At 37.7% G+C, this 56,929-nt stretch carries 67 protein-coding genes, 1 tRNA gene, 1 other RNA gene, 1 pseudogene and 1 riboswitch (1 of these 71 cut by a window edge); of the genes and pseudogenes, 18 read left to right on the top strand and 52 right to left on the bottom strand.

Annotated elements, in window-relative coordinates:
- Positions 1-1,284: the 5' portion of an excinuclease ABC subunit UvrB gene (gene uvrB, locus CKK03_RS05155; RefSeq protein ID WP_099361539.1), read on the bottom strand. It extends 696 nt beyond the left edge of the window; only the first 1,284 of its 1,980 coding nucleotides appear in the window; it begins with the start codon at positions 1,282-1,284; its stop codon lies off the left edge, out of view.
- A gap of 200 nt (positions 1,285-1,484) precedes the next feature.
- Between uvrB and CKK03_RS05150 the strand changes: the two genes are divergently transcribed.
- Positions 1,485-2,234, top strand: coding sequence for a hypothetical protein (locus tag CKK03_RS05150; protein ID WP_099361538.1), 750 nt, complete (start codon positions 1,485-1,487; stop codon positions 2,232-2,234).
- 27 nt (positions 2,235-2,261) lie between these two features.
- Here CKK03_RS05150 and CKK03_RS05145 read toward each other — a convergent pair whose 3' ends face one another.
- From CKK03_RS05145 to CKK03_RS05070, 16 genes and pseudogenes are all read right to left on the bottom strand, one after another.
- Complete coding sequence (locus CKK03_RS05145; protein ID WP_099361537.1) at positions 2,262-2,507, bottom strand: CsbA family protein; 246 nt, start codon at positions 2,505-2,507, stop codon at positions 2,262-2,264.
- Positions 2,508-2,580: 73 nt separating this feature from the next.
- Complete coding sequence (locus tag CKK03_RS05140; protein WP_099361536.1) at positions 2,581-3,531, bottom strand: ABC transporter substrate-binding protein; 951 nt, start codon at positions 3,529-3,531, stop codon at positions 2,581-2,583.
- Position 3,532: 1 nt separating this feature from the next.
- Positions 3,533-4,318 (bottom strand): ABC transporter ATP-binding protein, encoded by a 786-nt coding sequence (locus CKK03_RS05135; RefSeq protein WP_099361535.1) that lies wholly within the window; start codon positions 4,316-4,318, stop codon positions 3,533-3,535.
- Positions 4,319-4,330: 12 nt separating this feature from the next.
- Positions 4,331-5,386: a FecCD family ABC transporter permease gene (locus CKK03_RS05130; protein WP_099361534.1), complete on the bottom strand. Its 1,056-nt coding sequence runs from the start codon at positions 5,384-5,386 to the stop codon at positions 4,331-4,333.
- A gap of 65 nt (positions 5,387-5,451) precedes the next feature.
- Complete coding sequence (locus CKK03_RS05125; RefSeq protein WP_099352480.1) at positions 5,452-7,035, bottom strand: peptide chain release factor 3; 1,584 nt, start codon at positions 7,033-7,035, stop codon at positions 5,452-5,454.
- 398 nt (positions 7,036-7,433) lie between these two features.
- Positions 7,434-7,519: riboswitch (cyclic di-GMP riboswitch) on the bottom strand.
- Between the two features lie 23 nt (positions 7,520-7,542).
- A complete protein-coding gene (locus CKK03_RS05120) occupies positions 7,543-8,112 on the bottom strand; it encodes a DNA-binding protein (protein ID WP_099361533.1) in 570 nt (189 codons plus the stop codon).
- Positions 8,113-8,301: 189 nt separating this feature from the next.
- The gene (locus tag CKK03_RS05115) at positions 8,302-8,757 is read right to left on the bottom strand and encodes a DinB family protein (RefSeq protein WP_099361532.1); all 456 of its coding nucleotides are present in this window, start codon (positions 8,755-8,757) and stop codon (positions 8,302-8,304) included.
- Between the two features lie 323 nt (positions 8,758-9,080).
- Positions 9,081-10,532 (bottom strand): S1C family serine protease, encoded by a 1,452-nt coding sequence (locus tag CKK03_RS05110; RefSeq protein ID WP_180271158.1) that lies wholly within the window; start codon positions 10,530-10,532, stop codon positions 9,081-9,083.
- Positions 10,533-10,652: 120 nt separating this feature from the next.
- The gene (locus CKK03_RS05105) at positions 10,653-12,056 is read right to left on the bottom strand and encodes a sensor histidine kinase (protein ID WP_099361531.1); all 1,404 of its coding nucleotides are present in this window, start codon (positions 12,054-12,056) and stop codon (positions 10,653-10,655) included.
- Positions 12,053-12,754 carry a response regulator transcription factor gene (locus tag CKK03_RS05100; protein ID WP_099361530.1) on the bottom strand — a complete coding sequence of 234 codons (702 nt, stop codon included), beginning with the start codon at positions 12,752-12,754 and terminating at the stop codon, positions 12,053-12,055. The genes CKK03_RS05105 and CKK03_RS05100 overlap by 4 nt, the downstream gene beginning before the upstream one ends.
- A 75-nt stretch (positions 12,755-12,829) precedes the next feature.
- The gene (locus tag CKK03_RS05095) at positions 12,830-14,125 is read right to left on the bottom strand and encodes a serine hydrolase domain-containing protein (RefSeq protein ID WP_099361529.1); all 1,296 of its coding nucleotides are present in this window, start codon (positions 14,123-14,125) and stop codon (positions 12,830-12,832) included.
- A gap of 51 nt (positions 14,126-14,176) precedes the next feature.
- The gene (locus CKK03_RS05090) at positions 14,177-15,133 is read right to left on the bottom strand and encodes a cation diffusion facilitator family transporter (RefSeq protein ID WP_099361528.1); all 957 of its coding nucleotides are present in this window, start codon (positions 15,131-15,133) and stop codon (positions 14,177-14,179) included.
- 12 nt (positions 15,134-15,145) lie between these two features.
- Positions 15,146-15,454: an ArsR/SmtB family transcription factor gene (locus CKK03_RS05085; RefSeq protein WP_099361527.1), complete on the bottom strand. Its 309-nt coding sequence runs from the start codon at positions 15,452-15,454 to the stop codon at positions 15,146-15,148.
- A gap of 17 nt (positions 15,455-15,471) precedes the next feature.
- Positions 15,472-16,517 (bottom strand): annotated as a pseudogene (locus CKK03_RS05080) (flavin-containing monooxygenase).
- A gap of 166 nt (positions 16,518-16,683) precedes the next feature.
- Positions 16,684-17,247: a GNAT family N-acetyltransferase gene (locus CKK03_RS05075; RefSeq protein ID WP_099361526.1), complete on the bottom strand. Its 564-nt coding sequence runs from the start codon at positions 17,245-17,247 to the stop codon at positions 16,684-16,686.
- 183 nt (positions 17,248-17,430) lie between these two features.
- Positions 17,431-18,528: an FAD-dependent monooxygenase gene (locus tag CKK03_RS05070; RefSeq protein WP_099361525.1), complete on the bottom strand. Its 1,098-nt coding sequence runs from the start codon at positions 18,526-18,528 to the stop codon at positions 17,431-17,433.
- 182 nt (positions 18,529-18,710) lie between these two features.
- Between CKK03_RS05070 and CKK03_RS05065 the strand changes: the two genes are divergently transcribed.
- Together CKK03_RS05065 and CKK03_RS05060 are read left to right on the top strand one after the other, a co-directional pair.
- On the top strand, positions 18,711-19,472 hold the full coding sequence (locus tag CKK03_RS05065) for a polysaccharide deacetylase family protein (protein ID WP_099361524.1): 762 nt from the start codon (positions 18,711-18,713) through the stop codon (positions 19,470-19,472).
- Between the two features lie 157 nt (positions 19,473-19,629).
- Positions 19,630-20,082, top strand: coding sequence for a CBS domain-containing protein (locus tag CKK03_RS05060; RefSeq protein ID WP_099361523.1), 453 nt, complete (start codon positions 19,630-19,632; stop codon positions 20,080-20,082).
- Positions 20,083-20,179: 97 nt separating this feature from the next.
- Here the strand turns inward: CKK03_RS05060 and CKK03_RS05055 are convergent, their stop codons facing one another.
- From CKK03_RS05055 to CKK03_RS23600, 9 genes are all read right to left on the bottom strand, one after another.
- Positions 20,180-20,617, bottom strand: coding sequence for a universal stress protein (locus tag CKK03_RS05055; RefSeq protein ID WP_099361522.1), 438 nt, complete (start codon positions 20,615-20,617; stop codon positions 20,180-20,182).
- A gap of 45 nt (positions 20,618-20,662) precedes the next feature.
- Entirely contained in the window at positions 20,663-22,117 is a 1,455-nt protein-coding gene (locus CKK03_RS05050; RefSeq protein ID WP_099361521.1) for a DHA2 family efflux MFS transporter permease subunit, read from the bottom strand.
- A 147-nt stretch (positions 22,118-22,264) separates the two neighbouring features.
- Entirely contained in the window at positions 22,265-22,822 is a 558-nt protein-coding gene (locus tag CKK03_RS05045; RefSeq protein ID WP_099361520.1) for a TetR/AcrR family transcriptional regulator, read from the bottom strand.
- A gap of 191 nt (positions 22,823-23,013) precedes the next feature.
- Entirely contained in the window at positions 23,014-23,541 is a 528-nt protein-coding gene (locus CKK03_RS05040; RefSeq protein WP_099361519.1) for a GNAT family N-acetyltransferase, read from the bottom strand.
- 43 nt (positions 23,542-23,584) lie between these two features.
- Entirely contained in the window at positions 23,585-24,262 is a 678-nt protein-coding gene (locus CKK03_RS05035) for a toxoflavin lyase-like VOC family protein (protein WP_099361518.1), read from the bottom strand.
- A 22-nt stretch (positions 24,263-24,284) separates the two neighbouring features.
- Positions 24,285-24,572 (bottom strand): hypothetical protein, encoded by a 288-nt coding sequence (locus tag CKK03_RS05030; protein ID WP_099361517.1) that lies wholly within the window; start codon positions 24,570-24,572, stop codon positions 24,285-24,287.
- 87 nt (positions 24,573-24,659) lie between these two features.
- A complete protein-coding gene (locus tag CKK03_RS23480; protein ID WP_142353999.1) occupies positions 24,660-24,839 on the bottom strand; it encodes a hypothetical protein in 180 nt (59 codons plus the stop codon).
- A gap of 733 nt (positions 24,840-25,572) precedes the next feature.
- Positions 25,573-26,391: an SDR family oxidoreductase gene (locus CKK03_RS05025; protein ID WP_099361516.1), complete on the bottom strand. Its 819-nt coding sequence runs from the start codon at positions 26,389-26,391 to the stop codon at positions 25,573-25,575.
- Between the two features lie 162 nt (positions 26,392-26,553).
- On the bottom strand, positions 26,554-26,715 hold the full coding sequence (locus CKK03_RS23600; protein WP_180271157.1) for a hypothetical protein: 162 nt from the start codon (positions 26,713-26,715) through the stop codon (positions 26,554-26,556).
- A gap of 170 nt (positions 26,716-26,885) precedes the next feature.
- Here CKK03_RS23600 and CKK03_RS05020 point away from each other — a divergent pair, with 170 nt between their 5' ends.
- Positions 26,886-27,851, top strand: coding sequence for a hypothetical protein (locus tag CKK03_RS05020; RefSeq protein ID WP_099361515.1), 966 nt, complete (start codon positions 26,886-26,888; stop codon positions 27,849-27,851).
- Positions 27,852-27,877: 26 nt separating this feature from the next.
- On the opposite strand, the gene yiaA is transcribed toward CKK03_RS05020, so the two are convergent.
- Together yiaA and CKK03_RS05010 are read right to left on the bottom strand one after the other, a co-directional pair.
- Positions 27,878-28,342 (bottom strand): inner membrane protein YiaA, encoded by a 465-nt coding sequence (gene yiaA, locus CKK03_RS05015; RefSeq protein ID WP_099361514.1) that lies wholly within the window; start codon positions 28,340-28,342, stop codon positions 27,878-27,880.
- A 134-nt stretch (positions 28,343-28,476) separates the two neighbouring features.
- A complete protein-coding gene (locus tag CKK03_RS05010) occupies positions 28,477-28,785 on the bottom strand; it encodes a hypothetical protein (protein ID WP_180271156.1) in 309 nt (102 codons plus the stop codon).
- Positions 28,786-29,041: 256 nt separating this feature from the next.
- Between CKK03_RS05010 and CKK03_RS24110 the strand changes: the two genes are divergently transcribed.
- The gene (locus CKK03_RS24110; RefSeq protein WP_281254472.1) at positions 29,042-29,251 is read left to right on the top strand and encodes a YjcZ family sporulation protein; all 210 of its coding nucleotides are present in this window, start codon (positions 29,042-29,044) and stop codon (positions 29,249-29,251) included.
- Between the two features lie 568 nt (positions 29,252-29,819).
- Here CKK03_RS24110 and CKK03_RS04995 read toward each other — a convergent pair.
- The 3 genes from CKK03_RS04995 to CKK03_RS04985 form a co-directional block, all read right to left on the bottom strand.
- The gene (locus tag CKK03_RS04995) at positions 29,820-30,155 is read right to left on the bottom strand and encodes a YnfA family protein (protein WP_425432840.1); all 336 of its coding nucleotides are present in this window, start codon (positions 30,153-30,155) and stop codon (positions 29,820-29,822) included.
- A 91-nt stretch (positions 30,156-30,246) separates the two neighbouring features.
- A complete protein-coding gene (locus tag CKK03_RS04990) occupies positions 30,247-30,624 on the bottom strand; it encodes a nuclear transport factor 2 family protein (RefSeq protein WP_099361512.1) in 378 nt (125 codons plus the stop codon).
- 115 nt (positions 30,625-30,739) lie between these two features.
- Positions 30,740-31,207: a GNAT family N-acetyltransferase gene (locus tag CKK03_RS04985; RefSeq protein WP_099361511.1), complete on the bottom strand. Its 468-nt coding sequence runs from the start codon at positions 31,205-31,207 to the stop codon at positions 30,740-30,742.
- A 195-nt stretch (positions 31,208-31,402) separates the two neighbouring features.
- Between CKK03_RS04985 and CKK03_RS04980 the strand changes: the two genes are divergently transcribed.
- Positions 31,403-31,945, top strand: coding sequence for a sigma-70 family RNA polymerase sigma factor (locus CKK03_RS04980; RefSeq protein WP_099361510.1), 543 nt, complete (start codon positions 31,403-31,405; stop codon positions 31,943-31,945).
- Positions 31,926-32,894 carry a DUF4179 domain-containing protein gene (locus tag CKK03_RS04975; RefSeq protein WP_099361509.1) on the top strand — a complete coding sequence of 323 codons (969 nt, stop codon included), beginning with the start codon at positions 31,926-31,928 and terminating at the stop codon, positions 32,892-32,894. The genes CKK03_RS04980 and CKK03_RS04975 overlap by 20 nt, the downstream gene beginning before the upstream one ends.
- A 109-nt stretch (positions 32,895-33,003) precedes the next feature.
- On the opposite strand, the gene CKK03_RS04970 is transcribed toward CKK03_RS04975, so the two are convergent.
- The 4 genes from CKK03_RS04970 to CKK03_RS04955 all read right to left on the bottom strand — a co-directional run bounded on the left by CKK03_RS04970 (position 33,004) and on the right by CKK03_RS04955 (position 36,675).
- Entirely contained in the window at positions 33,004-34,533 is a 1,530-nt protein-coding gene (locus tag CKK03_RS04970) for a malate:quinone oxidoreductase (RefSeq protein WP_180271155.1), read from the bottom strand.
- Between the two features lie 545 nt (positions 34,534-35,078).
- Positions 35,079-35,471, bottom strand: a complete 393-nt coding sequence (locus tag CKK03_RS04965; protein WP_099361507.1) for a YkvA family protein — start codon at positions 35,469-35,471, stop codon at positions 35,079-35,081.
- 92 nt (positions 35,472-35,563) lie between these two features.
- Positions 35,564-35,806 (bottom strand): glutaredoxin family protein, encoded by a 243-nt coding sequence (locus tag CKK03_RS04960; RefSeq protein WP_099361506.1) that lies wholly within the window; start codon positions 35,804-35,806, stop codon positions 35,564-35,566.
- Positions 35,807-35,820: 14 nt separating this feature from the next.
- A complete protein-coding gene (locus CKK03_RS04955; RefSeq protein WP_099361505.1) occupies positions 35,821-36,675 on the bottom strand; it encodes a pirin family protein in 855 nt (284 codons plus the stop codon).
- 160 nt (positions 36,676-36,835) lie between these two features.
- On the opposite strand from CKK03_RS04955, the gene CKK03_RS04950 reads away from it, so the two are divergent.
- A complete protein-coding gene (locus tag CKK03_RS04950) occupies positions 36,836-37,549 on the top strand; it encodes a DUF4181 domain-containing protein (RefSeq protein WP_099361504.1) in 714 nt (237 codons plus the stop codon).
- A 30-nt stretch (positions 37,550-37,579) separates the two neighbouring features.
- Here the strand turns inward: CKK03_RS04950 and CKK03_RS23595 are convergent, their stop codons facing one another.
- Entirely contained in the window at positions 37,580-37,717 is a 138-nt protein-coding gene (locus CKK03_RS23595) for a hypothetical protein (RefSeq protein WP_180271154.1), read from the bottom strand.
- A 90-nt stretch (positions 37,718-37,807) separates the two neighbouring features.
- On the opposite strand from CKK03_RS23595, the gene CKK03_RS04945 reads away from it, so the two are divergent.
- Positions 37,808-38,827, top strand: coding sequence for a DUF2332 domain-containing protein (locus CKK03_RS04945; RefSeq protein WP_099361503.1), 1,020 nt, complete (start codon positions 37,808-37,810; stop codon positions 38,825-38,827).
- Between the two features lie 55 nt (positions 38,828-38,882).
- Here the strand turns inward: CKK03_RS04945 and CKK03_RS04940 are convergent, their stop codons facing one another.
- Complete coding sequence (locus tag CKK03_RS04940) at positions 38,883-39,071, bottom strand: hypothetical protein (RefSeq protein ID WP_099361502.1); 189 nt, start codon at positions 39,069-39,071, stop codon at positions 38,883-38,885.
- 141 nt (positions 39,072-39,212) lie between these two features.
- Between CKK03_RS04940 and CKK03_RS04935 the strand changes: the two genes are divergently transcribed.
- Together CKK03_RS04935 and CKK03_RS04930 are read left to right on the top strand one after the other, a co-directional pair.
- Positions 39,213-40,145: a hypothetical protein gene (locus CKK03_RS04935; RefSeq protein ID WP_099361501.1), complete on the top strand. Its 933-nt coding sequence runs from the start codon at positions 39,213-39,215 to the stop codon at positions 40,143-40,145.
- Positions 40,142-40,768, top strand: a complete 627-nt coding sequence (locus CKK03_RS04930; RefSeq protein WP_099361500.1) for a hypothetical protein — start codon at positions 40,142-40,144, stop codon at positions 40,766-40,768. The genes CKK03_RS04935 and CKK03_RS04930 overlap by 4 nt, the downstream gene beginning before the upstream one ends.
- 78 nt (positions 40,769-40,846) lie before the next feature.
- Here the strand turns inward: CKK03_RS04930 and CKK03_RS04925 are convergent, their stop codons facing one another.
- From CKK03_RS04925 to CKK03_RS04915, 3 genes are all read right to left on the bottom strand, one after another.
- A complete protein-coding gene (locus tag CKK03_RS04925) occupies positions 40,847-41,191 on the bottom strand; it encodes a VOC family protein (protein WP_099361499.1) in 345 nt (114 codons plus the stop codon).
- A gap of 13 nt (positions 41,192-41,204) precedes the next feature.
- The gene (locus CKK03_RS04920) at positions 41,205-42,008 is read right to left on the bottom strand and encodes a GNAT family N-acetyltransferase (RefSeq protein ID WP_099361498.1); all 804 of its coding nucleotides are present in this window, start codon (positions 42,006-42,008) and stop codon (positions 41,205-41,207) included.
- Positions 42,009-42,081: 73 nt separating this feature from the next.
- Positions 42,082-42,855: a class I SAM-dependent methyltransferase gene (locus tag CKK03_RS04915; protein WP_099361809.1), complete on the bottom strand. Its 774-nt coding sequence runs from the start codon at positions 42,853-42,855 to the stop codon at positions 42,082-42,084.
- 151 nt (positions 42,856-43,006) lie between these two features.
- On the opposite strand from CKK03_RS04915, the gene CKK03_RS04910 reads away from it, so the two are divergent.
- The 3 genes from CKK03_RS04910 (at position 43,007) to spoIIP (ending at position 45,650) form a co-directional block, all read left to right on the top strand.
- Positions 43,007-43,873: a YitT family protein gene (locus CKK03_RS04910; protein ID WP_099361808.1), complete on the top strand. Its 867-nt coding sequence runs from the start codon at positions 43,007-43,009 to the stop codon at positions 43,871-43,873.
- A 114-nt stretch (positions 43,874-43,987) separates the two neighbouring features.
- Entirely contained in the window at positions 43,988-44,365 is a 378-nt protein-coding gene (locus CKK03_RS04905) for a VOC family protein (RefSeq protein ID WP_099361497.1), read from the top strand.
- A 133-nt stretch (positions 44,366-44,498) separates the two neighbouring features.
- Positions 44,499-45,650, top strand: a complete 1,152-nt coding sequence (gene spoIIP / locus CKK03_RS04900; protein ID WP_099361496.1) for a stage II sporulation protein P — start codon at positions 44,499-44,501, stop codon at positions 45,648-45,650.
- Between the two features lie 284 nt (positions 45,651-45,934).
- Here spoIIP and CKK03_RS04895 read toward each other — a convergent pair whose 3' ends face one another.
- The 5 genes from CKK03_RS04895 to CKK03_RS04875 form a co-directional block, all read right to left on the bottom strand.
- Positions 45,935-46,573, bottom strand: a complete 639-nt coding sequence (locus CKK03_RS04895; RefSeq protein ID WP_099361495.1) for a pyridoxamine 5'-phosphate oxidase family protein — start codon at positions 46,571-46,573, stop codon at positions 45,935-45,937.
- A 51-nt stretch (positions 46,574-46,624) separates the two neighbouring features.
- Complete coding sequence (locus tag CKK03_RS04890; RefSeq protein WP_099361494.1) at positions 46,625-47,887, bottom strand: MFS transporter; 1,263 nt, start codon at positions 47,885-47,887, stop codon at positions 46,625-46,627.
- A 34-nt stretch (positions 47,888-47,921) separates the two neighbouring features.
- The gene (locus tag CKK03_RS04885; RefSeq protein ID WP_099361493.1) at positions 47,922-48,305 is read right to left on the bottom strand and encodes a VOC family protein; all 384 of its coding nucleotides are present in this window, start codon (positions 48,303-48,305) and stop codon (positions 47,922-47,924) included.
- A gap of 465 nt (positions 48,306-48,770) precedes the next feature.
- Positions 48,771-49,625, bottom strand: coding sequence for an AraC family transcriptional regulator (locus CKK03_RS04880; RefSeq protein ID WP_099361492.1), 855 nt, complete (start codon positions 49,623-49,625; stop codon positions 48,771-48,773).
- 50 nt (positions 49,626-49,675) lie between these two features.
- The gene (locus CKK03_RS04875; protein ID WP_099361491.1) at positions 49,676-50,161 is read right to left on the bottom strand and encodes an NUDIX hydrolase; all 486 of its coding nucleotides are present in this window, start codon (positions 50,159-50,161) and stop codon (positions 49,676-49,678) included.
- A gap of 134 nt (positions 50,162-50,295) precedes the next feature.
- Here CKK03_RS04875 and CKK03_RS04870 point away from each other — a divergent pair, with 134 nt between their 5' ends.
- Complete coding sequence (locus tag CKK03_RS04870) at positions 50,296-50,820, top strand: sigma-70 family RNA polymerase sigma factor (RefSeq protein ID WP_099361490.1); 525 nt, start codon at positions 50,296-50,298, stop codon at positions 50,818-50,820.
- Positions 50,813-52,123, top strand: a complete 1,311-nt coding sequence (locus CKK03_RS04865; RefSeq protein ID WP_099361489.1) for a DUF4179 domain-containing protein — start codon at positions 50,813-50,815, stop codon at positions 52,121-52,123. The genes CKK03_RS04870 and CKK03_RS04865 overlap by 8 nt, the downstream gene beginning before the upstream one ends.
- A gap of 40 nt (positions 52,124-52,163) precedes the next feature.
- On the opposite strand, the gene CKK03_RS04860 is transcribed toward CKK03_RS04865, so the two are convergent.
- A complete protein-coding gene (locus CKK03_RS04860) occupies positions 52,164-53,171 on the bottom strand; it encodes a DUF3231 family protein (protein ID WP_099361488.1) in 1,008 nt (335 codons plus the stop codon).
- Between the two features lie 237 nt (positions 53,172-53,408).
- Here CKK03_RS04860 and ssrS point away from each other — a divergent pair.
- Positions 53,409-53,603, top strand: a non-coding RNA gene (gene ssrS / locus CKK03_RS04855) — 6S RNA.
- 120 nt (positions 53,604-53,723) lie between these two features.
- Positions 53,724-53,797: transfer RNA gene (locus tag CKK03_RS04850), tRNA-Arg, on the top strand.
- Positions 53,798-53,918: 121 nt separating this feature from the next.
- On the opposite strand, the gene CKK03_RS23590 is transcribed toward CKK03_RS04850, so the two are convergent.
- The 6 genes from CKK03_RS23590 to CKK03_RS04830 form a co-directional block, all read right to left on the bottom strand.
- Complete coding sequence (locus CKK03_RS23590; RefSeq protein WP_180271153.1) at positions 53,919-54,074, bottom strand: hypothetical protein; 156 nt, start codon at positions 54,072-54,074, stop codon at positions 53,919-53,921.
- 87 nt (positions 54,075-54,161) lie between these two features.
- Positions 54,162-54,617, bottom strand: a complete 456-nt coding sequence (locus CKK03_RS04845) for a hypothetical protein (protein ID WP_099361487.1) — start codon at positions 54,615-54,617, stop codon at positions 54,162-54,164.
- Positions 54,618-54,735: 118 nt separating this feature from the next.
- Complete coding sequence (locus tag CKK03_RS04840) at positions 54,736-55,089, bottom strand: hypothetical protein (RefSeq protein ID WP_099361486.1); 354 nt, start codon at positions 55,087-55,089, stop codon at positions 54,736-54,738.
- Positions 55,090-55,599: 510 nt separating this feature from the next.
- Positions 55,600-55,743 (bottom strand): hypothetical protein, encoded by a 144-nt coding sequence (locus CKK03_RS23585; protein ID WP_180271152.1) that lies wholly within the window; start codon positions 55,741-55,743, stop codon positions 55,600-55,602.
- Positions 55,744-55,913: 170 nt separating this feature from the next.
- Positions 55,914-56,288, bottom strand: a complete 375-nt coding sequence (locus CKK03_RS04835) for a VOC family protein (protein ID WP_099361485.1) — start codon at positions 56,286-56,288, stop codon at positions 55,914-55,916.
- A 94-nt stretch (positions 56,289-56,382) separates the two neighbouring features.
- A complete protein-coding gene (locus CKK03_RS04830; protein WP_099361484.1) occupies positions 56,383-56,805 on the bottom strand; it encodes a DUF1801 domain-containing protein in 423 nt (140 codons plus the stop codon).
- Positions 56,806-56,929: the final 124 nt, after the last annotated feature.

The raw sequence follows: 56,929 nt of genomic DNA, 5'->3' as shown, positions 1-56,929 counted from the left end.
TTGAATTGGCCGAACCTCGATAATTGGGTCAAGTAATCCTGTTGGACGAATAATTTGTTCAACCATTTCGTCTGTATGCTCGATCTCGTACGGTCCAGGTGTTGCTGAAACGTTAATGATTTGATTAATATGCTTTTCGAATTCCTGAAATCGCAGTGGACGGTTATCCATTGCAGAAGGAAGACGGAATCCGTGATCAACCAGTACTTGTTTTCTTGCTTGGTCCCCATTAAACATGCCTCGAATCTGAGGCAATGTCACATGCGATTCATCAACGACAATTAACAAATCCTCTGGAAAATAATCCATTAAAGTATAGGGTGTTGAACCTGGTGGTCGTAAGGTTAGATGGCGCGAATAGTTTTCAATACCTGAACAAAAGCCCATTTCGCGCATCATTTCAAGATCATAATTCGTCCGTTGTTCTAGACGCTGAGCTTGTAATAGTTGACCATCTTCACGAAGTTCAGCTAACCGTTCTTCTAGCTCTGCCTCAATATTTTTAATCGCAATTTGCATTTTTTCTTCACGGGTAACGAAGTGGGATGCCGGGAATATCGCAACATGCTCACGTTCACCCAGTATTTCACCGGTCAATGCATCAACCTCACGAATCCGATCAATTTCATCACCAAAAAACTCCACGCGAATACAGTGCTCATCGCGTGAGGCTGGGAAAATTTCAACGACGTCCCCTCTTACACGGAAGGTTCCGCGCCGGAAGTCAATGTCATTTCGTTCATATTGAACATCCACTAATTTGCGTAAAAGCTCATTTCGTTCAATTTCCATTCCTGTTCGTAGGGAAACAACGAGTTCCCTATATTCCTCAGGAGAACCCAAGCCATAAATACAAGATACACTGGCAATAATGATGACATCGCGCCGTTCAAAAAGGGAAGATGTTGCAGAGTGTCGTAATTTATCAATTTCATCATTCACACTTGAATCCTTTTCGATATATGTATCAGATGATGGAACATAAGCCTCTGGCTGGAAGTAGTCATAATAACTAACAAAATATTCAACAGCGTTATTTGGAAAGAACTCTTTAAACTCACTATAGAGTTGTCCTGCCAATGTTTTATTGTGGGCAATAATAAGTGTTGGTCGATTTACTTCATTGATTACATTCGAAATCGTAAACGTTTTTCCTGTACCCGTAGCACCTAATAATGTTTGAATCTTTTTGCCCGCTTTGATTCCATCCACAAGTTCTTGAATTGCTCTTGGTTGGTCACCCTGAGGTGAATACTTGGAGACTAACTCAAATTGATCCTTCATTTACGTTCCTCCCATCCATTCTTATCGTTTTATGTAATTTTCCACTGACTTTTTCTCGATAGAAATATTGTACCACAAACTGACCTAAAACAAACAAAAATACGAACTGATATTCGATTTTTATTTATTTGAATTGTAGTTTCTAAACAAATACTACATGTTATAATTTGGAAAAAGAATTGAATCAAAGGAGATGTTTTATGATAAAAAGGGGAATCTTCATTTTAATTTTTGCTTCCATTTTGTTAGCTTCATGCAACAAGCAAACTACTACACCACCAAGTCACAGTCAATCTATCGATCATACGGAAGGGTGCCTCAATGGGGAAGTGATTGAATGGGTGGATGTCTTGATGATCAACGATATAAAATACGAACACCATTTTCCGGATGCTTCAGATGAACAAAGTTCGATCATTGAAAAAGGAGAAAAACTTGGAAATGTCTCGTTCATGATGAGTGAGCTTGCCTGCAGTGATCATGTAATGAAAAATGGAGATGCGACTTATTTACCTGAAGAAACCTCAATTTACGAAGTAAAAGGGTATCCTTCCTCTTTCATCGTAACTGCGGGGGATGATGTGTTTGTTGTGGATGAAAACAAGAAAGCCAAAACGGCTGGCGAGCTTTATCCATTAGATGGACTGGTAAAAAACATACATTTCGAAAGCACCGAAGACGGTAGCCGCCTACATACTTTTTCAACTGAATCAAAGAAACAATTTATTGAGGCATGGTATCCGTTGGTTTTAGGTGATTTAAATACATTATATAAAACGGGCAAATTTGAAGGTGAGCGTGTTTTTATAGAAATAGAGCTTACTAATGGAGTATCCTTCCGACTACTCTATTGGTTGGATTCAAACACCTTTCATAGAGGGGCCATTGGAAATGATGAGATCCAAACAGTCATTGTTTCAGAGTTGGAAAAGTTAGATAAAAATAAATGACCTAGATTCAATGAAAAAAGTCCTTCATCATCTCGATGAAGGACTTTTTTTTCCCACTCTTTTCCCCATATTTCTCGCATACATGAATCCTACTCCCAACGATAGGATATCCGCAACGATGATAATAGCGGAATCCGCATATCCTTTATAAATAGACGCAACGATAAGGGCAACTGCAAGTAAAAAACCCACATAATGATTATAGGTCACTCTTGTAAAGAAAACGACGAGTACACCCGGAAGGATGAGCGCCAGCAATATTTTTAATAGCATTAAATTCGTATCCTTTCAATTTCATATCTTCAATATAGCAAAACGAATTAAGGAATTCACGTGATTACTCCTGCTATTTAAACAATTCCGGATAGAATCCTTTTGCCAATGTTTCGACTGCATACGCCATACGGTTTCCTGGTAATACACTCTCTAATGAAATAACAACAAACTTTTCATTTTTAACACTTTCAAGTTGCGAAAGAGCTGGGTCATTTTTGATATCCTTTATTTTTTGCTCAATTGAAGGAGCATCATAATCGTGAATCAGAATGACATCTGGCTGCCTTGAAAGTACTTCTTCGTAGCTAACTGTGGTCCATTGCTTGTCTGTGATATCATTAAAAATATTTTGGCCACCTGCTAACTCTATTAATAACGTTTCAAAGTTTGTGCTACCCGCGGTGAAAACGCCATTTCCACCACTGTCATATACTAGTACATCAACCGGCTCATGATTAGCCCGTTTCTCCTGCACACTAGCAATTCGTGCCTTTTGCTCTTCAATAAATGCCTCTGCTCGATCTTTAATGTCAAAAATCTTACCGATATCACGTATTTCCTGATAAATTTCATCCATTGATGTGGCTTTATTCATATATACGTTGATTCCATAGCTTTCAAGCTCATCGACGTCTAGGCCTTCACTTCCAAATTCCCAATCGATACCGTAAATAAAATCTGCTCCACTTGTTAATACAGCTTCCCTTGTTGCAGAACCGTATGTAAGCTCAGGAATTTTCTCATAATCGTCCTGGTATTCAGGCAAAGCACCGCGGCTATGATTGTCCAAGCTATTTCCAATTACATAATCAGAGAGTCCTAATGCGATAAATAATTCGGTTGCATTCGGTCCTAAAGTTAACACTTTTGAAGGTTTCTCAGTAAATTCTACTTCTCTGCCATAATTATCAATGACTAGAGCTTCCTTAGACTTAGTAACGGAGCCATCCTCTGTATCCGAGCCACATCCCGCTAATACCAAAACAAGAATCCCTGCCAATAGCAAAACTAGTTTTTTCATTTTAATTTTCTCCTTCTAGCAAACTGACGGGTAAATAGGTAATCGTCACCTTTTTTGTAGTTGGATGAATCGCTACATCAGACCTAACCCCATAGATTTCGTAAATCGTTTCGGGCGTTAAAACTTCTTCAGGAGTTCCTGCCATTAATATACGCCCATCCTTGACAACATAAAGTCGGTCGCAATAAAGAGCAGCAAGGTTTAAATCATGGATGGCCGATAAGACCGTTACACCTAGCCCTTTAATCAAATCAAAAATTTGTAGCTGATGCTGGATATCCAAGTGGTTTGTTGGTTCATCTAGTAGTAATAAATCCGTTTGCTGAGCAAGCACTCTACCTAGTAAGACGCGTTGCTTTTCCCCGCCTGATAGATTGATATAATTGCGTTTCTCCATATCAGTCATACCAATTTGCTCAATTGCATTTGCGACAATTTCTTTATCTTTTCTACTGTCACCATCAAAAAATCCTTTGTATGGACTTCTCCCCATTGCGATGATTTCTTCGACCTTAAAATCAAATGGGATGACATTTTCTTGTCCGACGACACCGATTTTTTTGGCTGCCGCTTTAGGGTTCATTTTATAAACATTTTCTCCATCTAAAAAAACAACACCAGAATCGGGCTTAAGCCCACGATACAGGTTTTTTAAGAGAGTCGATTTCCCACTTCCGTTTGGTCCGATGATTCCGACAAATTCACCTTCAGAAACATGCAAATTCATATCTTCAATAATATGTTTTTCATTCAATGAAAAATTTAAATTCTCAACCAGTAGTTTCAATTTTTCACCTCATTACTTTTTCGTTTTTAATAACCAAATAAAGAATGGCCCTCCGACTAATGCGGTTAATATCCCAATTGGCAATTCCTCAGGTGCTATCACCATTCGAGCTGCAACATCTGTCCACACGACAAAGATTCCACCGAGTAAGGCACTTACAGGAAGAACTCGCTTATGATCCGAACCAACGAGTAGTCTTGTAATATGCGGAACCATTAACCCGATAAATCCAATTGAGCCACTCACCGCTATCGTGACTCCAGCTAAAAGCGAGGCAACAAGGATCAACAGTTTATGTAATCTCCCCACATTAAAGCCTAATGTTCCCGCTGTTTCGTCACCGAAAAGTAAGGCATTGAGAGCACGATATTGGCTCATTAAAACAATCATACAAAGCACTGCCACTATAAGTGGTAGCGTTAAATAGCCCCATTTTGCTCCCGCCAAGCTTCCTGACATCCAAAAGGTGGCATTATGTAAGCCTAATGCATTCGGAGCACTTAGCGTAATCGTTCTTGTCAATGCATCCATCATCAGTGCGATCGCAACACCTGAAAGCAAGAGGTGAGTGACATTGATTCTTCCGTTCACCCTTGAAAGGGTATAGACTAAAATGATCGTCACAGCAGCGCCAATAAACGCACTGATGGAAAGTGAATAAGTACCAAAAATTGAAAAGGCACCAAATAACATACCTAAAGTTGCCGTTACAGATGCACCTGATGAGACGCCGAGAATGAATGGGTCTGCAAGATGGTTACGAACCAATGCCTGCATAACAACCCCTGTTATCGCTAATGAAGCACCAACAATCATTCCTAATAACACTCTAGGTAAGCGCAGGCCCCAAACGATATTATACTCAACCTGTGTCCAATTATTTTCAATAGTGAAAAAGGGAAGTTTGGAGAAAAGAATTTCGATGACCGTGAGCGGATGAACAGAGACAGGCCCTATACCGATTGAGAAGAGAATAGAAAGAGTGCTTACTATAAACAGTAGTAATGTAATAATCTTCATATTCGGTTCATCTTGATTGAAGATCTGTTGAATATAATTCCTTTTCATACCAATTCCTTTCTACAAAACATGAACGCCCAGAGAAGTATTCTGAGCGTTTGAGAGTCATGTTTTTACACACCTTTATAGTCATTGCTTTCAAAGAGGTCGATGAGTTCAATGTCCTTGTTTTTATCTTGGAAATAACGATACGTAAAGTCGTTTTCAAATAACACGACATATCGGTCGCTACGGTCCCGAACAAGTAGACTTCTTGAATCAAATAGACGAGTATCTACATCTTTATTGCCAATCCATCTTGGGATTCTGTTTCCAAGTGAAGTGAACTCAACAGAGACATTATATTCTCCCTCTAATCGATATTCAAACACATCATATTGAAGTTGACCAACCGCACCAAGAATGAACTCATCACTTGATTCCTGTCTGAATAATTGAATTGCCCCTTCTTGAACGAGCTGTTCTATACCTTTTCTAAATTGCTTTGCCTTCATTACGTTCTTCACGCGAACTTTACGATACATTTCAGGTGGGAACACAGGTAGTTCCTGATAATGCATATCTTCTTTACCTGCTGTAAGGGTATCACCGATTTGGTAGACATTTGGATCATAAATACCAATAATATCACCAGGATATGCCTCATCTACTGTTTCACGACTTGCTGCCATAAACTGCTGAGTTTGATTCAGCTTGATTGATTTTCCTGTACGAGTGATGTTGACACTCATTCCACGTTCAAACTTCCCTGAGCAGACGCGTAGGAATGCAATTCGGTCGCGGTGCTTCGTGTTCATGTTTGCTTGGATTTTGAAAATATAACCTGAAAACGTTTCGTCCTCTGGTGGAATTAAGCCAAGATTTGTTTTACGTGGCTTCGGTTCTGAAGCAAATTGTAAAAATGTATTAAAAAACGTTTCTACACCAAAGTTTGCGAGCGCACTACCAAAGAATACAGGCGTAAGGTCACCTTTGGCTACACGTTCCACATCAAAGTCATTTCCTGCTTCGTCCAATAAAAGTAACTCATCTTGTGTACTTTCATAAATCGGACTATCTGTAATCCCAGGATGCTTGCCGTCCTCTAGCTCCTGTAATGAAATGATTTTTTCATCTTCATTTCCAGTAAAATGTACAAATTGATTGTTGTAACGATCGACAATCCCTAAGAATCGTTTCCCCATTCCAACTGGCCAGTTCATTGGATAAGATTCAATACCAAGAACCTCTTCAATTTCGGCTAAGAGTTCAAGTGGATCTTTTCCTTCACGGTCAAGCTTATTGATGAATGTAAAAATTGGAATGCCTCTCATGCGACAAACTTTAAATAGTTTAATCGTTTGGGGCTCGACACCCTTCGTGGAGTCGATGATCATCACAACACTGTCCACAGCTGTTAACGTACGATAGGTGTCCTCACTAAAGTCCTCGTGACCTGGTGTATCAAGAATATTGACATAGAAGTCTTCGTATGGAAAACTCATCACACTTGATGTAACTGAAATCCCACGTTGTTTTTCAATCTCCATCCAGTCCGACGCAGCAAATTTTCCTGATTTTTTTCCTTTTACCGTACCTGTTTCACGAATTACATTACCAAAATATAATAATTTCTCAGTCATCGTTGTTTTACCAGCATCCGGGTGAGAGATGATGGCAAACGTTCTTCGTTTTTGAACTTCATCTATATAGCTCATGCAAATTATCCTTCCGTTATCACAGATTGTATCTAAAAAAATATATCACAATTAAAAAGGAACTACAACGAGAATTGATTCCAGTTACTCATAGGAAAATTTCGAAAATAGAGCAATTCTGTGATTTAAATCACAGAATCCTATTTGGGTTCGCACTATACTAAAGATAGAAATAGAAAAAAACTATAATGAGGTGAAGGTTACATGTTTGTAGCATATTTTCTTGTTTTTAGTATTATTCTAGTATGTGTCGGTTTTGCAGTCCAAATTATGAACGGTGTAAAAGAATTAGATAAAAATTCAGTAGATCAATAATGTAGAAAAAGAAAACGGGAGAACTAGTTATTCAACTAGTATCTCCCATTTTTTCGTCATCAATTAAAGGAACCCTTCCATTCTATAGCAACCCGGCCACCATAGAGGAATCCTCCTTAGGCCCGTGGCTTTGCGTCATTGTCTTTCAACAATTTTGCCTTTTGTATAGTTTGGTTTTTATCAATGATGTATTTATTTCACTGCTTTACTCATACGCTGGTATTTACGTTGGATGCTAATTGGGCTACGGTTTAGTCTTTTTCCAATGTCGGAAAATGGAGTACCTGTTGCCACAAGCTCAATCATGGAGTTAATTTCTACTGTTGTCCACGCTCGGTAATTGACCCTCTTTTGCTTTGAACGCTCTCCTTCCACCCAACATGGCTCAGGAACGATTGCATTTTTTTCAATTTTTGAGAAGTCAATTCGGCTTTTGTTATTCTTTGCCCAATCCCAAAAATCCTCGGGTTTAATAAAGTAAAATTTTCGTGTATTTCGCGTTGCCTTTTTTGTGTACCTTAGTCCATGGTTATCAATCCATAGCTTTACAGACTTTGGATCAATTTTTAATAGAGTTGCCAATTCATGCATTGTCAATTGACCGGTAAAGGATTTCGTGTTTGAAAGCCCTAATCTTTTAATCTTTAACTCAACTGCCGTTTCCGTCCTATAAAGGTGATTAGCAATGGTAGAGATTTTCATACGGCCTACATTGTCCTTTAAAAACTCTATTTCTTCATATGTCCATGTTCTCTTCTTCAAATCAAAAATCCCCTTTTCATTCTTAATAGCACTAAGAATGAAAGGCCTTTTGATGACATACTCTTATCATATCATACTATTGAACTAAAAATACACTAACAATTTTATTTTCTCTAGTATTGTCAAGTGCTTTTTATACTTTTTATAGTTTACAAGTATTTCTATGTATCCTCTGGATTAGTAACTTCCTTATTTTTGAAGCATAAGCTTCATCGCATGAATTTGGCCTAAATGGTAGGCAATATGGAAGAGAGCTAGGTTCGTTATTTCACCAAAGGTTTCAAGCCCAAGAAAGGGTTGTTTCAACCTTTCGTCAAAACGTTCAACAGGGATTTGCTGTATTCTAGCTACCTGTTCGGTAAATTGATCTACTAGATCTGTTATTGAGGGAATTTCTCCATTCCAGTCTGCGGGACTAGTTCCTTTGGCAAAGAGGTTCAAATAATTTTCCGGTAGATAAGTAGACTTCTTCGGATAGCCAAACATAAATTGCTCATTGACAGTAACGAGATGACCTACATGCCAAAGGATTGTATTATTAAAACCGTCCGGTTGAATGGATACTATGTCGTCCGCTACATCTTCCAAATCTCCAAGAAAACGACCCTTTAACAATTCAAATTGCATCAATAAATAGTGACTCATTGTAAATTCCTCCTGGTTTTTAAGTGGTAGTAATCTATATGGTATTTGATGTTATTTGAGACCAGATTATTGCGTTTATAAATAATCTGGTCTCATATTCATTTGAAAGCATTTTATAATAAATGAGTGATATTTAGGTAATAGTTAGTACCACGCATAATTCCTATGGTCTAGTATCTTTTTATATCTATTTAAATTTGCTGTCACTAACCAATACACGCTGTCGTTTCCCGGGAAATGGTGTCGGCAATAGAAAAAAATGTCGGAATGATTTCCGACGCAAACAGACCCAAATCTGATTCGATTTGGGCCCTTTATGTCAATTATTCAATTCCAGTCGTATTACTTGTTAGGGTTAATGAAGCTGTTTCGAGATTTCCACCTCGATAGAAAGTTAATTCAATTTGATCGCCTATTTTTACTTTTGAATATAAATATTTACGAAGGTCCATTGAGCTTTTAACTTCAGTATCATTGATTTTTACGATGACATCTGTCATTTTCAAGCCAGCTTTTTCTGCTGCAGAATTTTGCGCAACACTCGTTACAATGACTCCTTCCTTAACGTCATTTGGAAGGTCAGCGTAATACATTCTTGGAACTTCCGCTAGGTCCGCTAAACCGATGCCGATAAATGGACGCTCAATTTTACCATTTTCAATCAGACTGTTAATAATCGGAACAACATCATTACTTGGGATCGCGAAGCCTAATCCTTCTACCCCGCTGTTCGCAATCTTTAAGCTGTTAATTCCAATCACTTGTCCTTGTGTATTTAAAAGAGCACCACCACTGTTACCTGGATTAATGGCCGCATCTGTCTGAATAACGTTTAGTTCCCAGCTACCTGCAGAGGTATCTACCGAAATACTTCGATCTTTTGCACTTACAATCCCAGATGTAACGGTTCTTGATAAATCAAGTCCAAGAGGGTTCCCAATCGCAAACACCTGATCACCAGGTCTTAGTGTGCCTGAATCACCAAATGGAAGAACCGCCTCGACATGTTTAGAATCTATTTCTAAAACGGCTAAATCGGTTAATGGATCTGTACCAATCAACTTAGCCATTGTTTTTTCACCATTTTGAAGAGAGATTTCTACCTCATTTGCATTTTCAATAACGTGGTTATTCGTTACAATATAAGCTTTATCTCCATCTTTTTGAAATATAACCCCGGAGCCAGTACCGCTAGGAATATTTTGTGAGTTGCTTCGGTTAAAAGGATTTTGTTGAGATTGCATACTTGTGATTCCCACGATCCCTTTTGATGCTTCTTCCACCATATCGGCGATAGAAGACGCCGAGTCAGAAACTGCGGTTGATTGGATTTTCACCGGTCCAGATGCTTCAATAACCTCAGAGTTCTGCTCTGTTGCAGGAGAATCTGAATTGAAATATCCCTGGAGACCGTCAATATGTGGTGCAACTCCAAGCGTTAATGCCGAACCAAGGACACCTGCAGACACCATGGACAAAAAGCTTTTCATTTTTGAGTTTGACTTTTTCTCTTTTGGCCTTGATGCACGAAGTGTCGATTCTTCGGTAACCGCTGTTTGCTGAGATGTTGCCTCAATAACTTCTGAATTCTGAACGGTTTCAGTTTGAGCGTGTTCAAGTTGTGTTGGTTCAATGTCGATATGTTCTACCTCTGGTTTCAAATCCATTTTTTCCTGCTCCGACTGAATCTCTGTAGAATCGCTTTCCTTATTATCTAGGTTGTTAGATTGATCATCTGTATGTTTAAATTCATCAAAACGTTTATCGTTTTCCATTATGAATTCCTCCTTGACTTACTCCTTATTTATATCATAGTCAAAAATTATGAACAAAATATTAACAAACCTTGAAAAGAAGTGGAAAAATAAACGAAAATCCACCATAATTATGATGGATTACGTTAATGGAAATCGAATTTCAAACTTGGTTCCTTTTCCTTTTTCACTCGTTACCTTAATTTGTCCATCATGAAGCTGGACCAACTGTTTTACGATCGAAAGCCCTAGGCCAAATTGACCAAATAGTGTACCCGTTCGAGAGACATCAGCTTTGTAAAAACGATGCCAAATATTTTCTATTTCCGCTGGGTCAATACCGACACCCGTATCTTCAATTTCGATAATTGTTTCAGACTCTCCTACTTTTCCACGAATCCAAATAGTTCCATTATCAGTAAACTGGATACTGTTTTTTGTGATATTAATTAGAATCTGTATTAAACGGTCGTAATCTGCTGTAATCATTAAACCGTTAGGAACTTCAATCATGATTTGATCATTTTTTTCTTCTGCTTGAGGTTCTAATGTGTCTTTAACAACCTCAAGCACTTCAATTAGTTCGATTGTTTCCTTTTGAAGCGTAACCTGATTGGAACGAATTTTTTCATAATCGAGATTTTCATTCACAAGACGAATAAGACGCTTTGTTTCCTGACTTACCAATTGAACGCCTTTTGCCTTTTCCTCATCTGGGATCAAGTCATTACTTAACCCTTCAATTACCCCACTAATCGTTGTGAGCGGAGTCCGTAATTCATGGGAAACATCGGCCATGAATTTCCGCCTTCTGCTTTCAAGGCTTTCAATTTCCTCCATTGATTGCTGCAAGCGCTGAGCCATTTCGTTGAAGTCCTTCGATAACTCACCAATCTCATCAAAATCAGATGAGGGTAATTTAATCGAATAATCTCCAGCAGAAATCATTGAGGTTGCTTTCCTTAAGCGTCTGATGCGCTTCACATGAACCGTCGACAAAATCCAACTCATTAAAATAGCTACAGCCAATGCTAAAAACATCGTATAAAATAAATACTGGTTAATATCATGAATCATTTCCTGTGTCCCGCTGATTGGTGACGCAAGCAGGACCCCGCCGACAAATGTTTGCCCCACCATATAAGGCATGACAATAAATGTCACTTCTTGCTCAAATCGCTTATAATCCTGTTTGACTGACACGATATGCCCACTTCGGACCTTGTCCCATTCCTTTTTTCTTAACTCCACTTGTGGTACAAATCCACCAACATTACTCAGGCTTACTCCATCTTCATCAAATACAGTAAATAAAATATTTCGCTCCCCCAGCATGTTTGAGTATTGACGAATTAATGAATCTACATTAGATGTACGCCTAATATCAGAAATGATGTTTTCACCATAAGTGGTCAGTTCTTCGACCTTTTCTTCGAAGACGAGGTTCCCAACGTAATGCGCGAACACAATACTTAAGATAACAAACGCAACCACAATCACACTTATGTGACTAACAAGCTGCTGAAACATGTACCGAAATTTCATTTGTCTTCCTCAACGGTCTCATCAAATTTATAGCCAACACCCCATACTGTATGGAAAAATGGCTGATTCGTAGTACCTAACTTTTTTCGGAGTCGCTTTATATGTACGTCGACCGTGCGCTCGTCTCCATAAAATTGATAACCCCACACGCGATCTAATAACTGTTCTCTAGAAAATACCTGTTTCGGATGCTGCGCAAAATAATACAATAAATCAAATTCCTTAGGCGTTAAATTCGTGATTGACTTCCCATTCAGAATAACTTCCCTTGTAATTTTATTTATTTTAAAATGTTCTGTTTGAAGTGTTCCCGTTTCTACTTCCTCTGTAGGCTTGCTATTGTAGCGTCTTGTGACCGCCTTTATTCGTGCCATTAAGGCAAGTGGGCTAAATGGCTTTGTAACATAGTCATCTGCACCCATCTCAAGGCCCAATACCTGATCAGACTCACTATCCTTTGCGGTAAGCATAATAATCGGAACCGAGCTTTTTTCTTCGCGAATTTTTCGGCAAATGGTCACGCCATCCATACTAGGAAGCATCCAGTCCACAATGATTAAATCCCAATTTTCTTCTTTAAATCGGTTATAACCCTTTTGTCCATCATGGACGAATTCACCCTGAATACCTTCCTTTGAAAAAAACATTTCTATCATCGAACAAACACTCTCATTGTCTTCTATAACAAGAACTCTCATTTCTCCATCTCCTAATAAAAAACCGTAGATACTTTTATTTTACTATACAAAAACCGGATTTTAAAAATGGAGTGCCTATTTTTTTACAAGCACTTGTTCACGCCCATAACTGTCTATATAGTGCAGTTTTATTTTATGATTACCCAACTCAAATAGTAAAGTTTCATATAAAAGCTCTGCTTGATACGAGATTTGATTATTTTCCACTTTAACAAGATTAATAGGATAAGTATATGAAACACTATACTTTTTTGGTGCATGTAAAAATAAAGAATTTTTACCGTTTGTTTCAATGGTTAGCTTTGTATTCTCGTTTTCATAAACACCTAATAATTGTGTAGTGTCAAACTCTTCATTATTCACTTGCTGGGTCTCGATAAGATGAACATCCTTGCCGAAAACAATATTCTTAAGATCACTGCTTATTTTCTCGACGGGTGTAAGATTCAAATTTGATAATACAATGATCGTTACATCTTCATTTACGTACAAATAAAAATCACTTACAAAGCCGTTGATATCCCCAGAATGACATGCGACCTTTTCTTGTGCATCTAATAAAAACCAGCCATATCCATAGCCATCGAGGTACGGAGTAAACATTCGATCGATAAGTTCTTTTCCTAAAATGTTGCCTTTACGTAATGCCTGACTCCACTTAAATAAATCCTCAACCGTAGAGTATAAGCCATATGCTCCCAGTGGAAATGACATATCGATAAATTCGGTATGTATAAGTGTTTTATGAATGGTGTGACCCTTTGCTAAAAATGGAATAATTGTTCTGCCATCATCAACACCTGAATCCTTCATTCCAATTGGCTGAAATATTGTTTTTTCTAGAAAGGTAGAGTAGGATTCCCCTGAATTTTTTTCAATAAGAGCTGTTAAAACTAGATAACCAGTATTACAATATTCCATTCTCTCACCTGGTTTGAACTCGAGGGGTAAGTCTTTAATCGATTTTAATACTTGTTCCAGGTTGGCCTGAAGCCTCATTGTTCTTGACCAATAGTCAGGTGAAGACGTAAAGTCAGGAATTCCAGATGTATGCGATAACAAGTGATGTATTGTTATATTTCTCCAACTTTTATAACTCGGTAAAAATGAGTCAACCGTATCTGTTAATGCAAGTTTTCCTTGCTCAACTAGCTTTAGAATAGCAAATGCAGTAAATGCCTTTGAAAGGGAGCCGATTCTAAATTTTGTTTTTGAAGTGGCTGGTACTTCGTATTGGAAACTGGCAAACCCATATCCTTCTGATAACAGTATTTTTCCTTTTTCAGCTACAAGTACAGCTCCATTAAAATAGCCATGATCTCCTAGTGAGTTCATATAGTTATCAAGTTTTTGTTGTGTCTCGTGACTCATAAAGCTCCTCCTATTTATGAAAGGGACTACGAAAACGTAGCCCCCCAAATATTAAACTCTCATTTCCCCATGCTCAATCGATGATTTTTCAATTTGTATGGTCGTATGTTCGATTTTGAATTTGTCACGTATTTTATCAATGGATTGCTGTAAAATTTCCTGGCTGTCATGGTCGTCTTTGATTAAAATATGACAAGTGAGCGAATCAATGCCTGATGTGATCGTCCAAATGTGAAGATCATGAACATCAATCACTCCTCCAATTTCTTCTAAGGTGGCCTTCACTTCTTTTTGATCAATCGTAATCGGCGTACCTTCCATTAAAATATGAATTGAATGTGTTAGCACACCCCATGCACTTTTTAAAATTAGGATTGCGACAACTACAGAAATAATTGGATCCGCTATATACCATTCAAACATCAGCATCAAGAGTCCCGCAATTATGGCACCTACTGATCCAAGTGCATCCCCAAGAACATGAAGGTATGCGCTCCTTAGATTAACGTTATTTTTTACATCGCCTTTACTAATCAGTGACCAAGCACTCAGTATATTCGCCAAAAGACCAATTCCAGCAATAATCATCATGGTTCCACTTGCTACAGTCGGAGGCTCGAAAAAACGCTGAAACGCCTCATAAACGATAAAACCTGCAATGACAAACAGTGTAACTGCATTAAAAAGGGCCGCTAAAATCTCAAATCGATAAAAGCCATAGGTCTTCTTCGGAGATGCAGGTCGTGTAGCAAACCAAAAGGCGACTAAGCTTAATGCTAATGAACTTGCATCACTTAGCATATGTCCTGAATCTGATAGTAAGGCTAAACTGTTTGTAATAAGACCACCGAAAAATTCCAGCAGCATGATTCCCGTCGTAATAATTAGAGCAATGAATAAACCTTTCTTATTTCCTTCTCTAACTTCATCAAAATGATGATGGTGATGGTGACCATAATGGTCGTGTCCGTGATGATCGTGACCGTGATGATGATGGTGATGTCCCATCATTTTCCCCTCCTATTCATGTTCAATATGATGAATGACTTGGTGAAGCAAAGTAATGACATGTTCATCATCATATGTATAAAGGAATGTATTCCCCTCGCGTCGGTATGTCACTAAGCGGAGATTTCGTAGTAGGCTGAGTTGATGGGATACCGCTGATTGTGACATTTCGAGGACTTCTGCAATATGGGTAACCGAACATTCCTCTTGTGATAATAAATAGAGAATTTTAATCCGCGTTGGATCCGCGAGTGCTTTAAAAATGCGTGATGCTTCGTCAATTGTAATTTGCGATAAAAAGGAATGATCTTTTTGTTCCACTATTTAACCCTTCTTTCTTAATTGTGATTGGTTACCTGAATATGCTGAGCTATGCATTTTGCATCATCGGCAACTCCCTGGAGTAAGGCTGAGCCTCTTCTCGTTTGCCAAGGTAATCCTAAAAATATAGACCCTTTATTTTTGTAATTCCTTTTATATGCTCTGGCTGACCGTTTTCTTGCAATGCGTTCGGGATTTGTAGCCACTGATAATTTGCTTTGAATCCTGTCGCCCAAACTACATTAGGAACGTTAAGGCTGCTTTTATCATCAAAAATAAATATATCTTCTTTTATAATAGTGGTTCTTGGTTTTATCGTAACTTTACCTGATTTGATGGCTGTCTTTAACTCAAATCCAAAAATCGGATCAGGACGTTTTTTTATTAAAGTACCTAGTTTGGATGTGGTACTAGCTTTGAGTATACCAAATTTATCAAACCACCAAAAAATGCTTTTTCCACCAAGGTCCTGCGGGATAAAGTTTAATTTTTGGCTAACCGAAAGATACACAGTCCGCTCTTTTGCTAACTCAACTCCAATTTGCGCACCAGAATTGGCTCCCCCCACGACCAATACAGGGCCATCTTTGAGTTGCGTTGGATTTTTATATTGTGATGAATGGATTTGAAATACTTGATTGGATAAGTTCTTTGCAAAACTTGGGATCGATGGCTCTTGAAATGGGCCAGTCGCAATTACTATATTTTTAGCACGGATTGTTTCTTTCGACGTTTCAATTTTAAAGCCATCTCCTACCTCTTTAACGCTTGTTACGATTGTATTTAGTTGGATTGGAAGCGAATGGTATGATGCGTATTTAGCTAAATAATCGGCAACCTCATCCTTTGTTGGGTAACCTTGCCTTGGACCTTTCATTTTGAAATCAGGAAGCTCACTATAAACTCTTGGTGTAAAAAGGGTTAGTGAATCATATCGATTTTTCCATGATTCCCCGATTTCCTTCGCTTTATCTATAAGTAGAAAGGATTGATTGGCTTGTTTTAAATAAAAACCTAGGGCTAAACCCGCTTGACCGGCTCCGATTATCACAACATCATACATACATATCCCTACTTCATTTAAAGTATATGAGCATATGCTCATATATAATATTAAGCTGATGTTTGAAAGGTGTCAATTATAATTGGAAAAATTTTGTGGGACAATGAACCTGTCCCTGTGTCCCATTAAAAAACCTGCATTTCACTAGGAATGCAGGTTTGAGATATTATTTTTCTTGTTCCCATTCTTCTCTGAGCAACCCCATCCGGATTGAGTCATAGTAGAAGCCGTTATAGTAGCGACATTTTCTCATGCGTGCTTCGAGTGTCATGCCGAGCTTTTGGCCAACCTTGATCATACGTTGATTGCCTGACCATGTCGTGTATCCGACTCTTTCGATATATGGGATCGTTTCAAATAAATAGTCAATCCAATGCTTCATCGCCTCGGTTCCGTATCCATCCCCCCAATATTCCGGAAGATAGATGACAATGCCCATCTCAAGCCATCTTGTGGCTTCACTTTCCCAGTAGAAAATAACTGAACCGATGATTTGACCATCGGCTTCAATGATCATGTGATCTAATGGGTGGTGTTGCATGGCGAGTTGATGTTCAACCTTTTTTAAATACGTTTCTTTATCTATGTACTTAAGTGTGAAATAGGGCGCATCCCACTTTTTCCATTCTGGATTTGGGTTACCGTAGCGCATTTCCCAAAGTACAGTTAAATCTTCTGTTTCGACTGGACGTAACGTGACTTTTTCTCCTTTTATTTTGACTAGATTCATCTTGATCCCCCTGATATTCTTCAAAAACGTTAATTTCCAACATATTACCTATTTATATGTTTTATTCGTTATGAAACAGAGAAAATCCTTTCTTTTATTTAAAACGTTACTGGGAAAAGCACTTTACTTTTAAAAGCCATTTTTCGGCATCAAAAAAGCATGCAGCGTTATGCTACTGCATGCTTAATTTCCAACGACCTCTAGGAAATTGTCTTTGAATGACTCTTCTTTTTCAAACTGCATTTCTTGTTGTTGTTCAATTTCCACTCGTCTTGCCATCTCGAATTCTTTTAATCTTGATTCACTAAGATCGCCTTCATTTAATGCTTGTTCAAGGATAGGTGCCAAAACATGTGCATCTTTAATCGCACAGTTAATACCAATCGCTGCCGTTGGTGTCATTGTATGGGCTGCATCTCCAAGGATAATGAGGCCATTTTTCACCCAAGTGTCTGCATTTGAGCTAAACACTTTTAAGCAGACGAAGTTTTTCCAGGATTGAATATGCTCCCTTACAGTTGTCTCTAATTCAGGAAAACTCGTTAAAAGTGGCTCCAGAAATGGCTCTAGCGGTTGCTTTCGTAATGAATTGAATGTACCTTCTTCAATGTTCCAGCCGATTTGAATCATCCCACCTGTTTGTGTAAACAATGCTAGTTGATTTCCATTGGCAAGAACCATTTTTGTTGAAGGCTCCCAATCTGAAGGTGCTGGAATTTTAGCCCAAAGCACATCATATCCATGTGATTCCTCAGAAGCCGCTATACCCGCAAGTTTTCGAACAGTTGAGTAACGGCCATCCGTTCCCACAACGATTTTACTCGCAATGTTGATTTCTTGTCCATTTTGTTTCGCTTTTACACCTGTATAGTGTCCTTGATCATCCTGAACTAACCCCGTGACAGTTGTGTTTACAAGCAACTGAAAGTTTGGAAACTGTGCTGCTTCGTTAGAAACAGCTTTTAAAAAATGGGGCTGTGGTATATGGATTCCAACGTGATCCTCAAGTGTTGGAGTGATTGTTTTTACAATATGACTACCATTAATATATTGAACCTTCTTCATCTTTAATAATCCAAGTGCTTCTATTTTATCAAAAAGTTGATGTTCTTTTAATATCGCTTCGGTTTCTGCGTTGATGTGTTCACCTCTAAATTCACGTTCATTTCCAGAAGTACGCTCAACAACGATGGTTGATATACCCTTCTTCGCCATCAAATAGCCAAGTAGAGCACCCGCAGGACCTCCGCCCACAATACAAACATCTGTCTGCAAATTCATGTTATCACCTTCTATTAGAATCGTATGATGCAAAAAGGTTTCCTAATAAGAAACAAAGTTCACTAAACGATAATTAAATGATAACAACCAAGATTTATTTGGTCAACTGATATTCATTTCCATAATTGATTGTAATAATATAGAAAGTAATGATTTGGAATAATTTTCAAGGGGAGAGTTGAATGTATAAAATTCTTTTATTGGTAGTGTTTACTTGTGCCCTATTTTTAGCAGGCTGTAGTAGTGAGCAGACAGGACCATCACAACAGGTAGAGGTAGATGAACATAATTCACCACCAAAACAAGTAGGCGAAGAAAAAAATACAGAACCTTTTGAAATAGATACAGCTACTTATGAAGATGGGGAGCTTACGATTTATTATCCTCAGCTAAATAAAATGCAGGATAAAGACCTAGAGCAGCAAATTAATTCTCTTATTAAAGAGGACGCAACCCTGTTTCTAAAGCAATATCAAGGTGGTGACTCACCACTTGAAATGAATTATGAAGTTGTATTACCGGATTCTGACACCTTTAGTATTCAATATACCGGAGATTATAATGGTGGGATGTATCCTACTAGTCTCCTTTTCACCACCACTATTGACTGGAAAAATGGAGAAAAAGTTAGACTATCGGATAGGTTTGTTATAGATGAAAGCTTCATTGAAAAATTGCAAAATGCACCATACATTGATTGGGAAAATCCAAAGGAGCCAAATCAGGAAAAACAGGCTGCTATTGTTGAATATTTAGATACTTTTGATTCACAAACGCTTATTGAGGCAATTACGAAAGCAGATCACCCAATTCCTGAAGAAAACCCTTATGGCGTTTTTTCAAACTTTCTTGATGATGCTGTTATCATTAGTATTCAAGTTCCACATGCACTTGGAGACCATGCCGAGTTTGAGTTGAAAATGAATGACTTGGTTAGAAAATAAAACACCTTTCTCACTAGCGCCTAGTAATTGTAACTAGCGCTTTTTTCCTCCACAATAAACATTCACAAATTTCTCAATGACAAGCAGAAAGAAGTTTGTGTTAGGATAGTTATATAGCTAAATGTATACGCTTACAAAACAAGGAGAGGGATTAATAATGAAAGTAAGAGATTTTATGATTCCAAAAGTTATTACTGTAAAACCTTCGAATACTGTTAATGAACTGTTACTTATCCTTAAATCAAATCGAATTGGCGGTGTGCCAGTTGTTGATGAAAAAAGTCATCTAGTTGGTATGGTCTCTGATGGGGATGTTTTACGCTACTTAACTCCTAAACCTATTGGAATTGCAGGAATTGTCTATTTAATAGAGGATGGGGAATTGGAAGATGTAGTCCGAGAAAAGTTAGATACACCTGTAAAAGAAATCATGACCAAGAGAAATCTTCTCTACGTGTCACCAGATGATGATCTCGAAAAAACAATGCGTTTATTATCCAAACATTATTCCAAAAAACTCCCTGTGGTTAACGGTGCTGGCCGCGTCGTTGGTGTCCTTAGCAGGGGTGACATTATTGATAATATTACAAAAAGCATTCTTATATCATAAGAAAGGAAACCATTCGTCAATGTACCTCTTACGAATGGTTTCTTCAATCCAATAAAAACGATTGCTTAATAGCCATAAAAAAGATTCGCTACTAAGTTCATTCAGGTTTTCGTGTAACTAACACATCACATTTTGCTGAACGGATAATTGCTCCAGATACCGAACCAGTTATGAAACGTTCCACTACATTTAATCCTGTTGCACCACAAACAATTAAATCTGCATCAATAAAGTCAGCAACCTCATTCGTAATAATTGTTTTTGGAGAGCCATATTCGACTGCGGCATTTACATCCTCTAAACCTTCTGACTTAGCTTGCGCCTTATAATCATTTACAAGTTCATCAGCTAACTGCTGGGCACGGTCAAGCATTGAACGGTCAAAACCTTCATATGAATGAGCATTTACTACATTTACAATGGTTAGTTTTGCTCCCTTATTTCTTTTAGCTATATCGATTGATTTTTGAAATGCATGTTCTGCTTCTTTTGATCCATCAACCGCTACTAGTATACTACTATACTGATTTGCCATTTATTATTCTCCTTCAAAATGCATAGTTCTTTTTTGCATTTATCATTAATTTTTTACAGGTTCTGTTGCTTTTACTGCTGATGTGGATTTTTCCTTTACAGCGGATCCCTTTTTTACAAATAAAGATAAAATTAATGTAACAACTGAAATTCCAGTAACAAAGTAGAATGCATATTTTACGCCTGCTGCTAAAATTGCCGGATCTGATGCAGCAGGAACTTCTGCCACATAACTTCCTTGACCAGCTGTAAATAACGTAATAGCTATCGCTGTACCTGCTGCTCCAGCTACTTGATTCAATGTGTTCATCGCAGCTGAACCGTCCGCATATAATTCACGTGGCAATTGATTTAGGGCATTTGTTTGTGACGGCATCATTACCATTGTGATCCCAAAGAAGAAAAGCATAAATGCAACGATTATTTGCCAACCAGGAGTTGAGGCTGATATGACCGATGCAAACATGAAATTTGCAATCAAAATAACAATAGAACCAATAATAACGAAAACACGTGGTCCGAATTTGTCAAATAGAGTTCCAACAATTGGCGACATCACAACATTAACAGCATTACCAGGAAGTAATAATAACCCCGCCACAGCTGCAGTATATAATAAAGCATCCTTTAGATACATTGGTAAGAGAATACCAGCCGCTAAAATCATTAAAATACCGAGGAACATCGTCGCAGTACCCAAAGAAAACATAGGGTACTTAAATACTCGTAAATTAACCATAGGCTGAGTCATTTTCATTTGGCGAACTCCAAATAATAGAAGAGCGATTATTCCAACAAGTAAAGGTGCCCAAACGATAGGTGCTGAGATAGGAGCTTCGGCCATTGATGCCAATGCGTAAATTAATCCGCCAAAACCGATTGATGATAAAGCAACCGATGAATAATCAATTTTGGGTCTTGTAATTTCCGAAACATTTTCAATTTTAATCACCGCAAGAAGTGTTAATAATGCATATAAAATAGTGCTAATCCAGAAAATATATGGCCAACCTAATGTACTAATAATGACCCCTGAAAGTGTTGGTCCTAAGGCAGGTCCTAATGTAATAACAAGTCCCATAATCCCCATTACAACTCCACGTCTATGAACAGGGAAAATAATTAAAAGAACACTCGTCATCACTGGTATTAATACACCCGTTCCAATTGCTTGCACGATACGGCCAGCTAATAGAATTGCAAAATTTGGAGATAGAGCAGCTAATACCGCTCCTAAAAGTGAAATAACTAATCCCCCAATTACTAATTGTCTCGTAGAGAACCATTTCATCAACAGGGCAGAAATTGGTACTAGTATCGCTAACACTAATAAATATCCTGTGGTCAGCCATTGGGCAATTGCAGGTTTAACTGAAAATTCTCCCATAATATTTGTTAACGCCATGTTTAATGCTGTTTCACCAAACAATCCTATAAAGGTACCAAACATTAAAATAAATGCCATCATCTTAGGACTTTTGACTTGTAATAGTGTATTCATAAATATCTCCTTTTTCTTTGATTTGACCTGAGTTTGGTCTATATTTGGCAAAATAAAAGCCAATCCCTCTTCTACCTGAGCTCTGCTCATGAAAAAGTGGAATTAGCCGTTTTTCAAAAACCATATTATTCTTTTTTGAAATAACACTTACTCTTGTAATAGATTGGGAAGTACTTGAGAAATGGTTGTTAGTGGATGGCTTGATTTTTGTGTTAAACAAAGCATCATTCCACCCTCAACAGTCGCTACCATCGCAAGGGCGATAGATTCCGCTACTTCTCTCGAAAATCCATCTGCTACTAATTTGCTTGAATAGATTTGTTCCATTTTTTTATACAAAGAAGAACAAGCATTGCGAACTGGTTCACTTAGCGAAGCCATTTCGCTAACGATGCTGCTAAACGTGTAACCAACAATCGTTCCTTCCGTTTCAAAATGAACAATTAATTGATCAATCATTGCTGTGGTAGCATCTTTTGTATTCGGATACCGTTCAAATATCGCCTCAATGTCCTGAGTAATCGTTACATTCAGTTCTTGGAGGCAAGCGATAAGCAATTCCTCTTTGCCATTTGGAAAATGGTGATAAAGCGAACCTTTTGATATATTGCATGCTTTTAATATTTCATTTAGTCCCACACCTATATATCCTTTTTGCTGGAAAAGCTTTGTCGCGATTTCAATGATTAGCGATTTTGTATCCATTCCCGTAGTACACCTCCACCATACCAACCGGTCTGTTTGTAACTTTACCAAAAATTTTTCCTTATAGTCAAGTGTTTTTTTACTATGATTTTAGTGTTAACCATAACGTATCCAAAATATAACTGTTACAAAAACAGCATTAATTCACGGGAGAATTAATGCTGTTTCAAAAAAATTTAATATTAGATGTTTTAATCTAGCAATTCAATCCAAAACCTTTTTATGACATTACCATCTTCCTCGATAAAGTCCGTATCAGGTACCCCACCGTTATTTACTATTGTTTTTAATGAACCGATATTATCCTCATCACAAACAACTAAGGCTTTCTGAATCCCTAGGTCTTTCGCTTTTTCTAAAGATAATGCCAATAGTTTTGTTGCATATCCTTTACCTCGTTCAGAGGGACGGATTCCATACCCAATATGACCGCCACTATTGAATAACGTTTCGGTTAATTGATGGCGGATATTGACTGCTCCGATTACATTTTTGTTTTCCCCGACTAACCAAAAGGTTGAGTCAGGCACCCAATTTTCCGGGAGATTTTCTCCTTTTTCAGCATCAAATAAAGATTGAAGCATATCTTGAAAATTTGATGGGTCCTTACTAATCACCCAAGGTACCATATTCTCCTGGCTTTCTTTCCATTCATCGTAGAAGGATAGATATTCAGATTGATAGTCTAGTGATGGCCGTATTAATGTAACCTGTTCCATATATAATCACCTTCCAAAATAGTTAAAAGAAGCAAAATAGTAGTTATAATTCATCAACTTCTAAAAGATTTTCAGAATTGACTACAATTTTATTGCCATCTGTTGTTAAAATTTCAAGTGGAAATATTGCAGAGATTTTATCGGAAAAGATCCATCTTCTCCCTGGTTGATTTAAGATGATGAAGATTCCTTTTGATTTATCTCCCATGAAATTTAGTGATGTTTGACTAAGTGGATTATTTTCACGCTCATTTATACCAATCTCTATTAACCTAGTGCCAGCACTAATCGCATCATTTACTGTAAGTCCTATCTCACTAATATTTATCACACTGTCTATCGAGAATGGCTTTGTTTCTACTTCAGAGTCCTGCCTTGAAATGAACTCTACAATATTCCCAGCCGGATCGTAAAAATAGAGCGCATACGCGGAAAAAAAAGAGAAATAGGCTTCATCTTCCCCATCCTCCACACTTAATTCCACCCTCTCTTTGACCCATGACTTTGCTTCTCTAAACTTGTTAGACGGAATATTAAATGCAAAGTGATAATAAGGATTCCCTTTTACGTTTTCTGAGGTAAATTCCAACTCGCTTGAACCTACTCTAATTCGAAAACAGCTGTTATTTTCTTTAATTAAAGGAAATCCGAAAAGGTCAACATAGAACTTCTTCATCTCTTCCATTCTATCTGTTTGTAAACTGACTAATTTAATTTCCATGTTGAGACACTCCTCTAAATGTTTACTGATTCATTACCGAAAAGCCAATCCAGCCAATAAGTATAAAATTTGGAGACACCAGCAGAATCGATAACCCTTTTACTTTTTTGGCAAGGGACACGGCAGCTCCAACATAAAACAGCGGAAATAGAATTCCCCATATTTCAAAACGTGGTGTAGCTGCAAGATAAAGGGACAGCGGTACTATAAGCACTGCAGATATTATGAGTAATAAAGGTTTATTTTTATAGATTGATAAAACGGAGAGGATAAGTGATGCAATCATTAACGGCCAAAATAGAAATGCCATAGAAACCTCCAATCGACAACCGTATTACTAGAATAAGTTCAACAAAAAGAAGTGTTAATCCTGCTTTGATTAACACTTCTTTAGCGTTTACGTCTTTAATATAAGTAAAACAATCAGGAAAATGATAAGGCCAATCATAAAAATCGTACCAAGACTTGCGCTGTATACGACATACACATTTACATGAAGGATCACATGAGCAATCAGGATCACGAGTATCAAGATCAGCAATAGAATTGCTACACTAATATTCTTATTCCTATTCAAAGAATCAGCACCTTAACGAAGAATTAGGAAGGCTTGTATACTAACGTTTATTCTTCAGTCCGAGACAATATTCCTAAAACTCCCTAAATCTAAGTGTGCTTTGTGTTTGAAATAGGTGTCTTGATTTTCGACACTCTTTTGCGGTATAGCACTTATCGTTTTTCGATACTGCGCTATTCCGATTACACTGTTTCCGGTATAAGCACTTATCGTTTTTCGATACTGGAATATACCGATTACACTGTTTGCGGTATAGCACTTATCGTTTTTCGATACTGGGATATACCGATTACGCTCTTTGCGATATAGCATTTATCGTTTTTCGATACTGGGATATATCGATTACTCTGTTTGCGGTATAGCACTTATCGTTTTTCGATACTGGGATATACCGATTACGCTCTTTGCGATATAGCACTTATCGTTTTTCGATACTGCGCTATTCCGATTACACTGTTTCCGGTATAGCACTTATCGTTTTTCGATACTGGGATATACCGATTACTCTGTTTGCGGTATAGCACTTATCGTTTTTCGATACAAGGATGTACCGTTTAGGCTCTTTGCGATATAGCATTTATTGTTTTTCGATCAAGTGATATACCGATTATGCTCTTTACGGTATAGCACTTATCGTTTTTCGATACTGGAATATACCGATTACACTGTTTGCGGTATAGCATTTATCGTTTTTCGGTCTGTTGAGTACAGAAATGTTTTTCAAACTCCTCCATCAAGAAGGATGGCGCCAGCGGCCAAAGCCACCTTCTGTATTAATGACCTGTCCGGTAATCCATGAAGCCTCTTCCGTTAACAACCACGCAATAAGACGCGCTGGGTCTTCGGGCTGCCCAATTCTTCCAAAGGGGAACATGGGTTTAAGATTTTCCCAAAGCTCCTCGGTCATATATCCCGTATCAACTGGTCCTGGATTCACGGTATTCACGGTGATGTTTTGATCAGCCAATTGATCTGATAGAGTCAGCGTTAAATCAGCAAGCGCTCCCTTCGAAGCAACATACGCAACTTCGCCCGGCATGGGGCCTAATCGTTGTCCCGACGTCATGAAAATAATTTTTCCCCTGCCGGATTCAGGATCATGTTGAGCTGCAAAATATTGTGCGAGTAGAATGGATGAGCGCGCATTAACAGCCCAGTGTTTATCTAACATTTCTACAGTCAGTTCACCAAGTGCACCATCGCTCCCACTCATTGCATGGTTGCAAACGAGAGCATCTATATGTCCACATTTATTACGGATTTCATCCATTACCCTTTTTGGTTCTTCAGGGTCTAAAAAATCCCCGCTTATGTCATAGAGAAATGCATCCTCGATTAGCTCAGCCTTAATACCTTTAAGGACTTCACTCAAATCATCCGCACCCCATGATTGTTCTTGATCATGAGGCTGGAAATGATGAATGATAACAGATGCTCCCCACGCAGCCACTTGACGGGCAATCGCATACCCAATCCCTTGGCGACGGCTAACTCCAGTAATTAGTACATTTTTTCCTTTTAGTGGATATTGGTCTCGAATTAATTGGCTCATCAACCGTGATCTCCCTTTTATTTATATTCAAATCTTAAATGCCATTTTTAAAATAGCATGATTTTCCCAAAATTTACATCTGTTTTTCTATTCCTTCTAACTAAAATCACTACAATAAAAAAAGCGTTGTCATGCCAACGCGCCTAGATAACCCCTGCTCCATTATTTCTTCTCTTCCTTAACAGCTAGAATTTGAGTGTCGGTTCCTAATTCTTTTCGGATATTTTTTCGAGCTTCTGCTGGTGTTCTTGCGTTAACTGACTGAACTTGTGTTTTCCCATCTACCTCAATTTTGACAAGAAAGCATTTTGCACCACATCTCATCAGAACCCCATCCTTCAGTTAAAACTTAACCCCATTTTAACATAACACTTACAAACTCCATTACATAAAGGTTAAATCGCTTTTCCAAAGTTCTGTGGTACTTTCGTCTCATTTTATTTCTATAATTGTTTCATATACTTAAAGAATAAAGTATGTAAGGATGTTATTTTATGAAGGAATTAAGTTGGCCAAAAATAGTAGCATTTGCGGCATTTATTTTTATATGTTATACGATTTATGATAACGTTCAAGAGCATAACGCATTTCTCAAGGAAGCTGAGGAAAATCACGTCGAAGAGAGAGTATGGCGGAAGTATGTGGTGAATGGGCTGTTGGAAGGACCTAGGTTTTCCGTCCAAATAGGTACTTTGCCTGAAAGTAGTATTCCTACAAAACATAATGATTCGATGATCACGATTTCTCGAGATTTATTTGACCAAATTGACGTTGGAGATCCCATTCCAGGTTATGAAGTCGACGGTAAATTTTATACGGAGACACTGTTAAAAGAGGAAATACGTTGGTTTTATATCATGCTAACGGTCTTTAGTCTATATCCATTCGGCTATATTATTTATTGGCTATGTAAAATTAAAACGATATGGGAATTGTTTGCATCTATCTCAAGACGACTTTTTCTTGATAAGATTGCAGCTTTTGTGATTCCTTTGCTTGTATTTGGTGGCTTGATAATAGCACTCCTTCTCTTTCTCTCAACTGAAACAAAATCAGCTTTTGAAAATGGGTATGAGAAATATTTTGGAAAGAATCATACTGAAACAATAGCAATTGTAACAGACCGCGGTTTTGAAAGGAGAACGTCAAAGTACAACAGAAGTGAGTACTACATTTCTTTAATGTATAAACCGAAGGATCATGACAGCATTTTTATCGTAAAAGGCGTGACATGGCATACCTATAACAAATATACGAAGGAAATGCCAATCGTCTATAATGTTGATAATCCTTACCAGGTCTTTGCCAAAGAAATGGATTTTAGCGATTACACTTCAATCTTAATGACGGAAACCGTAATCTTAACGCTCGTATCCATCATTTTAATCATTTTATTAAGTTGGCTACCGTTTCTGTTATGGAAACGGAAAAAACAAAAAGGAAAGGACCATCCATTTTAAATATGGAGGGTCCCTTTTTATATCTCTTAATCTCTTTCTCTTGCCTTTTGTGTATCACGGATATTCTTTTGAACGGTAATAGCCGCAAAAATACTTAGAACAAATGACATTCCGTAAAATCCTTTTTCGCTTAATACGATACTTCCTGCGTTGTATAGTCCAATCGCCATTAATGATACAGATACGATGAGTGCAACCCAACTAATTCCATAATAGATACTTGTTACCGGAATTCCCTCTTCTTTATCCCTTACAGCTTTTTGCAAAGAAACGGATGCATACAGACCAAGAATTAAGATTGCAAAGTAATAGCCTTTTTCATTTAGTTCCATTGCCGCGTTAAATAAACCGATCAGATAAGCAGAAACACCAACTACTAACGCTGCCCACGAAGCTCCTTTAAAGGCTGCAGTTGGTTCCCCTTCTTTCCGCTCCACCTTCACTTTCGGTTTTTCTTGTTTGTCCTTATCCACCAAAACCTCATTCTCCATCGAATGTTCCCCTCCATTTTTCTTATAAAAAAGGAAGCACTGCAGATACCTGTAGTGCCTAAATCCATTATACAAAAAACGTTTACAAAAAATGATATTTTTTTCGTTTTTTTACATCCGGAATTTTCGACATTTTAAGAGTCCAAGTATTTTTGTAGTACCCGATAACCACCAATTATCACATAAGAAATGCATCCTAGAATGATGATAAGTCGAATCATGAAATGATCAATGATAAAGAGTACAAATGGCATTGTTAAAAGTAAAATACCTACGCGAGCCACAAATTTGGTATAACGAATGGCATCATCCGAAAACTCAGGTTCTTTCTTATACATCCACCTTTGCCCGAAAATCATACTTTCCTCGGGGTTGAAATAGGTCCATATTAACAATGCATATAAAGGGATCATTAAAATAAAATACAAAATGACCTCTGCCAAATCAGCCCCCCCTAATGTAGATCTATTCCTTTATAAAATATACGGTTTTACTTACCAAACAGTTTCAAATTATTCTGTCTTTATCAGAATGACTACTAATTCATTAGAAAAATATAAAATATGAAACTAGTAAAACATTCAAAATGGAAGCCCTTTTAGAGCTCGTGACATACACCCATTTTCCTAAGAAAACGTGGCATTTTGAGACTAGGTGAGTATACTGTAGGGAATCTACACAGAGAAAGGAAGTAAGAATATGGAGCTAAATGTATCTAACGTAAATGCGGCATCTTTTCAGACCCCTTACATGGCACCACAACCAACATATACAGCCCCAAGCTATGATTTTACCCCTAGTTATGGATATGCGTGTCCTGAACCTTGTAACGATAATACCTTTGTATTAGTCGTTGTGTTGTTTATCTTATTAATCATTATCGGTGCTTGTTATTTTCCAAAGTGCTAAGTAAAAGCTAGCCTTCAAAAACATCACACAAAAACAAGAACATATTCCAGTGATATGTTCTTGTTTTTTTAAAAGATTAAAATACCAATCCACATTAAGTGACATCTTGGCTTTTTCTAATAATCTAGGATATCGGACACAATTTTGAACTTATCGGACAAAGATGGCAGGATATCGGACAATACTTTTGATTTTATCGGGCAATGTCGCCAAGATATCGGACACAAAACAAATTTTATCGGACATACCAAAATATTTCTGTTGTTAGGGCTTGGGCTCGAATACTTATTATATTCTTTCATATATTGAGTTTAGGACAACCACTCAAAACGGAGGGATTTATTTGGATAGCATCGAAAAAGAAACACAGGCGAAGACCGATAATAGAAACTATAACAAGATTAGAGTGAATAACAACATAAATTTCACGATAAATTTTGGTGATTCTCTCAATTTAGTGGCACTAATCGCAGGTGTATTTTTCATTAAGACCGTCTCTAAAAAGACTAAACAGAAATCCCCAAAAAGAAAAAAGGCGTTGATCCTTCCTTAGATCATCGCCTTTTTCTTATTGTCGCGGTGCAAATAACATGACCGATACACCTATGATACAAATTCCAGCACCAAGCCAATCGTATAGATCGGGTGTTTTCTTATCAATTCCCCACCCCCAAAGTACAGAAAGAACGATAAAGACCCCGCCATAGGCTGCATAAACTCTACCGAAAGAAGGAAAGGTTTGAAAAGTAGCAATCACACCATATAGGGCCAGTGCAATTCCGCCACCGATTCCCCAATAATATGGCTTCCCTTCCCTTAACCAAAGCCAAATCAAGTAACCTCCACCGATTTCAGCGATTCCTGCTAGAATAAAAAAGAAAATTGCATGTAAAATGTAAATCACGTCCTAGATATGTAAATTGAGTACATATCTATTATACCAACTTGATATGTTATAATCTTTGCTAGGCAATTACTTATAAATTTTGGTTCGTTTATCCATTAAGTACTTCACTCAACTGCAATGGTGAGATCGTTCCTTGGTGAAAGTACAATTGCCATCTTCCTTCAATATGCTTCCATATGGAGCTTCGAAGTGTATTCCGTTTCCTCGTCTCATTGACAATGAAATAGGTTGCTAAAACGACATCTGGTGCCAAAGGATAAATCTCATAGTTATGGAGAGACATTACCGTAAGATCGATTCTGGATTCAAGACATTCCTTTTTATTAAACATATAACCGGAGCTACCAATCTCAAAGAAGTCATCTGCTAGAAGCTTAGCTAGTTCCTCACGACTTTTTCGAACTTCTACGTTTATATGCATTTCCTCTAGTTCTTTTAAATGTTGTTTTAACTGATTATCCACTATTTACAACACCCTTCTTACTTCCATTTATATTTAATTCTCCTATAACTATCTTATCCCTTTATCACTTAAAAGGGGTCCAAGGGTCGGATGTTTCGACCTTTGAACACCCCTTTTATTATTTTACTTTCAAACAATAAATCGGCTCATGATGATGACCCTCTTCTACCTCTCCGGTTGGGATAAAACCTGCTTTTTCATAGGTTCTTATTGCGCGTTCATTGTTATAGATAACAGATAGATAGATTTCCTCGCATTGATAGGTATTTACCATATCCTCAATAATTGCATTTAAAACGGGTGTCCCATATCCTTTTCCTTGATATTGATGCCCTAACATCATACTGATTAATTCATACCGATTTGTTTCTTTTTGATATCCATGAGAAGCAAAACCAATTAGTGTATCACCATCATAGATTGCTTTTGGAGTAAAACCAAATGTTTGGCATACTGCGAGAAAATACGTATTTGATCCTACCAATCTTTCATAGATTTGGATATACTTTTCTTGGTTTTCATCAGACTTTAAATTTATCACATCATAGAAATTATCCTCTGTTACATCAACTAATTTAATGTTCATGGAAGTCTCCTTTTTAGATAAAAATAAATAACAATCCTATAAATTCAACAAATGTAGAGTTCTTCCTTCACAGAATAGCGGACAACGGAAAGTTTTTCTTTCGACAAAATGATATATTACTATAAACAATAGATTTTTTTGAAACTTTTTATTACATATCATACCTCTAATAGTTGAAAGGAGGTTAGTTAGTAAATGTCGTATTCTACAAAATTAGTTGAGTTGGCCATCAGTGGTGACAAAAATGCATTTGAACATCTAATAAAATCTGAAAGTGAAAAATTATATAAAATTGCCTATTTACATATGCGGAACAAAGAGGATGCACTTGATGTCATACAGGAAGCTACCTATAAGGCCTATATTTCCATCCATCAACTGAAATCACCCGCTTTTTTCAGTACATGGCTTGTGAAGATTTTAATGCGAACCGCTTATAAAGAACTTGCACGTAATAAGAAGGTGATACAGCTTCCCGAAGAAACATTAGAGTATTTAATCGAATCAGGCCAAGCATCTGAATTGAACCTTTCAATCGATTTATCAGAGGCGCTTTCGTCGCTAAATATGAACTATCGAAATGCTATTTTACTTTTCTATTATTATGATTTACCGATTCGAACGATTTCTACAATTCTAGATAAGCCACAATCAACCATAAAAACCTATTTACGCAGAGCAAAAGCTGAATTAAGAAAAACGTTAGGGGCTGATTATTATGGAAAAAGACTTATTTGACGATATTGAGATACCGAAACAAGAACTACATTTTGCGATTGAAAAAGGAATTAAGCGTGGTGAAAGGTTCCGTCGAAAAAGCAAATACATGCAACCACTAAAACACACGACTTTATTTACTACTGGAGCTGCAGCTTTACTCCTTGCGTCCGGATTTATTTTTGCACCTGTTAATCAGGTTCTTGCTCAAGTTCCAGTCATTGGGGGTATTTACGATAATTATCAAATGACTATCGGTCAGAATTTGGCAACTGAGCAACTTATAACGGAAATGAATCAAACAGTTGAAAATAATGGAGTCAAAATGAGTGTTACCTCAATTTTTTATGATGGCTCCTATGTTGGCATAACTTTTAAAGCATCTGGAGAAAACTTATCTGATACATTCGGAGGAGAAACAGGACCCGAGCCAGGTTATAGCTTCGATATGTTTGATGGGAAAGATACATCTGCCTGGGGTGGTACCATTGGGACATTAACAAAACAAGGTAATAACTATGTTGGTGCGATGATATTGGAAAATCGAAATGAGAAAAATCCGGACTCGTTAACGCTCCCGATTACATTTACACATATGGCCGGGGTACAAGGGCAGTGGTCCTTTAATCTTTCTGTTGAGAAATTACCTTCGAGGGAAATTGAGTTAAATCAAACCGTGTTCTCTTCAAACAATGCATATAGCCTTCACTTCAAAGATATTAACATTGGGAAAACGAACGCAATTTTAACCTATGAAGAGATACGTACAGCTGGGGTTGAGGGTGAGAACCTACATTTTGAAGTCGTTTCTAATCAAGATGAAAATATATCCCTAAATACCGTTTCAAATTCTAAAATAATTTTTGAAATTGATAGTAAAAATCCACCGAAGTATATTGAGGTGAAACCTTTTTATAAAATTGGCAATGAAGAAATTAACTTGGAAACCTTAAGGATTAATTTGAATTAAATTAAATTAAGAAAATCTGGACTACTTAGTGGTTCGGATTTTTTTTACATAAAAAAACCTCCAATCCCATCGAGATTGAAGGTTCTTTTTATCTATGAATCGTAAGTGGTTAACTTAGGACAAGTTCCTTTTGTTTTTTTTCTGCCTTCTCTTGTTTTTCGATTAGGCCAAGTGCTTCTCCAGTTGAAGCATTGATTTTCGCCAGAAGATCTGGATGTTCCATAAGGGATAGCCCATATGAAGGAATCATGTCTTTGATTTTTGGCTCCCATTCTAACATTTGTTGTGGGAAGCACTTTTTGATGATTTCTAGCATAACATGAACAGCAGTTGAAGCACCTGGTGATGCACCTAGTAATGCTGCAATTGAACCGTCAGCTGCCGTAATCACTTCAGTACCAAATTGAAGGGTTCCTTTGCCGCCTGCTTCAGTGTCTTTAATGACTTGAACACGTTGGCCAGCTACGATTAAATCCCAATCTTCGCTTTTTGCATTTGGGATAAATTCGCGGAGTTCTTCCATTCGTTGTTCTTTTGATAACATGACTTGTTGAATCAAGTATTTTGTTAGCGGAATTTCTTTTACCCCTGCAGCTAACATCGTTAACAAGTTATCATGTTTGATTGACGTAATTAAATCCATATTTGAACCTGTTTTTAGGAACTTTGGAGAGAATCCAGCAAATGGTCCAAATAGTAATGACTTTTTGTTGTTAATATATCTTGTATCTAGATGTGGAACAGACATTGGTGGCGCACCAACCTTCGCCTTTCCATATACTTTGGCATGATGCTTTTCAATCACTTCCGGATTATTACATACCATGAAAATTCCGCTTACTGGGAATCCACCAATATGTCTTCCTTCAGGAATACCGGATTTTTGGAGTAGATGTAGGCTTCCTCCACCGCCTCCAATGAAGACGAATTTCGCTTTATGATGTTCAACAGATCCACTGTTTAAATCTTTTACTTTCAAGTCCCATAGACCATCACTTGTACGTTTCACATCTTTTACACTGTGGTTGTAATTAATGTTGACATTTTTATTCTTTAAATGGTCAAATAACATGCGTGTTAAATTACCGAAGTTCACATCTGTACCAGCGTCTACTTTTGTAGCTGCAATTGGTTCATTTGATGGACGATCCTTCATAATGAGCGGAATCCACTCCAATAGTTTTTCCGGATCTTCGGTATACTCCATTCCTTGGAACAACGGATTTTTTGACAGCGCTTCAAATCGTTTCTTTAAAAATTCGACGTCCTTTTCTCCCTGGACCATACTCATATGTGGTAATGGCATGATGAAATCCTGTGGGTTTTGAATTAAATTGTTCTTCACAAGATATGCCCAAAACTGCTTAGAAACTTGGAACTGTTCGTTGACATTAATTGCTTTCTTAATATCTAATGTTCCGTCTGGTTTTTCAACGGTATAGTTAAGTTCACATAGTGCAGCATGACCTGTACCAGCGTTATTCAATTCGTGAGAGCTTTCCTCTCCTGGTTTATCGAGCTTTTCAAAAACGGTAATGTTCCATTCAGGCACTAGTTCCTTCAAGAGTGTCCCTAATGTCGCACTCATGATACCAGCACCGATTAAAATGACATCTGTTTTGGTTTCTATGTTGCTCATATTTATCAACCTTTTCTTTTTAAAATTTGGACAAAAAAGATGAAGGCGGTCACAAAATCGGGCTCACCATTGTTAGACAATCTCTTTCTCGTCTTAATCAAGGCCATTTTGGATGGCAATTTTTCATAGATTAATATTTCATTATTATATGATAATTATAGGCTATTTAAAAGCCAGTTAAAAGTAAGAAGTTTATTTAGATGTTTCATGGCTCCGACAATGCAGCCTTGCATCTTCAGATGAATGAGTGGATTACTAATAAACTCTTATTCTTCATTCCATCTTTTGTTATTATAACATGAAAAAAAACATAAACATCAAATTTCATGCAAAATAAATCATAATAATTCGACAAGTGATAGCGCTTTTCTAGCCTTTTCGGCATGGTTACAACGCAAGAATTTCTCCCTTATCCCTCTTTTTTTTTACTTCATCGCGAATAATTCTTTTTCATCATAATCAAGGAATTCAGTGCAAGCGCATAAATTTTTTTTGAAGTTTACTCACCAATCAAAAAAACCTGTATTTCGCTTTGAAATACAGATTTAGAGTATATATTGAGACGCTTTGACAATCATCCAGATAAAAACCAAAGTCCATATTAAAAGGATAAGTGTCCCCGCAACCCAGTTTTTTGGTTTGCCGTTTTTCATCATTTCTTCTGCTTTAACTTCGCAATCTGCAATGACTGCACTTGGGATCATTTTCAATGCAAACATGATTCCAATCGGGACAAGGATGACCTCATCAAGGTATCCGAGGATTGGTATAAAATCTGGGATTAAGTCGATTGGGCTAAATGTGTAAGCTACCACTCCAGCGGTAAAAAGCTTAGCATACCATGGAACCCTCGCATCCTTATATGCAAAATACAACACGAATATTTGTTTTTTTAAGCGTTTTGCCCAACTTTTGATTTTCTCCATAAGTTCACCCATTGATTATGTTTCCTTATTTTATTCCCATCTTTTTTAGGTGTGTATGGCTTTAGGATTTCCTACCTTTACCACTTTTAACCATTACAAAGAGATCAAGACTTTTTCAACGGCTCTAATAGTTCAATAAGTTCAGGGGTAAATCCTTTAACGGCGCGGTCACCTACAACTGTTACAGGGACGCCTAGAAAACCGAAGCGTTCCACTTCTTTTTGGTAGACCTCGTTTTCTGCAATATTTCGAAGGTCAAATGGAATGCCATTTTCAGTGAGAACCTTTTTGACAAAAGTACATTCGACACAGTCATTTGTTGTATAGACAATTACTTCTTTATTCATTGTAGCCATACTCCTTATTCTGCCGGTGGGCCAAATTTTCCTGCGTGAAAATCACGGTATGCTTGTTGAACTTCTTCCATCGAATTCATTACAAATGGGCCATAAGCGACAATTTCTTCTCTAAGTGGGACCCCTGAGTAAACAAGTAATTTAGCTCGACTATTTGCTATTATTTGAAATTCGCTTTCATCTTTACCATTTTCGTTAAAAGTAAGAGTTCCAGCCCCTGTTTTTTTCAGAGGTGTTTTATTTTCACCAAGCTCTACTTCACCGGAAAGTACGTATACAAACCCATTGTGATTTTCAGGAAGTATGTGTTTGTAAGTCATGCCCTTTGCAAGTGAAATCTCGGTCATTGTAATGGGAACCAAACTATTCATAGGCCCTTTCACTCCCGCTATTTCTCCTGAGTAGACCTTTAATTCCCCACCCTCAATTTTCACATGTGGTACATCCTCTATGTACACATTTTGATAGGAGGTTTGTGTATTTTTCAGGGAACTCGGTAAGTTCAACCATAACTGAAGTGTATGAGCAAGATCTTGGTCAACCGGCTCCTCAGCATGTCTTGCACCACTGCCAGCATTCATATACTGGATATCGCCAGCCTCTAAAATTGAGTTTCCACCGTGGTTATCAATATGCTCCAATCGTCCATCGATTACATAGGTAATCGTTTGAAATCCTCGGTGTGGATGGTCCGGAAATGCGCCACGCTGATACCAGTCCTCTGCCATAATTAAAAATGGATCAAATTCCTCGAACCGGTTTGGTGGTAGCACAAAGCCTTGTTGAACATGCGGATACCCATTATTGTTGTATTTTATATACCAATGCTTTTTTAAATCTCGTTTAAAAAGGGAACTCATTTCGTTCACTCCTTGCTTGTCCATACTTGTATTCTTTCCTATTTCCATCTTATTTTGACATGTTAGGTGAATTTGTACAAAAATTACGCTTTGGATTTAGACTTCACCTAGTATATTTTTCCAATAATCAGTATAATTAAAGTAAGATTGGGGGGGTTGGATGGGTCTAGCTATATTGTTGATGTTTTTTCTTCTGTCTACAATCGATAGTGTTATAGGAAAACGATTAGAACCAGGGTATAATGTGGCCGAATCAGACGGGCGTGTAAAATTCCGGGTTGGCGGACTCCTTATCGTCATCTTATTTTTGGGAAGTGCTTATGTGTTTTTTGATATTGATAATATGAACCATGCAAAATGGCTTCTAATCTTTTTTATGGTTTCATTTTGGGGATTTCAGTCATTCATGGAATGGAAATATGTGGAGGGTAAGAAGTACAAATTGTCTCTTGTGTTAATGGCCGTTTCTGTTATTGCTACTTTTGGAATCTTTTTCACTTATGAAAAAATCACTAATACTACTTATGGTGAGGAAATAAGTAAATACATTGGGGAGACGGAGAAAATCGACAAAATTGAATTAACCAGAAGTACATCAGATGAAGCAAAGGGGTACATTCACAGTTATTCAACAATCACTGATCAATCAACGATACAAAAACTCATTTTTGAACCTTCAGATATGAACCTTATGAAAACAAGGTTTGGACCTGGATTGGGTTATTTCGTGACAGTCTATATTGATGAAGATATCTACAGTTTAGTTGTGACCGAAAGTGAGTTGCGAATCGAAGACAAAAGCTATGAAATTGAGGGTGAAAACAAGCTATTAACCCTAATCGAGGAAGAGCAACTGGAGTGGGTGGAGGAATGATGAGAAATAAATAACCCCCTAAGGGATGCCTTAAGAGGTTTTTAATAAAGATTCAATTTCTTCTTCAGTTACAAACTTCCATTTAATATCTTTCCATATATCCTTATCCATTGCTTCTATAAGTAAGTCGATTTCATTATACGTAAACTTTACTGTTTGTTCTTTCATGTAATCCACCAAACCTTTCAGTATATGATTCGCTTGGGCTTATCTTGATTTGAGGGTCAAGTTCGAAAAAAATTTCAGGAGGAAAGAAATATGATCAACACTCAGTCTATTAAGTTTCGAAACTTTGCCAACACCGAGTGTAAGGGCTCAAGTAGCTTGTATGAATTTCTTTCATTACAGATTGCCGACGATCATGAACTTCTTGAGTTGGCTTCTCATGCACGTAGTGGTCAACCTTCTTCTAATTTGTTGTTTGGTGCTGTTCATTATCTTTTATTAAAAGGTAAGAACCACCGGCTTCGTGATTTTTATCAGAGTATGACTAAGAATCCTCGGAAAGTAGAGGAATCCTTTTTACCTTTTAAAGAGTTTTGCAGTCAATATTCTAATGAAATCATCCCGCTTTTACAGGAGAATTTGGTTCAGACAAATGAAGTAAGACGATGTGCTTATCTTTTTCCAGCCTTTCAATCTATTTATCATATCGTGAAAAAGCCACTTGCATTGATTGAAATCGGGACCAGTGCTGGCCTGCAGTTGCTATGGGATCAGTATAGTTACTCGTATGGAACGGGGGCAGTTTATGGAAACACAGAATCTATTTTACATATAACAGCTGAGATAAAAGGAGACAATGCTCCTAATCTACAAGACTTTATTCCGCCAGTGGCTGTGCGTATTGGAATCGACCTTCACCCTATTGATTTAAAGGATGATGAAAATGTTCTTTGGCTAAAAGCCCTCATTTGGCCGGAACATCATGAAAGACGGGAGTTATTTGAAAAGGCTGCGGAAATTGTTAAGGCGAACGAAATACGGTTCATTAAAGGGAATGGTGTTGAAATGCTTGAGCAACTTTCTAAAGAAGTTTCAAGCGAATATGCTATTTGTGTGTTCCACACCCACGTGGCTAACCAAATGCCTAAAGAAGTGAGGAATAGATTGTTAGATAAGGTTCAGCAGATCGGAACCAAACGTGAGATTTTTCATCTATATAACAATATACAAGACCGCGACCTTCATCTCGATTATTCTCTTGATGGGATAGAGTATAAACATGTTATTGGTCAAACAGAAGGGCATGGAAAATGGTTTACGTGGGAGTTGTAAAAGGCATGTGGATATCTCCAATGCCTTTTAAACGAAAGGTGACGATCGTTTTATTCTATATAATGAGCATCATGATCAATGGAAATATAAACGTGACGACTACTGCTTGAATAAACGTTAAAATGATATCCTTCTTCCACGGATTACTCTTTGGATAACGGTTGTTAATACGTTGAAAAACTAGAAAGATCACCCACCAGAATAATACTACATAGATGAAATCAAAGACACTATTATAATACAATCGAAACTTCTCCCTCCGTTCCTACTAGATATCTGTTACCTCCATTATCGCATTATTGCAAGAAAATTGGAATAACTAAAAATAGTACCAACTCTAGGTAATAATATAGTTTTAGAGATTTATAGAATTGGGGGTTTTAGTTTGAAAGAGAAAATATTCTGGATCAGTATATTGGTCATTATTCTTAGCTATATCGGTAATTTTTTGTATTTCCAGTCTAAACAGCTGGATGCCCCACTATTTTTAGAGCATTATTATGAACTCACTTTGAACGATGAAGATGAGACAATGCTCACATTTTATTACGTAACCAATAAGTCGGACTCTTCCTCAGTTAATCATGTACAAATTGATGGAATTGAGGCCTATGCGAGCTCGAATATGGACTTTATGTGGGAGTCACAGGAACCTCAGTTTGAACAAGAGTATATACATCATTATTTAAAAGCACTTTATGTTACGTTTCCAGCGGATTTCGAAGGTGAAGGTCCTTTTTCGTTTTCAGAAATGGAGGTCCATCTTTCCAATGGAGAAACTATTTTAGCTGATATTGGAGAAGTCATTCTTCATAAAAGTACGGAAAACCCTGATGTGTTAGAGACACACATAAGTTCAAGCAGTAATCAGCATCGGGAAGAGAAATCGATGGTTGCTTTAGAACCAATCACCATAGAGGAAATTGAAATTCCTTTTAAAGAGGAATTGTCAGATGACATTTTTATTAAGGTTGACCTTGAACAGGATAAATTGCGCGAACTCGAAAAACTCAAGACTGGTGCGAATCCTCCAAAATGGTTCGATGAAGACCGTGAAAAGGAATGGAATGACTTACCTGGTGTCACCGCTAATGAAGATTTACTTCCATTTACTTTGGAACAAAATGAATGGGTTCGCTTCTTCATGCAATTCAATCCGGATAGAAAGAGTTACTTTCAATTCAGCATCAAACTTAATGGAAAGACAGAATCGGGTGATGAATTTGTGAGGGAGTTACCAATCATAGATCACCCTGAGTTAGACCAAAAGGCGATCAATGAAATCATCGAGGAAAAAGAGGCTGGTGAGAGTGAATGAAAATTAATTTTAAGCAAATGTTCTGGGGCTTTGTTTTTATCCTTTTAGAGTTCCATTTGATTTACGTTGATATTTTGCCAGAGCCAATCGGGTATTATCTCATTTTTGCAAGCCTAGTAGGAGTTCCTTCAGAAAGCCGAACCGGCAATCTATTAAAAAAGCTCTTGATCATGCTTATACTTATCAGTATTCCAACTGTGTTTATCCAACAAAATGTGAATGGGAATGAATTTGGATCTTTTGTTGGCCTACCAATCTGGGATACCTATACCTTTTTTCTAGAAATCTTAAAGTTGGTCATTGTATTCCTTGTTTTTCAGTTAATCATGACAGTTGTCTCTGATCTAGGGGATGAAGTATTAGTAAGTAGAAGCTTGCAAACCTTTAAAATTTATATGACTGTCATGCTGCTTATCACGCTTTCCCATACTTTTGCAATGAACCTTTCTAGAGACATTATTATTGGTTACCTATTCTTTACGATCCCTTTAGGCCTGTTCATGGAAATCATGTTTCTAGTTCTCTTATGGAAGTTGCATAAGCGCACATGGACTCCAAAGAGAAACTACTACATGGACATGGAGATAGTGGACAGACCTAAAAGCGAAAAAAACAAAGTATAAAGAGGTTAAAATAAGCCGCAATATAAAAGAAAATAGTCTATATATTGCGGCTAAAAATTGTAAAATTACAATGCAAGATTACTTTCTTTCGATTAGTCCAAAACCAACTCCAGTTGGATCGACTAGATATGCCAAGAAAAACTCATCAAACTCCATTTTTTCACGTACAATCATCGCTCCATTGTCTACAGCTTTCACAATTGTATCCTCAATCGAATCAACTTCAATCTGGATTCTGGTTCCATGCGGATAATCATGCGGGCCTTTGCTAATCCCACCTTGAATGTCTACTTGACCTGTGCTTTTAACAGGCCAAAACCCCCAATTAGGTTCCCCGATTACCCACTCAAAAACAGCTGAATAGAATTTTACTGCTTTTTCAGGGTCCTGGCTGCTGATTTCAAAACCTACTATACGTGCCATCGTCACCCCTCCTTTATTTCATCACCCAAATAGCCTTTGTATACCCTATTCTCATACCTGCTCGTTCCATGTTGTTTTGACTGACTGAGCCAAACTTTGCCTGACCTACAATTAACCTACATCCTTGTTCCAGTGCTTTTTGCATCCGCTTCTTAATTAATGCTGTTTGTATACCATGATTACGAAATTCCGGCAGGGTAGTTGCGGCAGCAAAAGTTCCAATACTATTCTGTGTATATAAAACGCCTATACCCACTGGTTCATTTTCAATATTTGCAAGATAGAATGTCCAATTGTCATTGTTGTAAAGTATTTTGTTATTCTGTGCGACCCCATCTTTTAAAAATGCCGGCATACCAAAGCCCTTAGTGTAAATTTCGGCGAACAAATCAAATTCATTATGCTCTAACTCGCGAACAATTATTTTAGAATTAGTTTCCGTATCTTGACTTGAAAGATGTTCTGAGTAAAGAGTTGTGTGAAAATCGGATTGATAAAAACCTTTGTTGCTTAGGAACATAAGGAAATCCGAAGAAACATGTCCCGGCGTTAATTCGAATCGAACAGGAATATCCTTCTGTTTGTAAAATTGAATGATCTCTTCTATGTATTTCTCATCGCCATCAGATAAACCCTTTACCGTGTTGAATGAGGGTCCTGGAATGTTCTTAACATAAAAGACTGTTGCACTCCCAATTTGTTTCACTTCTACGCCCATCGGATTTCCTTCGATTCCTTGAATAGCCTCTAGTCTAGATTGCAATACCTCTACTTCAGCTGTTTCTATAGTTTGGGCAAATTGCTTCGTTACGACCACTTTCCCACTTCCTTTTTTGATGAGCTTATACAGTTACTAATGTGATGAATGTAAGCCCTGTGATTATTTCTATTCATTCAGAAACCTTTCTGCATACATAACTCATTTGATGGCTGTCTTGTGTTAACGGAGATTCATTCCAATCCTTGTAAACACCTAAGATTTCAAATCCATTTTGACCGAGTAAACGGTTCATCTCTTGCGGGAACACATAGCGCAGTTTGATATTGGTTTTCTGTTCCTCAACTGTTTTACCACTGTCATCCTTTAATCGTCTAATGGTTATATAGTGTTGCACCTGCTGAAGCGTGTCATAGTTACTTATCGTGTAGACATCTACCGTTTTCCCTGTTTCATCCTTATAGCTTCGCCAATATTCCTCAGTAGGTGGTTGAAGCAATTCATCCGGACTTGGGAACCTCGTGCCGAAGATGAAAATCCCCTCTTTTTCAAGGTGATTGTGAACCGAAGTTAATAGCTGATCCTGCTCTTCATTCGTAAGAAAATGCTGAAAAGAGTTTCCTACGATAAAAATGAGTGGACTTTTCATACCTAATTGGAGATTCGTGCAGTCTTGCTCGATCCAGTTAATGTTTAGGTCTGTATGCTCTGTTTTTTGTTTGGCTTGAGTAAGCATGCCATGATGTATGTCTACCCCGATTAGGGAATGTCCAGCTTCCGCTAATGGAATTGTTGCTCGACCTGTTCCACATGCCAAATCAATGATTGGACTGTTAACCTTTTCAGCCCATTTTTTTATAAATTCCACATCATCTTGGAAAGGGTCATTTTCTCGGTCATATAGGACCGGATCTTTGTATTCCTCAAAATTATCGAATGGGTTCATTTGTGCTCCTTTACTTAACAACTTATCAAGATTACTAATTATTATTTTCCACATAAAGGTATTATTTTCCTTCTAAAATTGTAAGCATGTCCGTCAATTGTGGTAATATTAATAAGTACATTCTATTTTGATAGTGAAAGGCTTGGTTTTTGTGGGAAAAACAAAGAAAAAACGGGTAGTAACAGAAATTAAACAACTTATTATGATTACCATCGGAGCTCTAATCGCGGGCTTTGGGCTAGAACTATTTTTAGTACCAAATGATATTTTGGATGGTGGGGTTATCGGTCTTTCCATCATTGCGTCCAAGATATTGGGAGTTCCAATGAGTATCTTCTTGATTGTTTTTAATATCCCCTTCCTTTTTCTTGGGTATCGAAAAATGGGAATGAAATTTACATTACATACGTTATATGGCGTTGTCGTATTATCCGCCTTTACAGCTTATTTGCATCATTTTGAACCTGTAACAGATGATCTTTTTCTAGCAACGATTATTGGGGCGGTTATTTTAGGAACGGGTGTCGGATTGGTCATTCGAACTGGTGGAGCTTTGGATGGCACGGAGATTTTAGCCATCATCGTAAGTAAGAAACGACCAGTATCTGTTGGACAATTTGTAATGATCATGAACGTGTTTATTTTTATCCTTGCTGCCTTACTTGTATTCAGCTGGGAGACGGCCATGTATTCGATTATTACATATTACATTGCTTTTAAAATGATTGATATTGTGGTTGAAGGTTTGGAAGAATTAAAATCAGTAACCATTATTTCCGATATGCCTGATGAGCTTGCTAATGAATTAAACAAGGTTCTGGGTCGTGGAATTACCTTTATTCATGGTGCAGGTGCCTACACAAATGAACCAAGGAAAATTATTTATACGATTGTAAGCCGGATTGAACTCTCCACACTAAAGGAAATTTCGCATGAAATGGACCCAAGTGCACTGATTGCGATTGAAAATATCGCGGATGTGACGGGTAGTAATTTTGGAGACGGCAGCGGACATTAAATAGTAAATGCAGAGGCTAAGGTGGCCTCTGTATTTTTTCGTTATACAAGAATTTCGTTTTTACTTGTAGATTTGTTAAAATTTATGATGACATTATAGAAATAGGTGATAATGATGATTAATAAAATTGGTAAAGTAACTGTTTATGTGGAAGATCAAGAACAAGCAAAGGATTTCTGGGTGAACAAACTTGGCTTTGTTTTAAAGTTTGAACAACCGATGGGACCTGAATTCTCTTGGATTGAGGTTGGTCCGAGTGAGAACGAATTTACAACGTTGGTACTCTATGCGAAGGCAGCTATGGAGCAGCATGACCCATCAAAGGTTTCTCATCCATCGATTCTTTTCAGCACAGTTGATATTGACTCTGCTTACGAAAAAATGAATTCAAATGGAGTAAAAGTTGGGGAATTACAAAAAATGCCGTATGGCTCTATGTTCACCTTCTACGATCAAGATGGAAATGAGTATTTATTACGAGAAGATAAATAAGAGAGTTTTACATAGAAAGCATGGTCCGCCATGCTTTTTTCATTTGAACAAAGTCTATCATAGGAAAATAGACATTCTATTTTGGTACAACTTTTCATATATATATGTCCAAAAGCAATAAAGGACGGATATCATGAAAAATTCAGGGTATGGGCAAATGCTGATTTCAAGAATCGCCCTTTTATTTATCTTAACCGTACTGATTTGTTTTGCCGCTGCTTCAAGCATATCATCTATTAAAAAAGATTGGGTTAATTTTCGGGAAATCGATGTGAACATTCGAACCTTTCCAACTGAGTTTTTTGTGAAATTACTTGAATCTGAAAATGCCTATTTCGGACAAACTTTAACCGTGGAACAGGAATCTTTCACAAAATTCTTAGTAGAATCAACCCTTCAATTTAACTACGGTGATTTACGTAGCTTTTTCGGTCATGAACTACCCGGATTATCTTTGTATCATACCGAAATCCTGGTATCTGGCGAGGGGACAGATTTCACCAATCTCCCTTACGAATCGGCTCCACCTTTAGATGTCTTATTACAAGAAAGAGAAATGGCTCAAAAGGAATTGGAGGAGTTTAATAAGGAAGATCCGAAAACGCCACCCGTTAATCTAGCCACGGATAAAAAGGTATTGATCTACCACTCTCACAGTTATGAATCTTACTTACCTCTCCTTGGACTTACGAGTGACCCAGATATGAATAAAGCGGTTGATTCTAAAACAAACATCACAGTTGTTGGCGAGCTTCTGGGGAAGGAGTTAGATAAATACGGTATTGAGGCGGTTGTTGATAAAACAAATATTGGGCAAGAATTGAAGAAAAAAGGGTGGAACACTACTAAATCTTATGCAGTCTCACGTGAGATCGTCCAATCGGCAATGGCGAGTGACTCCGAAATTGACTTTTTAATCGATATTCATCGTGATAGTGTACGAAAAGATGTGACGACTGTTACTATCAACAATAAACCATATGCAAGAGTATTTTTTGTGGTCGGAAAAGCAAGTCGTCATTTTGAACGTAGCTTAGCCTTAGCCGAGTCTCTAGATAAGTCAATCGAAGCACAGTTTCCGGGAATCAGCAGAGGTGTGGTTGGAAAGGGACTAGACCAAGGAAACGGAGTGTATAATCAAGACTTAGCGGAAAACTCCATTCTCATCGAGGTCGGCGGGGTCGATAATGACATGAAAGAAATAAAAAATACTGTTGAGGCGCTCGCAAAAGTAATCAGTGAACATATCATCGATGCCGAGAAAGTGAATGCAACGAATGAATAAAGAGTTACTCTTTTGGGTCATTTGGTTGTTTGTCTCAACATTGTTTTGCTTTTTTTACTTACCCTTTGGTTACACCATTGCGGCATTTCTCACTGGTATTGTGATGTGTTGCAAAGCGTTGATTAAACAATCGGTTGTGGAAAATGAAAAACAACGGGGCTAAAATACTAGTCTAATTCAATAATACTCCGGTGTAATGGAATTACTTTTTTAAACAAATAGGCGCGTTAACCCTTCATCGTAGATTAACGCGCCTACATAATTTCATCATAATCCGACCTACCCTAATAAAGTCTTTTCGCATAGCTTTCTTCAAGGCTATCCTGAATCGATTCCTTAGTTGCATGTGGGAGTTTCGTGTGTTTAAGTAACATTTTTGCTGGGGATGGTAATTTTGTTTGAACCGGCCAAGAATCAGGCTTCCATAATCCCGATCGGATAAAGGCTTTGGCACAATGGATAAAGCACTCTTCTACCTCTACTCCTATGCCTATAAGCGGCTTTTTCCCATTGACGGCCATTTTCTCTAGGAGTTCGTCGTCCTTGACCAACATTGCTTTTCCATTCACTCTCAATGTTTCACCTAAACCTGGAATCATAAAAAGAAGACCTATCCTAGGATTCGTTAAAATATTTCGAAGTGAGTCCATTCTCTTATTCCCAGGCCTCTCGGGTATGAGTAGATACTTCTTGCTTAACACCTGAACAAAACCTGCTTGATCCCCCCTTGGAGAAACGTCACAAAAGCCAGAATCGTCGGAAGTAGATATGACAAGAAACGGTGAGTTAGAAATGAATTCTACACAATTTTCATCAAGATAAGAAATAGCTTTTCTTTTGACCAACTCACTTGGAGTACCCAGCATGGAGCGCAATTCTTCTTCCGTTTCAACTTTCTGTAGAAATGGATTACCTTTATTCATTTTAGTCACACCTTCTTTTTTAGTTGTAAAAACCAGATTTTCCCCTTCCGATTATTTACCAGCAATGACACTAAGGTCCTGCGGAAGGTTCGTGGCTTGTTTTTTTATGATTAAAACAAACAAGGTTGCTACGATACATAGGACCCCTGCGGATAGAAACGTGATGGTGTAGCTATGGAAGACTTCGTAAAAATATCCTCCCAAATACGCAGCTACGCCAGATCCGATTTGGTGGGCTGCAAATACCCAGCCATAAATGATTGGCCCATTTACTTTTCCGAAAAAGTCAGCTGCGAGTCGAACCGTTGGCGGAACCGTAGCAATCCAGTCTAATCCATAAAACACCGCAAAGGCGATAAGCATCACATATGACTGCATCTGCAGAGCGTACGGCAACACGAGTAACGACAGTCCTCGAAGACCATAAAACCAAAATAAGAGCCAGCGGTTGTCGAATCGATCAGATAACCAGCCAGCAATCATCGTTCCGATTATATTAAAAACCCCCATGAACGCGAAAATGCTTGCTGCGTGAACCTCTGGAATTCCATGGTGGGTTGAGGCTGGGATAAAATGTGTACCTAAAAGTCCCGCAGTCGACAAGCCACAAATGAAGAAACTACCTGATAGTAACCAAAACGGTACGGAGCGCATTCCAATCCATAGCACTTCGAAGGCAGATGTGATTGGATTCTTTTTTGTTTCATTTTTCTCTTCTTCCTTGGTCGCTCCATAAGGAAGGAGCCCTTTATCACGTGGATGATCTTTCATCCAGATGAAGATGATCGGGGTTATTAGGAGGCCGAGTCCGATGAATACAGTCATTCCTACTCTCCAGGAATATTCCTCCGTTAAGAAGGACAATAATGGTAAAAAGACCATTTGCCCCGCTGCCGTAGCAGCCATGAGTAGACCTAGGACCATTCCGCGCTTCTCTTCAAACCAAATCGTTGCGATATTTGCAGAAAGAACGGATAGAAAGACGCCTGAACCTATCCCAATAATGACGCCCCAAATGAGGTGAAGCTGCCAAATATGTGTCATATAAAGACTTGTAATTAACCCGATAACTAAAAGGACCATCGAGTAAGCCATGATTTTTCGAACGCCTAGTCTCTCAAGCCCCGCAGCAATGAACGGACCTGAAATTCCATAGAGTATGAGATTAATAGCAAATGCAAATGAAATAGACGAACGGCTCCACTCAAACTCTTGTTCAAGCGGAATTAAAATAACACCTGTAATTGAGCGGATTCCAGCAGCAATTAATACCGCAACGAATGTAATCCAAACCACAACCCAGCCATAATGCATGGTCAGCACTCCTTCTTGTTTTTACAATTGGGTTTTAAAGGTTCTCATAGATTTCTATTAAGTTTCCGGCTGGGTCTCGAAAATGAGCAACCTTCAGCATCCAATCCGCTTGTTCGTGCGGCTTCGTGATGAACTCAAGTTTATCTTTCATTTTTTCGTATGTATCCTCGACACTGTCCACTTTAAAAATCAATGTCGATTTGTCCTGATTTTCAACAAGTGGTGCATATTCAGCTCCGATCGCTACCACCATTTGTTTTCTTTCAAAAAGACCAAGTTTTGCTCCTCCGACCCCCGTAAAATCGGCATAGTTGGAAGTTTCATCACCCCACGAAACCTCAAAACCTAATATGTCTCGGTAAAATAGAAAGCATTCTTTATAGTTATCTACTAACAGACGAATATGTGTTAAATTCATATCGCCCCTCCTTTATTAAATAGTTACTCATAATATGTATTTAGTTATTTCCATTATATGTTTTTCGGAAATTTCTGTCTAATTTAATTTAATTGTGGGCTAAGGCTTAGGATTCGGCTATGGGTTATAGACAATTTGGGTATGCCTCTCGTGCATGTGTGTAAAGTGTGTGAAACCAATTTTAGCTATTGGCCGTAAAACCTTTTTATTGGCCATAAATTTTGTTTATTGGCCATATTTTTGGATTATCAGCCATAAGTGGTTGCGATGAGATGTTTTTTCAGGAATTACCCTCTCATTTCAGCCTATACCTTTTGGTTACTGCCGCTATTCCAAAAATACTGCCACTAACCGCCAACTTACTGCCACTATTTCAGAAATACTGCCATTATCTGAAAAATACTGCCACTAGCGAAAATCACCTCACATCAAAGCCCCAAGGAATCTCCTTGGGGCTCTCTCTCTTTACTTCACGGGTATCCATATTTCTGAGTAGTAATTGGGGTCTGATGCGTTTCCGTCTGAGTAAAGTTCGAACTCAGCAGTCCCTGCATACGCATACCCGCTTGATGGAAACCATTCTGAGTAGATTTTTTTCCATGCGTCCTGCATCGCGTTTGGCATTGCACCATGAACCTCGAATACGGCCCATTTTGAAGCTGGTATGTCTAAAATGTCATACTTTCCAGATGCGCCATCCTTGTTTTCCACCGCCACCCAATAATCGATTGCTCCGGTATTTGACTCACTCACGCAAACTCCTAATATCCCGTTCGTTTCGCCATTCATCAGTGGAATCAATGAATCGCAGGTGCCATCGGAATTCACTTCATCCCATAATTTCGGGATCTTACTAAGATGCTCATCATTCACACATGAAAACTTTCGTTTCACCCCAACTGCTTTAAATCCTTCCTTCTCAACAATTCGATACTTCACTGGATCTGCTCCTTTCAGACTCACCTGGATGACCAGGCGGCTATATGATTGCAGCTTTCCAATCCCCTTCCGGACATCGCTTGGCGTTACACCGTGTTGTTTCCGAAAGGCTTTTGTGAAAGCCTCGGGAGTGTCGTAGCCATATTTGTAGGCTAGGTCAATAATCTTTGTGTCTGTTCTCGATAGCTCTTCAGCTGCTAGCGTTAACCTGCGTCGGCGGAGGTAATCACCCACTGTGATGTCTGTTAGAATCGAAAATGTTCGTTGAAAATGAAACGGTGATGCATTTGCACGACTCGCTATCTCCTCGATTGAGACATCCGTAAGCAGGTGGTCCTCCATATAATCAATTGCATTCTGTAATGATTCTAGCCAACTCATTTCCCTCACTCCTTACCTTCATTCTATCTGTCACACGTTTTTCCATCCTGTCATTTTGTGCTTTGTTGAGACAGCTTTTTTATAAAAAAGCTTCTTGTATCTTCATGAGTGAGTTTGTCGGCTACCTCATTTTCAGAAATAAATTGAAGGTCTGCGATTTCTTCATCTACTGAAGCTAAGTCACATTTAGAACCTGTGAATTCAACTAAAAACATCGTAGTTTCCTGGCGCTCATAACCGATTTTCTTCTTCATTTTTTCAGGGAACTCGAAGTGAATTTTTTCATCAAACTGCTTCATGATAGAAAAATCGGTCGAGCCCGTTTCTTCTCGCAGTTCGCGGAGGATTGCATGTCCTGGTGATTCATCACTCTCTTCGATTCCGCCTTTAACAAAATCCCATTCGCCATCTATTGTTTCTGTACCTGTTTGTGTATTTATTTTTGTTTTATGTACAAGTAAAAAGTAATTGTCTCTATAAACTATTGCTCCGACCGCTTGTCTAACCTTAAAAATGTTGCCTTGTGTTTTTGACATTTTTCGCTTCCGCCCTTTTTAAAAATGATAAGATTTATATGTATTTCGATAATAACTACTAAAATCCTTTTAATAAATTTGAAACGTTTTGGATGTCTAATTTCTCTAACTAGTAGAAGAAAGGAGGAAGGGATTTGAATACTAGCAAACTGGTTGCGAAAGCAAAGAAGGGTAATAATCGTGCTTTTCAGGAATTAATTGATACTGAAAAAACGAAGCTTTATAAAATGGCCTATTTATATATGAAAAACGAGGACGATGCACTTGAGGTGTTTCAGGAAACGGTTTATAAGGCTCTTACCTCTCTGAAAGATTTGCGAAATGATACATATTTTTCAACTTGGATTACTCGAATTTTGATTAATACCGCGATTGACCAGCTTCGTAAGAAAAAAAGAGTCATTCCAATGGAACGAGATATCCTTGAGAGTAAGGCTCCCTCATACATGAATCGCGAAAGTGAGTCTGATTTATTAGACGCCATTAAAGGTTTGGATGAAAAATATAAAACCGTTTTAATTTTGAGGTTTTACAAGGATTATACAATAAAGCAAATCGCCGAATTTCTTGAGTGGCCAGAAGGAACGGTAAAAACGAATATCCATCGTGGGATCGCCCTTTTGCGTGATCAATTAAAGGAGGTCATTGTGAATGAGTAAACATTTCCCTGAATTTAATAAAGAACTTGAAAACATTCATGTGCCCGTTGAAAAGCTTGATACTATTATTCAGCAGACAATTAATGAAAACCGAAAACAAAAACCAAGACGCAAAAAAATGGTACTAACAACAATCGGTTCGGTTGCTGCAGCATTTATCCTGTTTTTAGGATCGGCTACTTTATCACCTACTTTAGCTAAGGTTGCTTCTGAAATTCCATTAGTCGGAACTTTTTTCAATGAATCTGGCGATGAAGGACTGCAAATTGCCGGAAAAAGTGGGCTCACTCAAGTAATTAACCAAAAAACGAAGGACAATGGTGTGACACTAACCATGAATGAAATTTTTTATGATGGCACTCGTTTAACCTTTGGCCTTACACATGAATCGCTCCTTGCAATTGGCGATATCGAGCGCCCGACTATTTTGGTTAACGGAAAAGAGATTAATTTTAGCTCGGGTAGCTCTGGAAAACACATTACCCCGTCAAAATATGAAGCGATCATGAATATTACGCCTACTGAAGAATTACCGGAAGAATTTAATATGAAGATCATCATTGATGCCGTAGGGCTAATGCCGGGTAATTGGGAATTTGAATTTCCCGTGAAGCAATCAAATGAAGTAACCGTTATTCGACCTAACACAACAAACGTCATATATGATGCGAAAGTGACAGTAGAGTCCGTTAAGATTGGGCCAGCCGGAACAGACTTGGCCATTCAAATACAATCGGATCCGAACAATACCAAAATTGACCCTTATATGGATTTAAAATTTGCTATGATTGATGATCAGGGCGGGGTGTTACGAACGCTTACTGGTAGTGGCTATGGCGATACGATCGACGGAATTGAAGTGGCAAATCACCGTTATCTTTATACGCCAATAAAAGAAGAAGCAAAAAGCCTGACGATTCTTCCCTATAAAATTCCAAATCAATCGGGAGCTGTTAAGGAGCTATCCGTTTCATTAAACAAAACACTTCCACTAGCAATTGATCAAGGCGAAGTAGGAAAAATTACAGTAACAGATGTGGAATTTCTTGAAGATAAAACGGTTGTTTACTTTGAATTAAAAAGTGATTTTCCGTTTGACGATAACTTAACGATGAATCGTACTTGGTTAGAATCGAAGGATGGTAAGGATTTATCCTTCCCTGAAAATCCTTTAGCTGTACGAATGAACGGAAACTTATTTAAACAGGAATTTAAAGCAGCAAGAGATAGGGATGTAGAATTTAAGGCTTTAAAAATACCTTCCCCTATCGTTTTTGAAGCATTTGAAATTACATTACCTTAAGTTTAAAAGTCAGGCCATAGTTGCCTGACTTTTTCCTTTTTTATCTTTCATCTAACAAAGCTTTCCTATCAATAGCATGTGGTGGTTTTTCAAACCAGTGTTCTTCCATCATGATGTTTGCACCATCTTCTGCAAATTTCCCAACATCGATAATAAACTTACCATACATCATCCCAAGGTCCCGTCTACCGTTTGTGGACATAGCATTAGCATAAGACCGAATCTTCATTGAGAACATATCAATCTTATGGAAGACCATCAACTTGTCTGAAAAAGGAGGAATGGATGATGGTTCTACTAAGTCATCAAGTAATGGATGCCCAGGTAAATTATTTTCATTCAATTTTGCCGTAGCATCTTTAATATGATCGTGCGTAATTTTCACTCCGTGTTGCATAAACTCTCTTACCTTTTTATGAACGGCTACTTGGCTAAATCCAATCAATAGCCCTTTACTCGCCACATTGTTTTCTAGATTATCTTGAAGGTGGGCAACTTCTAGAGCATGTAGTGGCCTTACATCACCAAAAAATCCAGCTAGATAATTTTCCTTTTCGACAAAACTTACTTCCTTAGGAATTGGGATGGCTGGTGGTTTTGTTAAAAAGCCTTTCTTCTCTAAGGTTTCATTTAGGTCAACTAAAAATTGAATGGTATCCTGATCAATAGTACGAATAAGTTCTCTGACGTCTTTCCGTATCATCATTGGAATCGCAGTAGAGTAGAGGCTTAGCCCTGCTTTTGCAGTATATTTTAAATAATGAAGGTAAAATTCATCTGCAAATAATCTGGGGGCTTCCATGTTTACATCTTTTTTAACATCAAATCCAATAGGTATAGGGAAATTATCTTTATTGAATAGCTTTGTAATTCCAGCAATGATCTGTTCACTGAGATTTTTTGCTTTTTTAAGAATTTCCATTATATCTGGGTCCTGGCAATGTTTTTGAAAACAGGTTAACACGCAAATGGCCATTGAGTTCCCCATATAGACCGCCCACAGCTTACCCATTTCTGCCGAAGTAAGTTGCTCATTAGTTGGTTTCATTGCATAACTCCTCATCACTTTTTTTATATAGTATTTTCAAGCTGAGGAAATGTATTCAAAATAAAAGGCTCTCAAAATTTTTTTCGACAAAAATTCTTTCTAGAATCTAAAGATGTTGTTGGTTTCACTACACTTGGATACAACATTTGATTATAACCGAAAAGTTCTGCGACAAAATTCAACACTTTGGATTTTTTTTACATTTGATTTCATGGTTTCAATCATGTAGTATACATATACAAGCTACATTGTACGTAATCATAATAAAGTTTAACCTTTGAACTGAAATAGGGAGTTTAACATTGAAGCTGGAATGGCAGGCCTTCGTCCATGGCGACTTGAAGGACATACAGGAACGTTTCTGCAAACACCCACTTTGAGGAGTGGTGGTTTTAAACTTTCTTAGCGTATTACGGCAATTGTGGCTTTTCCAATTTCATGCTAATCCATTTTCCAATTGGAGAGTGGATTTTTTATTTGTCGTTTCAATGTCTTGACCTTTTTCGGCAATTAATTTTATAATTAATTACTGTAGTATTATTTTATAATCATGTCCCAGTAGCTCAGTAGGATAGAGCGACAGCCTCCTAAGCTGTAGGTCGTAGGTTCGATTCCTATCTGGGACGCTAAAACGATTGACCGTTAAACCTTGATGTCACAAGGGGTTTGCGGTCTTTTTTTGTATTGGAATAATTATTTTTGGAGTGAAAAATTAGGTGTTGGTGGCAGATTTAATTTTTTGTGATTTTAAACGGCATTTCCTATCTGTTTTAGTACATTTGAAATTAATGGCGATACCTGGACTAAAACATATCTAATTCTGCATTTTGAATCATCCCCCATGCTCTTTCCGTATTCCCAAACAGTTGACGGTGATATTTCATATTTTTGATTTCCAGCCATGCTACATCACCTGCCATCCCCAAGGTGTTTTTGATTGTTTTGGAGCAAATTAAAAAGCCTATCCAAATGGATAGACCTTAATTTTTGTTAGTTATCATTTTTATTTTCTAATTTTAGAATGTTTCTTGTATCCTTTAAGACAAAGGGATTATATGAATCTTTTGAGTTTGTAGAGAATAAGTCTTCAGCTTTTAAATCCTTTGTTTTCTTGTTAATATCTTCTCTAATAGATTGTTTAAGTTTCTCTAATTCTTCTTCCATAATTTTAATTTTTTCTTCATAGGCTTCTGCTTCTTTTTTATAGAATTCATATTCGAATTCATATTTTTCCTTTTCATCAGGATCAGTTGCTGCACTAGCTTTTTCATAGGATTCTTGAGCTTTCGCCTTTTTTTCCTTACCCATGCCTATTATCCATTTCTTAATCAATTCTGTAACTTTTTCAAAAACAAATTCAAGAATTTCCTTACCATATTTGATTAATAGCTTTTTAATGATTGGCCAAGCCTTTTTAATAAATAACTCCAAAAACTTTTTCCACATAGATAATAATCCTCCTTAAAAAATTCATCTAATTATAAGACAAATTGCATAGGATTAAAATACTAATTTTGGAATCTTTTATTAAAAAGGCACCCCGAAGGATGCTGATAGTCTTGCTTTAATCCAGATATGATGACCCAAAGTTACATACAGGACAAGTTGAGATTGTGATGTCATATGGATCGGATATATGACATCTAATCAATTTGCTATTATTGTCCCAACAAGATGTACAAAAGGGTCCATCTTCTTTATCACCGTTTTCTTTGTAATAAAAATGGCCTTTAACTTTCAAGCTATTTTCAAGACTTTCAATGGTTTCAAGTTCATCAACTCTTTTTCTTAATTGATGATTTTCTTCAACTAATGAAAATACCTCATTTTGTAAATCAATTATTTTTGAATTTAATTCAATATCTCCGATGTCTTTTACAAGTTTACCTACACCCTTTAATGTTTCTAAAATAGGCAATGACTCATCCCCTTTCGCCTAATATTTCGGCAAAAGGAGATATTTTCCTGCAAACTCTCTTCAATAATAAAAACAATGTACGTCAAAGCGTACGTCATGAAACTCTTTGTTCAACTTTTTTTTTTGCTCGTTCAATGTTTTGAAAGTAAAAAGGCATAAAAACATCCGCTCCCAAGGTGGCGTTTTGGTGGCGGATTCGGTCATCATTGTTCAGTATACGACCAATTCAATCATATAAGCGGTCTTAAAAACGTTATTATATCAGTCTTTTTCGAACGCCTTCATTTTGGTTCCTATATAGAACCGCCACCTCCTAAGCTGTAGGTCGTAGGTTCGATTCCTATCTGGGACGCTAAAACGATAAGGATGACCAATGGACATCCTTTTTTTATTCTTCATATGCTTCTTTTAATTGTGCCAGATCAATTTTCGTCTTTATATGGAGCAGTGTTTTCATAAGTCCTTCTAGTTGAGGGAATTGGCAACTAACAAAAAAGAGGCTTTAAGCCCCTATACATCCTTTGTTTTCGTTTCTTTATTCACATACGCTGAAACCCCCTCGACAATTGTGCGATCGATATCGAGATATGGCTTCCCACAAAGTGCATCATTTGAAAAAAGTTCAATGCTTTCATCTTTCGTATCTTTAGGCAAACTAACCACCTCCACTATGGAAATTTCTACATTAGCCTTAGTGTGGGCAATCAGTTTGTGGTTCATTCATGTATTTGCAGTGGTTTGAACCTACGAGTCGTTTGATGATGCCGCGTGCTTCAAGGTCTAATTTACGCTGGATATTGGTTGAGCAATTGGACTTTCATGGTTCAACTCAAGTTCCATTCTAGGAATTCTAGGCGATTACCAAACGGATCATGCGCATAAAATCGATTTGCACCTGGGAGGTTGTTGTCATCAATTATCACCACATTGCTGGTTTGGAGGTGTTGTTTTAAGGCATAAAGGTTTTCAATTTCAAAAGCCAGATGTGCCTTCTTGGCGGGTGTAAAAGGATCCTCGATACCAATGTGAATGTGCACAGTTCCAAATGCAAACCAAACACCGCCGTTTTTTCGAAGAACCTCTGGCTTTTCGACTTCTTTGCAGCCTAAAATGGTTGAGTAGAATTGGCGTGCCTGGTCTTCACTGCCTTTTGGCGCAGCAAGCTGAATGTGGTCAATTGCCTTAATGGTATAAGTCATTTTCATCCCCTCTTTTATATGTGTTACTTCTATCGTACTTCATATCGGGGGATAACTAAATTTGATAATTTTTATGTATTTATATAAGTTTATCTTATTTTTCCGGATACATTTCTTGTAAAAATGTGATCGATTGGGTAATTAGCTCTTTGAGCACGTCAACATCGATATCCACAATCTTGTTGATGTAGACACACGCTTTTCCAGTTGTGTGCTTGCCGAACTTTTCAAGCAGTTCCTCACGCTTTGTATCTCCAGTCGCAAAATACAGACTAATTTTCGCTTTGCGTGGTGAGAATCCAACAAGCGGAGCATCACCCTCATGGCCTGAGGCGTACTTGTAATGGTAGGAACCAAAGCCAATAATGCTCGTCCCCCACATTTTTGCCGGGTAGCCGGATGTTTCTGTGAAAAAATCTAATAGTTTGTATGCATCCTCTTTCTTCTTCGGACTCTCGACACTTTCAATAAATTCAATGACACTCGCGTCATTCTCTTTTGTTTTTAATTCGTACATGGGTTAGTTAGGCCTCCTTGATAGTAAGTAGGATTGACATTTTTTATTCATTCGAGACGTTGGGCGGGGAATCCTGCTTTTTGGAGCTATGTTTTGGGATGTATTTAGGTTAGTGGCAGTACTC

Origin of the sequence: Fredinandcohnia onubensis, assembly GCF_002734215.1 — a bacterium.
Lineage (GTDB): Bacteria > Bacillota > Bacilli > Bacillales > Bacillaceae_L > Ferdinandcohnia > Ferdinandcohnia onubensis.
Note: the sequence above shows the minus strand (reverse complement) of the source record. Positions and strands in the feature narration are given on the sequence as shown.

Bases quoted from the DNA above. Each gene is read 5' to 3' on its own strand.
- CKK03_RS05150 (WP_099361538.1), top strand. From the start codon at position 1,485: ATGATAAAAAGGGGAATCTTCATTTTAATTTTTGCTTCCATTTTGTTA.
- CKK03_RS05145 (WP_099361537.1), bottom strand. From the start codon at position 2,507: ATGCTATTAAAAATATTGCTGGCGCTCATCCTTCCGGGTGTACTCGTC.
- CKK03_RS05140 (WP_099361536.1), bottom strand. From the start codon at position 3,531: ATGAAAAAACTAGTTTTGCTATTGGCAGGGATTCTTGTTTTGGTATTA.
- CKK03_RS05130 (WP_099361534.1), bottom strand. From the start codon at position 5,386: ATGAAAAGGAATTATATTCAACAGATCTTCAATCAAGATGAACCGAAT.
- CKK03_RS05125 (WP_099352480.1), bottom strand. From the start codon at position 7,035: ATGAGCTATATAGATGAAGTTCAAAAACGAAGAACGTTTGCCATCATC.
- CKK03_RS05115 (WP_099361532.1), bottom strand. From the start codon at position 8,757: ATGAGTCACTATTTATTGATGCAATTTGAATTGTTAAAGGGTCGTTTT.
- CKK03_RS05110 (WP_180271158.1), bottom strand. From the start codon at position 10,532: ATGGAAAACGATAAACGTTTTGATGAATTTAAACATACAGATGATCAA.
- CKK03_RS05105 (WP_099361531.1), bottom strand. From the start codon at position 12,056: ATGAAATTTCGGTACATGTTTCAGCAGCTTGTTAGTCACATAAGTGTG.
- CKK03_RS05100 (WP_099361530.1), bottom strand. From the start codon at position 12,754: ATGAGAGTTCTTGTTATAGAAGACAATGAGAGTGTTTGTTCGATGATA.
- CKK03_RS05095 (WP_099361529.1), bottom strand. From the start codon at position 14,125: ATGAGTCACGAGACACAACAAAAACTTGATAACTATATGAACTCACTA.
- CKK03_RS05090 (WP_099361528.1), bottom strand. From the start codon at position 15,133: ATGGGACATCACCATCATCATCACGGTCACGATCATCACGGACACGAC.
- CKK03_RS05075 (WP_099361526.1), bottom strand. From the start codon at position 17,247: ATGAATCTAGTCAAAATAAAAGGAGAAAAAGTCACGTTACGTCCAGTC.
- CKK03_RS05070 (WP_099361525.1), bottom strand. From the start codon at position 18,528: ATGAATTTGCAGACAGATGTTTGTATTGTGGGCGGAGGTCCTGCGGGT.
- CKK03_RS05065 (WP_099361524.1), top strand. From the start codon at position 18,711: ATGTATAAAATTCTTTTATTGGTAGTGTTTACTTGTGCCCTATTTTTA.
- CKK03_RS05060 (WP_099361523.1), top strand. From the start codon at position 19,630: ATGAAAGTAAGAGATTTTATGATTCCAAAAGTTATTACTGTAAAACCT.
- CKK03_RS05055 (WP_099361522.1), bottom strand. From the start codon at position 20,617: ATGGCAAATCAGTATAGTAGTATACTAGTAGCGGTTGATGGATCAAAA.
- CKK03_RS05050 (WP_099361521.1), bottom strand. From the start codon at position 22,117: ATGAATACACTATTACAAGTCAAAAGTCCTAAGATGATGGCATTTATT.
- CKK03_RS05045 (WP_099361520.1), bottom strand. From the start codon at position 22,822: ATGGATACAAAATCGCTAATCATTGAAATCGCGACAAAGCTTTTCCAG.
- CKK03_RS05040 (WP_099361519.1), bottom strand. From the start codon at position 23,541: ATGGAACAGGTTACATTAATACGGCCATCACTAGACTATCAATCTGAA.
- CKK03_RS05035 (WP_099361518.1), bottom strand. From the start codon at position 24,262: ATGGAAATTAAATTAGTCAGTTTACAAACAGATAGAATGGAAGAGATG.
- CKK03_RS05030 (WP_099361517.1), bottom strand. From the start codon at position 24,572: ATGGCATTTCTATTTTGGCCGTTAATGATTGCATCACTTATCCTCTCC.
- CKK03_RS05025 (WP_099361516.1), bottom strand. From the start codon at position 26,391: ATGAGCCAATTAATTCGAGACCAATATCCACTAAAAGGAAAAAATGTA.
- CKK03_RS23600 (WP_180271157.1), bottom strand. From the start codon at position 26,715: ATGAGATGTGGTGCAAAATGCTTTCTTGTCAAAATTGAGGTAGATGGG.
- CKK03_RS05020 (WP_099361515.1), top strand. From the start codon at position 26,886: ATGAAGGAATTAAGTTGGCCAAAAATAGTAGCATTTGCGGCATTTATT.
- yiaA (WP_099361514.1), bottom strand. From the start codon at position 28,342: ATGGAGAATGAGGTTTTGGTGGATAAGGACAAACAAGAAAAACCGAAA.
- CKK03_RS24110 (WP_281254472.1), top strand. From the start codon at position 29,042: ATGGAGCTAAATGTATCTAACGTAAATGCGGCATCTTTTCAGACCCCT.
- CKK03_RS04985 (WP_099361511.1), bottom strand. From the start codon at position 31,207: ATGAACATTAAATTAGTTGATGTAACAGAGGATAATTTCTATGATGTG.
- CKK03_RS04980 (WP_099361510.1), top strand. From the start codon at position 31,403: ATGTCGTATTCTACAAAATTAGTTGAGTTGGCCATCAGTGGTGACAAA.
- CKK03_RS04975 (WP_099361509.1), top strand. From the start codon at position 31,926: ATGGAAAAAGACTTATTTGACGATATTGAGATACCGAAACAAGAACTA.
- CKK03_RS04970 (WP_180271155.1), bottom strand. From the start codon at position 34,533: ATGAGCAACATAGAAACCAAAACAGATGTCATTTTAATCGGTGCTGGT.
- CKK03_RS04965 (WP_099361507.1), bottom strand. From the start codon at position 35,471: ATGGGTGAACTTATGGAGAAAATCAAAAGTTGGGCAAAACGCTTAAAA.
- CKK03_RS04960 (WP_099361506.1), bottom strand. From the start codon at position 35,806: ATGAATAAAGAAGTAATTGTCTATACAACAAATGACTGTGTCGAATGT.
- CKK03_RS04955 (WP_099361505.1), bottom strand. From the start codon at position 36,675: ATGAGTTCCCTTTTTAAACGAGATTTAAAAAAGCATTGGTATATAAAA.
- CKK03_RS04950 (WP_099361504.1), top strand. From the start codon at position 36,836: ATGGGTCTAGCTATATTGTTGATGTTTTTTCTTCTGTCTACAATCGAT.
- CKK03_RS23595 (WP_180271154.1), bottom strand. From the start codon at position 37,717: ATGAAAGAACAAACAGTAAAGTTTACGTATAATGAAATCGACTTACTT.
- CKK03_RS04945 (WP_099361503.1), top strand. From the start codon at position 37,808: ATGATCAACACTCAGTCTATTAAGTTTCGAAACTTTGCCAACACCGAG.
- CKK03_RS04930 (WP_099361500.1), top strand. From the start codon at position 40,142: ATGAAAATTAATTTTAAGCAAATGTTCTGGGGCTTTGTTTTTATCCTT.
- CKK03_RS04925 (WP_099361499.1), bottom strand. From the start codon at position 41,191: ATGGCACGTATAGTAGGTTTTGAAATCAGCAGCCAGGACCCTGAAAAA.
- CKK03_RS04915 (WP_099361809.1), bottom strand. From the start codon at position 42,855: ATGAACCCATTCGATAATTTTGAGGAATACAAAGATCCGGTCCTATAT.
- CKK03_RS04905 (WP_099361497.1), top strand. From the start codon at position 43,988: ATGATTAATAAAATTGGTAAAGTAACTGTTTATGTGGAAGATCAAGAA.
- spoIIP (WP_099361496.1), top strand. From the start codon at position 44,499: ATGAAAAATTCAGGGTATGGGCAAATGCTGATTTCAAGAATCGCCCTT.
- CKK03_RS04895 (WP_099361495.1), bottom strand. From the start codon at position 46,573: ATGAATAAAGGTAATCCATTTCTACAGAAAGTTGAAACGGAAGAAGAA.
- CKK03_RS04890 (WP_099361494.1), bottom strand. From the start codon at position 47,887: ATGCATTATGGCTGGGTTGTGGTTTGGATTACATTCGTTGCGGTATTA.
- CKK03_RS04885 (WP_099361493.1), bottom strand. From the start codon at position 48,305: ATGAATTTAACACATATTCGTCTGTTAGTAGATAACTATAAAGAATGC.
- CKK03_RS04880 (WP_099361492.1), bottom strand. From the start codon at position 49,625: ATGAGTTGGCTAGAATCATTACAGAATGCAATTGATTATATGGAGGAC.
- CKK03_RS04875 (WP_099361491.1), bottom strand. From the start codon at position 50,161: ATGTCAAAAACACAAGGCAACATTTTTAAGGTTAGACAAGCGGTCGGA.
- CKK03_RS04865 (WP_099361489.1), top strand. From the start codon at position 50,813: ATGAGTAAACATTTCCCTGAATTTAATAAAGAACTTGAAAACATTCAT.
- CKK03_RS04860 (WP_099361488.1), bottom strand. From the start codon at position 53,171: ATGAAACCAACTAATGAGCAACTTACTTCGGCAGAAATGGGTAAGCTG.
- CKK03_RS23590 (WP_180271153.1), bottom strand. From the start codon at position 54,074: ATGGCTGGAAATCAAAAATATGAAATATCACCGTCAACTGTTTGGGAA.
- CKK03_RS04845 (WP_099361487.1), bottom strand. From the start codon at position 54,617: ATGTGGAAAAAGTTTTTGGAGTTATTTATTAAAAAGGCTTGGCCAATC.
- CKK03_RS04835 (WP_099361485.1), bottom strand. From the start codon at position 56,288: ATGACTTATACCATTAAGGCAATTGACCACATTCAGCTTGCTGCGCCA.
- CKK03_RS04830 (WP_099361484.1), bottom strand. From the start codon at position 56,805: ATGTACGAATTAAAAACAAAAGAGAATGACGCGAGTGTCATTGAATTT.